Here is a 48,292-nt window from a genome sequence, read left to right on the forward strand (position 1 = left end):
CTCTTTCGTTCGCTCAACTCACTTAAGTGAACAATAAAAAGCTAGGTTAATAAGACCTAGCTTTTTTTGTGCTTACTTTAACATTAATTAAATTTAATTGATACTTGCGGTTTTGAGAAGGTGAGGCTCGGTGGTGCGAAGCCTTTAATGGTAAATTAACACTTGCAAAGAGATGTCTCCACTTCGGTCGACATAAGGGTACTGGGATTTTTGCTCTTTATGGCCATAGCCATTAGATATAATGGGAATAGCATAACTTACTTTTATGTGAGTACCACTATTCCCTTGCTTCGACCTTGTGGAGAAGCCTCTTGGGAATTCTGCTTAGATTGATTCTTCTTTATTATCTACATGTCATCATAGACTGTAGACCTCTCACATTCGTTCGACGGTAGTTTGCGGATTCGACTCCGTCTCATGCTCGCAAAGCCTCGATTAAGGAATTTCATCAGCTCGCTACACTCACTGTGACAATTCCATTATAGGTGGTGTGATGTGTTTAACTAAGATCCATTAGAGCTTACAATATTGAAGAGATGTCTCCACTTCGCTCCGGTCGACATAAGGGAAATTGTTCAGATAAGGGTACTGGGAGGTTTGTACATTGTTGCCAAGACCATTAAATATAAGAGGCTATTTCTATTGCCCTTATATAAAGGACCTATTTACCCTTGCTTAGACCTTGCGGAGAAGGCTCTCACAGTTACAGTAATCAAAACAACAAGATATATAATTTGAGATAAACTCAAACAGAAGTTACGCCATCTCGACAGAGCGGAGCGACGAGAGATCTACAGTATACGATGACCTGTAAATATAAAAGTTCCAGTTATCTACGTAAATAACTAAATCTTAAATCAAACACGTCCCAAGGTTCTGTAGACCTCTCACTTTCGTTCGACGGTAGTTTGCGGATTCGAGGGACAGCCTGTCCGGCTATGGGAGGACGTCATGCTCGCAAAGCCTCGATTAAGGAATTTCATCAGTTCGCTACGCTCACTGTGACAATTCCATTAGAGGTGGCGATATGTTCTAGTAAGATTCATTATATCTGAAATCGTTGATGAGATATCTCGACTTCGCTCGACGGTAGTTTTCGGATTCAGAGAATAGCCCATCCGGCTCTTAGAGGATAGCATAGCTTGACCTTTATCTTATTAACTTTGAACGATATTCATCGTTCTTTTATCCTTTGTTAATATTAACAAAGGATACTACACTATTTTGCTTTGCAAAACAGTAGCCCATGACGAGGGCTTCCTCGATTAAGGTCTGCCATCAATTCACTTCGTTCATTGTGGCCAGAACCATTAGACATAAGGGATTTGCTTACATTAATGTTATGTAAGATAAAAGAGTTCCCTTGCTTCGACCGTAGTGGAGAAGCCTCTTTTATTCATTTAATTATAAGATTACCACTGGCCTTTTGATTTTTCTGGATAATTGGGTTAAATCTTAAAATTTGCTACAAAAAATCCCTCGGATTTTTATTTTCCAAGGGATTTTTGTTTTATTTGTTTTTTCTTGTGTATTTTATTCTTTTAATCAGTCTAACTAGGAGGAGAATTATTAGAATTATTCCAAGGATTGCTCCTAGTTTTGTTAGAAGACTTGCTCTTTGTACTCTTTTTACTGGAGTTTGGTCTTCTTTTTTATCTTCTTTCTTTTCTTCTCCATTTGCTTCTTTTGGCTCTTCGTATCTTATGCAGTTTACTAGGAGTCTGTCTGGGCGTGGTGGGTAGAAGGGTGAGCAGGTTAGGAGGGTTAAGACGTCTTGGTCTCCTCTTTTTTCTAGTCTATCCCAATCATATGGGCCTATTACTTCTTTGTCACTTACCTTGTAGTGAAGCGTCTCTGTAGCTCTTTTGATGTAGACATCATCTCCTTCGACTAGTTCGTCTACATAAAGGAACATGGTATCTCCCCACCAGTCTCTGTGGCCTGCTATTACAGATCTTGTTCCCTTTCCTCCTACTGGAATGCTTGTTCCTTCTACTTGGGCAACTCCTCTTGATATGTGATCTAAGGTCGCATCAAGGTAGATTGGGAGGTTCTTGCCTAGCTTAGGGATTTCTAGGTAGGCGAAGACTTCGTTTGAGTTTTTGAAGTAATTATAACGATTCTGGTTATCCTCTGTAGTAAAGGGATCTAGGATACTGGTGTCGGAGTTTTTGACTAACTCATTGTATTTTTCGGCAGCCTGGTTCTCTTCTTCGATTTCTTCTTTTGGTCTATTTGCTTGCTCTTTCTCGAATTCTTCTAATCTCCTGTTATAGGAAATCTCATTTGCAGTCCTATTTATCAAGGGCACTGTTACAAAAAGTAGACCAATAAGGATAAGAAGATATCCTATGAAGCTAATTTTTGTTAGTTTTGATTGTTTTTTCAATATCTTCTACCTCTTTTCTTAAGTTTAGTGAGATTCTTTTCTCTCTAGTTGATACAATTATCAAAAATACCAGTATAGGCATTAGTATTAGCAATAGTTGGAAAAAGTCTGGTTTAAATCTTGGAGTATTGGCAATACCATCATCTATGGCCTCCTGGTAAGGAATCCTGTGGCCTCTGACCAAAAGCCTGTGTGAGTTGATCATATATGGTGTACAGGTTAAAAGAGTCGCGTAGTCCTTGCCTTCTTGGACTAGGACAGGCTCGAAGTTGGTTGGCTCGACTACCATAATTTGATCGACCCTGTAGGCTAGGGTTCCCTGGATGTTGTGGAAGTAGAAAATATCTCCTTCAACTAGTTGGTCCAAGTACCTAAACAAAACAGCTTCAGGAAGGCCCCTGTGGGCTGTTATTACCGTGTGGGTAGACTTACCCCCTACAGGAAGAGAAGTCCCTTCCAAGTGGCCGCAGCCCTTCTGAAGGACTGTCTCGCTGGTTCCGGCATACACAGGAAGGTCTTGGTTGATCTTTGGTATCTCGACGTGGCCTATCATCTCATTTACTTCAAGCATATGAGCGTAGTAGGCCCTAGCTTCTTCTTCCTTCTTGCTGTAAGGGTCAGACAACCTCGAAGGATCTAGGGTCTCGTTGTAGGCCCTTGCAAGCTCCATCCTCTTGTTTACCTCTTCTTCGTTGATTTCCTTACTCTGTTTGACAAACTCGATTATCTCATCATCTGCTTTTATTTCATAAAACTTCTGGGAAATCATAGGGTAGGAAAATATTAGAAGTCCCACTAGGAAGATTAGACCAAACTTAAGCTTATCTTTTAGATTAGTCTTCATCTTCTTTCACCTTCTTGGACTTATTCATCAATTTATCTTGTCTTTGTCTAATATCTTCAATCCTTGTGTAATATTTCTTGTTATCTCTTCTTAGCTTCCATAGGTAGATTATCAAGATAATAATCAAGAATAAAGCTATAAAGAATAATAATCTAAATATCCAATTTGTCTTAGTCGTCCTGATTAGCTCCTCGTCTACAGCAGGTACATAAGGCACCCTGTGGCCTCTAACAATGAGTCTGTGAGAGTTAATCATTATTGGAGTACAAGTAAGAAGGGTTACATAATCATGGCCTGGATCGATTAATAGGTCTGAGAAATTGGTAGGCTCTATAACCTTGATTTGATCGACCTGGTAGGCTAGGGTTTCTGAAATATTGTGGACGTAGAACTTATCGCCTATCTCAAGCTCTCCAAGGTGGGTAAAGAGAGTTGCCTCAGGTAGACCCGAGTGGGCTGTAAGGACCGAGTGGGTGGAGTTACCTCCGATTGGAAGAGAGGTTCCTTCCAAGTGGCCTACTCCTTTCTGGAGGACTTCCTCTGCGGTTCCTGCATAGATTGGCAGGTCTTGGTTGATCTTTGGTATCTCAACGTGGCCTATCATCTCGTGGACTTCAAGCATTCTCGCATACTCTGCCCTTCCCTTTTTCTGCTTGTCCTTGGCATAAGGGTCTTCGGAGACAGAATTGTTCAAGGAGTCGTTGTAGGCGCGGGCAAGACCCATCCTTCTTTCAATTTCCTCTGTCGCTAGCTTGTCGGTACCTTCATTAAAGACTGATACTTGGTTGTTGGAATCAATCCTATAGTAGAGTCTGTTGACTAAGGGGTAGAGAGCTACCAAGAAACCCAAGAAGAAAACAAGCCTAAAGGTCCACTTGGCCCTTTTGGAAGGTTGTTTCTTAATATTTTTATTTTCTTTATTTTTACGTAAAATCGCCATCTAAAATCCTTTATAAGCAAAATAGATACGATATTCCTACCGCATCTATCTTAAGCTATGCAAGTTCTTGTTTTTTATCTTGATTTTTAATAATGACAGATCCTGCCACAATCATAAGTAAACCTATGGCAAAATAAATCCAAATCCTGATATCACCAGTCTTAACTAATGGACCACGACTCCTTGAGGTAAGTGTCTTGGTTGGAGTGGAAGGAGTTTCTGGTGGCGGAGGTGTTTCCTCTTTTGGTGGTTCCTTCTCATTTGTTATAGTTTGGTGGGTTTCTGAGTAAGATGTTGCTGAAATTTTGAATGGAATAGGTTTTGTATTAGCCATATAACCATTTGGAGCATCAGTCTCTTCCAAATAGTAAGTTGTTCCATCCTTTTCATAAGGCAAATCATTAACTTCAAAATTACCATTTTCGTCCGAAGTAACATAGTATTTTTTATCCTTAAATACATCTTCTTTATTACCATCGACTATCTTTACGACTCTAAACTTAGCACCTTTTAGTTTTTCAGTTTCATCATCATATGCAACTTTTACAAACTTTCTACCACCCTTAGGGTTCTTTTCGATTGTTTTACCACCAACTGGAATGTTTACAAATGGAATAGTGGCTTGTTCTTTCTTTCCATTTCGTTCGAATAATATTACTCCATTTTCATCAACATCGAACTTAATAGCTTCTTCATTTAGTTTAAACCCAGTTGGAGCTTTTGTTTCCTTAATAGAGTAGTTTTCTCCTTTAGGTATGCCACCTAAGAAAATATCACCAGTACCATCTGTTAGAATTTCTTCTTTACCTTTATCCTCGGGATCATACATATAACCATAACCGTATCCTTCAGGTAGGCTACCATCATCTTTTTTAAATGTTAATGCTTTTCCATCTTTATCATATACTTTAAATTCAGCATTTTCCAAATTCTTCCCTTTATCATCGGTCTTATGCAAGAATGGTATTCTTTCATTTTCTACTGTTCTTTCATCTTTGGAATTAAGTCCTGTAACTTCATGATTGATGTTTTTTATATTTTTATATTCGCCAACAGGTCCAACTTCCTTGAAGTAATACTCTTTACCATCTGGTAAAACTGGTAAGTCGCTTACTACGATTTTCCCATATGTATTTGTCTTCATGTTAGGAATTTGATCAGCAGTTACTTCTTTGGAACTGTATACATATTTTCCATAATCTCCTGTAAAGTTTACAAGAGCTCCCTCTTCTTTTGAGCCTTTATCTCTAACATAAAGTTTGAATTCTACTTTATCAAGTTTTTTGTTATGATTTTTTTTATCAACTTTAATTATTCTTAAATCTGTTACAGGTATATCAACCTTTTCTTTCATATGGTAAATAAGAGACCCATCTTCAGCTTTTTCTTTTATATCATCAGGAATTTTAATTATAGCTGTTACAAGATCTCCGCTTTTTTGACCATATTCTTTGTCCATAGCGGCAACTCTTTCCTTAGAGTCGTCTGTTTCTTTTATTAGATAGTATCCTGGTTCAAGATCTTTAATAAGTATTCTTTCAGTATTTAGTTTAGACAAATCATCTTTAGTAAAATCCTTGAATTCTTCTGATGAAAAATCAATCTCATCATAGAATTTTCCATTATATTTTATTTTAGCTAACTCGCTTAACTGTCCTTCTCCGAGATTCTCATCTGCCATAAGGTCTTTCTCAGATTTCTTATTATAATCATCTCTTAATTTAAGCAAGTCTTTATCTTTTAACGAGTCTTCATCTAATTTCCAATATCTAACTTGTCTTTGAGACGATTTAAAATCAAAATTTTTGAAAAATTTATCATCATCATTCTCTTCAATAGACTTATTGGCAGACCAAGCACTGATATCGTATTCGATACTTAAATTTTCTTTCGTTCCTCCCTGAGCAAAACCCGTAGGTGTAAGGACGAAGGCTTGGATAAGCATTAGAACTGGCAGGATAAGTACTAATAGCTTAAATTTTCTCTCCGTTTTCATATCTCCTCCTAGAATTTATGTATGTTTTTCTTCTAAAGCTTATAGATTTTATGTAATATTTTATAATAATATATTTCAATCTTAAATATTTCTAACAAAAGCTTTCTTTTTACTATTATTATAACATAGTTTGCTAAATAATACCATATATTTTGAACATAATATCTGCTTATTAAAGTAAAAACGCGAGTTTCGCCCCGCGTTTTAGTAAAAATATATTTTTTAGAGAAGATTTTATTTATATTTTATCTATTGGCAGTAGCTACAAGCTTTATTCCTGTGCCTGCTATTGAATCAATTATCACATCCCCTACTTTGATAGGAGCCTTGGCAACGGCTTCGTTAATTTCAACCATTGCTTCTTTCATTTTGCCCTTTGGTATTGCATCACTAGTCTTCACTGGGACAGAGTAAGCAGATCCGCCCTCAACTTTGACAGTTGATGTTACAGTCCTTACTGGGTTTGTCACTTCGTTTCTTGCGTAAACTTCACCTCTTTTGCAGGAGTTTCCTGTGATGTCTGTTATTTCTCCGTCATCATCCATAGTTACTGTTACAGAACAGCCTAGAGGACAATTGATACATGTTAGGTCTCTTTTCATATTTCCTCCAATTTGATTTCTATTTCCTTAGCTCTTTCTGGAAGGTCTTCTTTCTTTAGGATTAGATCTTCCATCTCTCCTGGAGCATATACTAATTTTCTTTTCTTTGATACTTCTTTGCCATCAACGTACATTTTTAGGATTCTGTTTTGGTATACGTTGTTTACTCTAAATCTAACGATTGCCTTATCAGCCATCGTATCTGGGTTGATGTATTGTGGCAAGGTGTAGGTTATGCCTTCACCTGCTGTTAGATATATAGGGTCCGCCTTAGATTCTTCGAATTTACCTTCTATATAGTGGGCTGCGTTTTCTGCTGCTAGCTCACTTTCGTCTGTTACGTAATCTACTAGGTCGTGAACGTGTAGGACATTACCACAAGCGAATACCCCTGGGATGTTTGTCATTAATCTATCTGATACGATAGCTCCCTTGGTTTTTGGATCTATTTCGATTCCCGCTTCTTTGGTTAGTTCGTTTTCTGGAAGGAGGCCTACTGATAGAAGGATAGTATCACAGTCGTAGTGTTTTTCTGTGCCTGGTATTACTTTCATGTTCTCATCAACTTGGGAAAGGGTACAGCCTTCTACTCTGTCTTTTCCTTCGATGCCTGAGATTGTTGTGTTGAAGTAAAGTGGTATGTCAAAGTCGTCTAGACATTGAACTATATTTCTTTTTAATCCACCAGAATATGGCATTATTTCTGCAACACATTGGACTTCGGCACCTTCTAGGGTCATTCTTCTTGCCATGATTAGGCCGATATCACCAGATCCTAGGATTACGACTTTCTTTCCTGGCATGTAGCCTTCGAGGTTGATCATTCTTTGAGCAGTTCCTGCTGAATATACTCCAGCTGGTCTACTTCCCGGGATGTTTAGGGCTCCTCTTGGCCTTTCCCTGCAACCCATGGCAAGGATAACTGCCTTTGGTTTTAGGGTAAACATTCCGTTTTCTTCATTCATTAGTGTAAGGGTCTTGTCATTTGCAAAATCCATTACTATTGTGTTTAGGAGGACATCTATGTCTCTTTCCTCTACTAGATCTGCAAATCTTTGGGCATATTCTGGTCCTGTTAGCTCTTCTTTGAATCTGTGTAGGCCGAATCCGTTGTGGATACATTGGTTAAGGATTCCTCCGAGCATTTCGTCTCTTTCTACTACAAGGATGTTTTTTACACCCAAATCATAGGCCTTGGCAGCTGCAGCAAGACCTGCAGGACCTCCACCTACTACTACTAAATCATAATTTTTCATTGTGCCCTCCTTACTTTACATGACCTTTGATATAGTAAGAATCCTTGTGGTTTTTGACTATATCATCGTAATTTTCATCAAGCTCTCTAGCAAGTATTTCCATAACTCTTGGTAGGCAGAAGCCTCCTTGGCATCTTCCTGCTGTAGCTCTTACTCTTCTTTTGACTCCGTCAACTGTTCTAGCTCCTAGTGGTCTGTTGATGGCATCTACTATTTCACCTTCAGTTACTTTTTCACATCTGCAGATAATCTTACCGTATCTTGGATCTTCCTTGATTAGTTTATCGTGTTCTTCTAGGCTTAGTTCACTTGTCTTTGGTGTAGGTTTTCTATCATAGACAAAGTCTTTGTTATCTTCTAAGTCTAATTTTTCGCTTACGAGATTTGCCATATATTCACCTATAGCTGGAGCTGAGGTTAGTCCTGGAGATTCTATTCCTATACAATCGAAGAATCCATCAAGGCTTTCCTTAAGGATAAAGTCTCCTCCGACTTCGTGAGCTCTGTTTCCTGAAAATGATGTGATTACCATTCTTACTGGTACGTTTTTAACTGTATCATTTGATTTTTCGATGACTTCTTCCAGGTGTTCTCTAGTTGATCTTAAGTCTCCCTTGTCATCTACAAAGTCTGATGTTGGACCTACTAGGGTATTTTCATCTATGGTTGGTGAAACTAAGATTCCCTTACCTTTTTCTGTAGGTAGGTTAAACATAACGTGGTTTACAAAGCCTTTAGTGTCCTTATCTAGTAAGAGATATTCACCACGTCTAGCTTTTATTTCAAACTTCTCATCGCTAACCTTGTTGTGGATTTCGTCTGAGTAAAGTCCTGCTGCATTGATGACTGCCTTAGTTTCGTATGTAGCATTTTCTGTAACAACTTCCCAATATCCGTCTTTTGGATTTGTTTCTGTTACTTTTTCATTAAATTTATAGTCAACTCCATTTATGTTGGATACTTCAGCAAAAGCAATATTCATAAGAAATGGATCTATTATTCCAGCTTCTTTACAATATAGGGCATAGCATACATCGTCTGAGGCATTTGGTTCCATTTCACGAACTTGGTTGCCATCAAGGATTTCCATACCACCTACGCCATTTGCTATACCTTGATCATAAAGCTCTTTTAGTTTTGGATAATCTTTTTCATCGTGGCATAAAACCAAAGTTCCAATTTGTTTGTAAGGAAAAGATAGCTTCTTAGCCTCATCAGCCATCATATGATTTCCCTTAACATTCATCCTAGCTTTCATTGTTCCAGGAATTGCGTCATATCCACCGTGGCAGATTCCTGAGTTTGCCTTAGATGTTTCTGTACATACATCTTCGTTTTTTTCTAATAATAGGAATTTTCCTTTTTTCTTTGACAATTGGTAGGCTATTGATGTTCCTGTAACTCCACCGCCTATAATTATAGCATCATACATATATTCCTCCCTTTTTCTAACGGAAAAATGGCGAGCTAAAGTAGGGTAATACTTTAGCTCGCCTTCTCTAATTCATATTCTGTTTATATTATATCATATTTTTTCTAATTTTCTAATTATTCTTCGTAGGTTTTTGCCCAAGAGAATGATCTATCAACTGCTCTTTGCCAGTTTCTGTCCTTTTTATCTCTTTCTTCTTCAGAGATTTCCGGGGTAAATTCACGGTCAACTAGACGATTTGCTTTGATCTCTTCTAGGTCTTTGTAGTAACCTACAGCAAGTCCTGCAAGATAAGATGCTCCGAGAGCTGTTGTCTCTAGTGTCTTAGGTCTTTCTACCTTAGTTTGGATCATATCAGATTGGAATTGCATTAGGAAGTTGTTTGCACTAGCTCCACCATCTACCTTAAGTTCGTGAAGGTCTCTCTTACTATCCTTACTCATAGCTTGGAGAACATCATTTGTTAGGTAAGCTAGGGATTCTAGTGTTGCTCTAACTATATGGTATTTGCTTGTTCCTCTTGTTATACCAACGATTGATCCTCTTGCGTAAGCATCCCAGTATGGTGCACCAAGACCAGTAAAGGCTGGAACTACATAGCAGCCGTTTGTATCATCAACTTTGGTTGCCATATATTCTGTATCATCAGCAGCATCTACAATTCTTAGTTGGTCTCTTAACCATTGGATAGCAGATCCAGCAACGAAGATTGAACCTTCAAGCGCATAGTTTACCTTGCCGTCTCCAAGTCCCCAAGCTATGGTTGTTACTAGACCATTGTCTGACTTAACAGCAGTCTCGCCTGTATTCATTAGTAGGAAGGCACCTGTACCATAAGTATTCTTGGCATCTCCTTCGTCGAAGCATGTTTGTCCGAATAGGGCAGCTTGTTGGTCACCTGCTATACCAGCTATTGGAATTTCGCCATCGAAGTATCCTGGGAATGTATTTCCGTAGACATGTGAAGATGGTTTAACTTCTGGAAGCATACATTTTGGAATATTTAGTATTTCACATAATTCATCATCCCATTCTAGGGTGTGGATGTTAAAGATCATTGTTCTTGATGCGTTTGAGTAGTCTGTTACGTGAACCTTACCACGTGTTAAGTTGTAGATTAACCAAGTATCTACTGTACCAAAGAGGAGTTCGCCGTTTTCTGCTCTCTCTTGACCATTTTCTATATGGTCTAGGATCCAGCGGATTTTGGTTCCTGAGAAGTATGGGTCTACTACAAGACCTGTCTTATCTTGGATTGTCTTTTTGTAGCCATCTTCTACTAATTTGTCAGCCATATCTGCTGTACGACGACATTGCCAAACGATTGCATTATAGACAGGCTTTCCTGTATCTTTTTCCCAAACTATGGTTGTCTCTCTTTGGTTTGTAATACCGATTGCCTCGATGTCATCAGCACTTACGCCAAGTTTTGCTATAGCTTCTGTACAAACTCCTAATTGAGTTGACCAGATTTCTGTTGCATCATGTTCAACCCAGCCTGGATGTGGAAAGAATTGAGTGAACTCTTTTTGAGCCACTGACATGATCTCGCCCTTTTTGTTAAAGATGATTGCTCTGTTACTAGTTGTTCCAGCATCAAGTGCCATGATATATTTTCCCATAATATCTCCTTTTACATTTTCCAAACATCGGTATTAGATGACGATATCGCAATAGCGTTAGCATTTAGGGCGTCGATTACATCCGATTTCTCGTTGATTAGCCCGCCTGCCACCAAAGGAATATTAGTCCTTTTTGATATATCATCCAATATCTTTGGCATAATCCCCGGAAGTATCTCTATAAGGTCGCAATTTACCTTCTTTACAGTCTCTTTCACATTTTCATATGACAGAGAATCTAGGACAAAAAATCTTAAAATAGCAAATAAGCCAATCTGCCTAGCATAAGCGGCATTTTGCGGCCTCGTAGTAATAATTCCATCAGCGTCAGTATAATTTTTAATGAAAGCTGAAGACAGTTGAGAGCTTGATAAGCCTTCAATCAAATCCTCATGAACCATAACTATCTTGCCATGTTTTTTAAGTTTTTTAACTATGTGTGGGATGCTTTCTACAGTACCAAAAAGCACGAACACTATTTTGTTTTCACTATCCAAAGAGTCTCTTAAATCTTTGTTATTTTTGATAGCCATGATTATAGGATTTTCATAAATTATATCGAAAATCTCTTCGCGAGTCATACAACCTCCATGAACACAGAAAACGAGCGTGTAAAATTACTACAGCTCGTCTTCTCTAATATATTCTCTTACTAGTAGTTTACCATAAATAAATTAATCTTGCAATCATTTTCATAAATATTTTTATGTAAAGGGGCAAAAGCTTGTATCTTCAATGATTATTCTTGATTGACCTTTAGAAAGATAGGGAAAATGTTTGGTTTTCCTATATCCTTTTAATCATTGAAATAAAAAACAAGATAAATGTCAAAATACTCAAAATTAAATTGAAAAGATATAGAGTTCCTTTTGACTTTTTGTAAATGATAATATTATAAGCTAGTAAAACGAGCGATAAAAAACTAGCCAAAATAGTAAAATTTAATCTATCTTCCATAAAGAAATATCCTAGCACGATAGAAAATATACAAAAAGCCTGAAAGATTTCTATGTAATTACTTAGCTTATCTCTCATAATCATCTCCAATCTAACTGTGACTATAAGATAGTTACCCTAGTTTTAGACATATAAACAGATACTTAATTCTTTTGATGAAATCTAGAATTACGAAGATTTAGGGAAATTACTTAAGTTTTCTTATCTATATTCTAATAAACATCTAGCCTTTGATTATAGATTAAAGCCCTTAAATTTACCAAAAATAAAAGAAGGAAGTCAAATCTAAAAATCTTCCTTCTTACCTTCACTAACCCCTTCTCCAGATAGGACTTGAGGGATTGTTTTTAATATTATTTTTAAGTCATTTAAGAAAGTTACATTTTCTGCATACTCTCCATCTGTCTCGGCCTTTTTCTTAGGAGGGAGATTGTCCCTGCCTGAAATTTGGCTAAGTCCTGTAATTCCTGGCCTCACACTCAAGGCCCCGAACTCTCTCCTTAAGTTAATTAGCTCTTCTTCCTTAAGAATAACCGGCCTTGGGCCAACTATGCTCATATCTCCCCTTATTATATTTATAAGCTGGGGAAGCTCGTCTATGGATGTCTTTCTGATGAAACGGCCCACTTTTGTTATGTAGCTATCCGCATTATCAAGCTCCCAAGTTGCGGCATTGTTTGGAGCCTCTGTCGACATCGACCTAAATTTGATGCAAGAAAAAGCCTTACCTTCCTTACCAGATCTATTCTGGATAAAGAAGACTTTTCCCTTGGGCTCTTCTATTTTGATGGCGAGGGCTGTAAGCAAAAATATTGGAGAGAGGATTATAAGACCCAAAAGAGCCAAAATCCTATCCAATATATTCTTTACGTAATTTTCATACATAGTTTTCTCCGTCTAATCCTTACTTATATTATCCTTATTTTACTCCATAAGTAGGGATATTTCATCATCACTTAACTCCCTATACTCGCCTTCTGCCAAGTGTTCGTCTAGGGATAAGTCTCCTATGGCAATTCTTTTAAGCTTTTCTACCTCGTTGCCGCAATTTGAAAATAGTCTTTTTACCAGATGGAACTTGCCTTCCGTAACCTTGACTATTGCCTTTTTATCTTCTAATATCTCAAGCCCAGCACTTCTTGCTGTGTAGTCATCTTCTTTGATATAGACTCCTTCTTTGAATAAGTCTATTAGGCTGTTATCTATCTTATCCCTCGTTTCTACAAGATAGGTCTTTTCTATATTAGAATTTGGGCTTGTTACCTTGTGGATGAACTTACCATCTGTTGAAAGGAGGAGGAGGCCTGTAGTATCTTTATCGAGCCTTCCTGCTATGGATAAATCGATTACTTTATAGAAATCATCCAAGAGATCTATTACAGTTGGGTCTTTGTCTTCTGTCGCTGAAAGAAAGCCCGCAGGCTTATTCATCATAACATAGATATTTTCAAAATAGTCTACGAAATGACCCATATAGTATACTTCATCGACTTCTGGGTCGACCTGGGTTGCGGTATCCTTTACCACTTCGCAATTTACAAGGACAGCTCCCTTCTTGGCATTTTTCTTTATATTTTTTCTGGTATCTAGGCCAGAGTTTCCTATCATCTTATCTAGTCTCATTTTATCCCCTTACTTAATACATTTCCCGTAGCATAACTTAACTCGTCAAAGGACTTGTAAAAGCTATCGAGATAGTCCCTGCCCTTTGGGCTTATATAGTAATATTTTCTCTTTGGCCCAATCATAGATTTCTTGTAGGCCCCAAAGATAAAGCCCTTCTTAGAAAGCCTCTGTAGGATTGGGTAGACCGTTCCTTCAGTCATGGCATAAAAGCCAGAGTTCTTTAGTTCCTCTACGATTTCATAGCCGTAAGTTTCGTTGTTTTTTATAATATGGAGTATAACGCCTTCTATAACTCCCTTTAGCATTTGAGATTCAATCATTTTATCACCTATCTATATTGTATAGCATAGTAGAGGGATTTCAAGCTCGCTCGCAGAAGTGCTTCATAGGACAGTACTTACAAGCTTTCCTATCTTCGGTCTTGTGATCGAAGTTTTCTCTTACAATCTCCCTTGCTACATCATCTATAGCAGCCATATCAAATCCTTCATCCTTTACTGAGATTAGGTCGTCTTTTTCTATAAAATATAGGTAGATTTCCCCTACTTCCTTGCCGTTAGCTAGAAGGAGCTGTCTATAGGTTAGAAGCTGCTTTCTGTATTTGGCGAGACTTTTCTCATCAAAAGACCCAGTCTTTAGATCCATGATTGAGGAATCTTCTAAAATAAGGTCAATATTTCCTTGAAGGATATAGAAATCTCTATCCGCCTTGTAGTTCGCCTCGCTTAGCTTCACATCAAAGCCCCTGTTTAGTAGATTTGAAACTGGCTCAATGTATCCCTTATTTTCCCACAAAAACCTTGTCATATCCTTCTTGTCAAAGGAAGGAGAGTAGATATATTGAGCGAGATTGTGGACCTTTGATCCAAAGATTAGGCTTTGTGTCTTCTTAGTCCTGAAAGAAAGTTTCCTTACAAATTTGTACTTTAGTGGACAGGTCATATAGACATCTATATCTGTGGTAAAGGCTAGGATTTTCTTATCATCTTTTCTCTCTTCCATCTTAAAGTCAATAGAGCTTAGCTTGGATGAGGAATCGAGAGTGTTTGCAAAATTTTTAATCCTTCTATCTGTAGAATTATCCAGTATGACCAAGAGGTTTTTGGCCCTGGTGAAGGCCGTGTAATATTTCCTATAGAAATCCAATTCCTTTTTCTCTAGGCTATCCTTTTCAACAAACCTATCGGTAAACTTATCGTAATCTCTTCTTGGATAATCTCCTAGGCTAGATACGAATACCGCCTCAAACTCCAAGCCTTTGGACTGGTGGATGGTCATGAAATTTATGGCATCGTCGTAGACATCATCGTCATCGAACTCTCCTATGGCGTTTTTCTTAAAATAAATAAAAATATAGGAGAAGATGAACTTCTGATAGTAGCTATTAGTTTCTTCAAAAATCTCGTCGTATTCGACAGCAAGATTTATGAATTTGCTGATATTTTTAAAGATTAGATCTTTCCTAGCTTGATTCTTATCTTTAAGGATATCCTTAAAGGTCTCAAGGCCCATAAGCTTATAAATAAGGTCTGATATAGGAGAAGATTCTGAAAAATCCTCTATGAAATTTCTAAGCTCCCTATTTTTGTTGAGCTTATCATCTTCATAGATTTCCTTAAGGAATCTCCTATAGTCAAGTTTCTGTCTTTGCCCATAGGTCATCTTTCCTCCCCTAAAATCGGTATTGATCGGACCTGTTCTTGTTATTTTAAGGAGAACAAAAATTATTAGGCGAATTTCTTCTCTTCTAAAGTAGCCATCACTTTTCCTGTTGATTACTTTAATCCCAGCATTTTCGAATTTCTTCTGGAGGATTGAAGGATAAGAATTGTTAAAGCTTGGAAAGAGAAAGGCAATTTGGCCGAGTTTTATTTTTTTAGATAAGAGCTTAACTATCATTACGAGATTGTCCATCTCATCTGCCCTAGCCCTTACTATAGTATTGGGATTTTCTTCTGCCTTATTTGACTTAAGGTCCTTCTTACTAGAGCCAACTGCCTCATCCATAAAGGCCCTCGCCTTATCGATTATAACTTGATTGGACCTATAATTAATATTTAGAAAATATTTACTCGCCCTAATTCCAGTTCTCTCGTAGAATTTCTCGTCAAAATGGGTTAGGTTTCTCGCATCGGCTCCCCTAAAGGAATAAAGGGCCTGATCGTCATCTCCAAAGACTATGATATTGCCATTTTTCGTAAGATTGATGGCGATTTCTTCCTGGATTAGGTTGGTGTCCTGGTATTCATCAATTACAACAAGGTCGATCTCTTCTCTTATCTTCTCTCCTATTACAGGGTCTTTAAGCAAGTCCAAAAAGCGTTTTAAGATAATCTGGAAATTAATTAGGCCCAAGGAGTCTAGAAGCCTTTCGTAGGTCATAAATATCTCGTAGGCTAGCTTATCTTGAGGAGAAGCCGAATCCTTTAATGATAAGGGATTTATCATTTGATTGATAAGGGTTTGGAAGATATCAAGAATGGTCGCCGTAGCATAATCTTTTCCTATAAAGTCCTCAAAGTAAGGGAGGCTCGTGAAAATCTCTAGATCTTCTTCTACTATAAATTCCTCCATGTTGGAGTCGATTATCGTAAGATTAAAGAAATTATCGTCAAGCCTTCTGTATTTTGTGATAAAGGATATAGCAAGAGAGTGGAAGTTACCTATCTTCATATCCTCAAGATCTGTATCTAGGCCATCTTTTCTAAGCCTTGTGATAATTCTCGTATTAAGCTCACGGGCCGCCTTTTTGGTGAAAGTAGTGATTAGGACTTTGTTTGCGGGAAATTTACCCTCCTTGATGGCTTCTGCCACAAATCCTACTATAGTGTGGGTTTTTCCCGTACCGGGACCTGCTATTACCACAGCAGGAAGCTTAGCATTTTTGATTATTTCTTCTTGTCCAATATTTTTCATAGAACTTTCTCATAGCAAATCCTATCTTTAGGAATGCCGTCCTCATCAATTTGCACTATGCCAATTTCCTCAAAGGAAAACTTATGAAGGAGCCCCCTCATCCTGAAATTATCCTCGTGGGTGTCGATTCTAATAGCTTTTTTGCCAGATTTTTCCGTAAAGTCCACTAAAGCTTCCATAAACTTCGTTCCAAGCTTTGGGACAATTCCCCTATTATCAACCATCAAAGTATGGATTACAAAATAACTATCCGTCTTAAACTTATCCTCATGGACATTGTAGGAAGGGTCGACCCCGTCGAAAACATAGGTATAGGCTAGGACCTTGCCCTCATTATCAAATACATAGGCATCGTCCTTTTCGATTTGTTCTCTTACCATCTCTTCATTAGGATTGGTCTTCTGCCATTGGTCAATCCCGTCATCCCTAAGAGACTTCCTCGCCATTTCTATAATTTCTCCAATTGATTCTATATCTTCTAAGCTTGCTTTTCTAAATATCATAAGTCCCCCTTTTTCCTACTACTATACCCTACTCCTTTAGGGCTTTGTTTAGTTTGTAAGATTTTTTAACAAACTGTATAATATAGATATAAATAATAAAGATAGGAAAGGAATATTATGTACGATTATCTAATTATAGGAAACGGAATTGCTGGCCTATCAGCGACCGAAGAAATAAGAAAAAAGGACGAAAATGCTTCAATTCTGATAGTTTCAGAAGAAAAACCATCCACCTACTGGAGAACTAGACTATCCGAACTAATCTGTAAGGACTTCGAGGAAGAGGAAATTTTCGTTAAAAAAGAACCTTGGTATAGCGAAAGACACATAGAAGAAAGACTTTCTACAAAAGTAGAAAAGATAGATCCAGAAAAAAGAATTGCATATCTAGGCGATGGAGAAGAGATTGAATTTGGCAAGGCTCTAATCGCAACAGGAGCTAGGGCCTTCGTTCCACCAATCACAAACATAGACTCCAAGGGAGTATTTGCCATAAGAACTGTGGATGACCTTAGAAGTTTCAAGGAATATGTAGCTGGTAAGAAGGAAGTTGTAGTTATAGGAGGAGGAATCCTAGGACTAGAAGCAGCCTTCTCTGCTCAAAAACTTGGACTAAATATCACAGTAATAGAAAGCTTCGACTATCTACTAGCAAGACAACTTGACCGCGAGCTTTCAGAAAAACTTGAAGAAAACTTAAACGATATGGGAATTAAGACCTACACAGGCAAAAACACCGAAGAGATCCTCAACAAAGATGGAGCAGTTTGCGGAGTAAAGCTTGCTGATGGAACAGAAATCCCTGCAGATTCTATAATGGTTCAAGCAGGCATTAGATCAAATATCAAAATGGCCCAAGAATCAGGCCTTGAAACTGACAGAGGAATTATGGTAAACGACCACCTAGAAACAGGTCACGAAGGAATCTTTGCAGCAGGAGACTGTGCACAAATAGGCCAATTTACCATAGGACTTTGGACATCAAGCCAAGAAATGGGTAAAATCGCAGGCAATAACATGACAGGAGATAGCGAATCTTACAAGCAACCAAAACCATTCTCAACCCTCATGCTTGGAGATATCAAACTATTTTCAGCAGGCATGAACTCAGGTGAAGGAATCGAAGAAGAAAAGAAAGAAATAGACGGCAAAATCTACAAACTCTTCAAAAAAGAAGATTCCTATGTAGGCGGCATCCTCTGGGGAGATATCAAATACCAAAATGATGTCAAAAATATAGTATTTAACGGGGCAAACATCGAAGAAACTAAACTAGGCACAGAAATTTTTGGAAAATAATTATATTTTAAGTAAATAAGCTAAAAGGCAGAGATTAACGTCCCTGCCTTCTTTATGTTAGATCTGAATTACAAAACAGAATATTGTTAGAATGAAATTAATAGAGAGTTTTATTAATGATAAATCAAAACTATATTATCTATAATATTTGTACTCTCTTATCCAAGTAGCTAGCCATCCTCCTACAGACAAAGCAAAACCTGCTATTAAATCAGCAAAAAACATAGGGGTTGTGAAGATAAAATCGTTTGAAAAAGCGATTAATAAGTTAATCAAAATAAAAATCCCTATTAGAATTAAGTTGATCTTCACCCAAAAATCGTAAGAATTTACATAATTCTTTTCACTTCTAAGAGCTATTCTTGAATAGTAACCTGAAATCTTCCAAGAACTTCTATATAGTTTTTTCGCGAGTTCATAAGGAGGCCTAGCAAAAAACCTCACAATATAAGCAATCAGAAGTATAATAGAAAAAGCAAAAACTAAGTAAATTGAATTCCCATTATTTTTCAAAGTGTTAAATATATATTCTTTGTAAAACTCAGTTATTCCAAATATCGATAAAAGCATAATAAGATCTATCAAAATAAATTTATTTTTTCTCATTACATCCCCCCTTAATCAGTAGCTTTATAGCTTAGATCAGTACGCTTCCCTAGACTAAGCACAATTAATTCAGAATTTATCTTCTGATAAATAAAAATAAGGCATTGGAAGATTTTTCATTTTTTATAATATAATATGGCTCAAAAAGTACTTAAAACTATTAGACCATCAATATATGCCAATTTAGACTCACATTAATCCACTTAATTTCTATACTGATTAATAAAAAATATTATCCTCAAAAATAATATACCCCTTTAATGATAATATTTTTTCTATAAGCTAAAATAACAAATCGCCATTCTTCGCGGTCCTATATTTTATTACATTTACAATAGAATTATAAAATATCTATAAAATTTTTAATACCCTAAATATGTCCTTGACAATTACCGAGTTTTATGATGATATATTTTATTATTTCAATTATCAAATTAACCTAAACAGAATAAACTAAATATTTGTAATGAAATTACACACTAAAAAACGAGAAGGATGGACCTTCTCGCTTATATTTCTTATTTATTTTAATACATTCCTGGCATGCCAGCTGGCATTTGTGGTGCTGGTTCTTCTTTTGGAATATCTGCTACTGCTGCTTCTGTTGTTAGGATCATTCCTGCAACTGAAACTGCGTTTTGTAGGGCTGATCTTGTTACTTTGGTTGGTTCTACGATTCCTTTTTCGAACATGTTTACGAACTCGTCGTTGTAGGCATCGTATCCTTCATCCTTAGCAGAATTTTTAACTTTTTCTACTATTACAGATCCGTCCATGCCGGAGTTTTCTACGATTTGTCTTAGTGGAGCTTCTAGAGCCTTTTTGATGATTAGAGCACCTGTCTTCTCATCTGCCTTTAAGCTTTCTTCAAGTTTTGCTACCTTTTCGATTGCACCGATTAGGACAACTCCACCACCTGCAACTATACCTTCTTCAACTGCGGCTCTTGTTGCTGATAGGGCGTCTTCGATTCTGTATTTTTTCTCTTGCATTTCAGTCTCTGTTGCAGCTCCAACGTTGATTACTGCAACTCCACCTGCAAGTTTGGCAACTCTTTCTTGAAGTTTTTCTTTTTCGTATTCGCTATCTTCTTTATCGATTTGTTTGCGGATTGTTTCAACTCTTTCTTCAAGGTTAGCCTTATCACCTTTTCCTTCTACTATGGTTGTGTTGTCTTTGTCTACTTTAACTTTCTTAGCAGATCCTAGCATATCCATAGCTGTATCTTTTAGGTCCATGCCAAGCTCTTCGCTAACTACTGTAGCTCCTGTTAAGATTGCTATATCTTCAAGCATAGCCTTTCTTCTATCACCATAGCCTGGTGCCTTTACTGCAACTACGTTGAAGGTTCCTCTTAATTTGTTTAGGATAAGTGTTGTAAGAGCTTCACCGTCTACGTCATCTGCTATGATTAGAAGTGGTTTGGATGCTTGAACAACTTCTTCTAGGAGTGGGAGGATTTCTTGGATGTTTGAAATCTTCTTGTCTGTTAGAAGGATGTATGGATCGTCAAGGTCAGCTATCATTTTTTCATTGTCTGTTGCCATGTATGGGGATAGGTAGCCCTTGTCAAATTGCATTCCTTCTACAACGTCTAGGTAGGTATCTGTTGTTTTGGATTCTTCTACTGTGATTACTCCGTCATTTCCTACCTTTTCCATAGCATCTGCTATGAATTTACCTATTTCTGGGTCAGCTGATGAGATTGTTCCTACGTTTTCTATAGCTTGTTTATCTTCTACTTCTCTAGAGTTTTCTTTGATATAGTCAACTACTTCGTCAGTTGCTTTCTTTAGACCCTTTTGAAGTACTACTGGGTTTGCTCCTGCTGCTAGGTTTTTGAGTCCTTCTTTGATTATAGCGTGAGCTAAGACTGTCGCTGTTGTAGTTCCGTCTCCTGCTACGTCATTTGTCTTTGTAGCAACTTCTTTTACAAGTTGAGCTCCCATGTTTTCAAATCTATCTTCAAGTTCTATATCTTGGGCTATTGTTACACCGTCGTTTGTGATGGTTGGTGCTCCATATGCCTTATCAAGAACTACGTTACGTCCCTTTGGTCCAAGAGTTACTTTTACAGCATTTGCTAATTTATCAATTCCTGCTTCAAGTCCTTTTCTTGCGTCAGATGAAAATTTAATATCTTTAGCCATAGTATATCCTTTCTCTTTCTAGTATATATTATTGTACAACTGCTAGTATATCGTTATATTTAACTACGATGAACTCTTCATCATCAAGCTTTACATCTGTTCCTGCATATTGGGAATAGATTACCTTATCTCCAACTTTGAGAGAGTCCTTTTTCTTCTCGTCATTTTCAATATCGGCAGATATTGCTACGATTTCTGCATATTGTGGTTTTTCTTGAGCACTTTCTGGAAGAACTATTCCAGATGCTGTTGTCTTCTCAGCTTCTGCTTTTTGTATAACTACTCTATCACCGATTGGTTTTAGCATCATTTTAATCTCCTTTGTTTTTACATTTAGCACTCACGTGTCTTAAGTGCTAACTCACAATATTAATATACTAAAAGCTAAAATTTTTGCAAGTTTTATTTTTTATTTGTGTAAAAGGCAAGTCTTTGGACTAGCTTTGGGATTTTCTCTTCTCCTACTCCGCATATGGCAACTCTTATTCCCTTGGCTGAAGGGATAGTGAAGATATTTTCTTTTTCCAAATCTTTTACTATATCGAAAGCCCTATCAGTTGGAATAAAGGTGAAAAATCCTCCAAAATAAGGAATCATTGTAAGTTTATTTACACTCGCAGCTGCCACAAATACGTCTGCTCGCTTCTTTAGCATAGCCCTTAAGTCTACTAGTTCCTTCTCATAAATTTTCTTGTTTTCAGCCTTTTCTAGGTCGATTAGGATATTTTGGGCAGCATGGGTTCCATTTGACCAGTTACATCTTGCAGAGTGAGCAAGGCTTGCCTCAAACTCTTCTATGATCTCTTTACTAGAAGATATGCCGACAGCGGCTCCACTTCTTAAGCCGTAGGCTGTGTGAGACTTACTCATAGAAAATGCTACTACTACGAATAGATTACGAGGAAGATTTGAAAACTTCTCAAAAAACTTCCTCTGCTGATCTCCATCGCCTGCAAATTCAAGATAGGCCACATCGACTATAAGGGTGATTTTCTTATCCTTATCCTGGGCCTTCTCTTTAAGAAAAGTGATAACCTCATCCCACTCATCATCTGATAAAGAATAACCTGTTGGGTTATTGCCTGGAGAGTTGATAAGAGAAGCAATCCTATCAGAATCCCTAAGCCCTTGATCAATGGCTCTTTTGTAAGCATCTATATTGAAGGCAAAATCGTCTGTGAAAAACTCAAAGGTCTTAAAGTCTCTTCCAAATTCTTCGCAAATCTTCCTATAAGGAGCCCAATAATAATCGTGGCAGATTAAAGGGTCTCCCTCATCTAGATAGGAAAATATGGCAGACCTAATAGCTCCAGTTCCTCCTGGAGTTGCTATCGCAGAAATATATCCTTCTGGCTTGTAAGGACCGAAGAGAGTATCTATTACGATTTTCCTATAATCAATTTCTCCCTCGATTGGGGCGTAGGACGCGATATGACTCCTATCCATCTCGTCAAGCCTATCATAAACTGAAGGAAGGGCTATTATCTTTCCCTTATCGTCTAGAAGAGTTCCCAAAGCTGCATTAATCACAGCGTCTCTTCCGTATTTTTCTATAGCGGCGTTTGCCTTGTTATTTATATCAAAGGCGAGGTCAGGTCCGTTGTTCCAAGTCGCCCTTTTAATTGTCATTGGCATAATTTCCTCCTAATAATCTTCATTATACTATCATATAAAAGAATCGTATAGTGATAAAAAGGAGCGATTATGAATTACGATAAGAAAGATTTAAAAAATAAACTGACCGATATCTCCTATAGGGTAACCCAAGAAAATGCCACAGAAAGACCCTTCTCAAGTGTCTATGATGACTTCTACGAAGAGGGAATCTATGTAGATATAGTAAGCGGCAAGGCTCTTTTCTCATCACTTGATAAGTACGATGCTGGATGCGGTTGGCCTTCCTTTACTAAGGCGATTGACGAGGCCGAAATAAAGGAAGAAGTCGACCTAAGCCATGGAATGGTGAGAAAAGAGGTAAGGAGTAAGTCCGCCGACAGCCACCTAGGCCATGTCTTCCCTGACGGTCCTAAGGATAAGGGAGGACTTAGATTCTGTATAAATGGAGCAAGCCTTAGATTTATCCCCAAGAAAAAAATGGAAGAAGAAGGCTATGGCGAGTATCTAAAAGTGTTTAATAGCTTATAGGTGATTTACTCTTTCAAGGAATAGGTAGTATAGTATAAGTGACTAGCTAGAAAGAAAGTTCTTCCATTTGGACGCAAAAAGACAGGAGAGACTAACATACTCCTGTCTTTTTTATTTGGCTAGTTACTATCTTTTATATTTTTAGTTTTTTTATCGATTCCAAATTATAATTTTTAAGCCATAAAAATATACCAACACCTCAACTTTTAAAGATTTTTTAGACATAAGCACTCAAAAAGACCGATTATCCTAGGACGATCGGTCTTACTTTTACAATTTCATAGAGTTTTGTCTTCTTCTTAGTCTTGTGATAGTTGCCTTTTCGTCAAGTTCTACCATAGACATATCTATGACTGTTCCTTTTTCTATATCTTTTACTGCCTTTGTCTTATCTGTAATCAAGGCTATTGGCAAGAGGTCTTCGGCAAGGCTTCTGTCGTGGCTAGTAAGTTTACCGTAAACTGTCTTTGATCCTACTCCTTCGAGTCTTTCTCCAGCCTTGATATCCCTTTTGGCAATAGTTACAGTGTCAGCTACTTGGCCGTGAAGAGGAACTATTGTCGCTTCGTTTTCTACTACAGCCTTGTAGATTGTAATTGGAGTTTCAAGACTTGTTAGGTGATATGGTCTATACATCAAGTAGTTTGGACCATCCCCAAAGCCTAGGAATTTCATTAAGTCTCTTACATCTTCCTGATCACTTGTTACTATGATAAATACTCCTGGAGCCATTCCACGAGAGAATTCTACAACTCCGTATCTTGATAGCTTGCCGCCGTCTGACTTTAGTCTAAAATCTTCTACAGCAGTCTCTGGGCTTGTATCAATTCCATGACAGCCGAATACATCTGGCAAGAAGCCTAGGGCGTTTGATACAGAGTTAAGCTCTAGCATGGTATTTGTTCCATCGACAAAGCTTGTAAGCATCTTTGCTGATAGACCCTTTTCTTTGGCTTTTTCTGCCAAACTTTCTGGTGTTGCATCACGGTCTAGCGGGTTGTTCTTTCCCTTGGCAGCGACCAAGACTTCAAGTCCCATTCCGTAAGCGTACTCTACAAGGTCGATTATAGCTCCTGGTTCATCGCCAAGGATTCCTGTGTAAACTACTCCTGCCTTCTTGGCCATATCGTGAAGGGCAGGTCCAACTACAGCGTCACACTCTACGTTGAAGGTGATCATGTGTTTGTGGTATTGGATAGTTTTTCTTGCTATAACTGCTCCAAATGGAGGATTGCCTGTACAGTCAATTACCGCATTTATTTGCATGAGCTTATAGGCTAATCTATAGTTAGTAGATACACAAACGAAGCCTTTTTCTAAAACTTCGTATCCTTCATTATAGTCATCTGTAAATATTATTTTATCTTCAGAGATTCCTGCATTTACTAGGGCCTTGATAGCTTTTTGTGGAGTCCTATCTACTACAAGCTTAACTTCCATTGCATCCATCTTTGATAGCTGGCTGATTAAGGAAGCTCCCATCTTGCCACAACCAATTATGGCAAGCTTGATGCTTTCTCCGTTATCTTTCATTTCTTTTAGTTTTCTATTTATCTTAAACATTTATACTCCTTATCTTGTCACAGGCTAACTTCGCTGAGGAAAAAGCCCACTGTATATTGTACCCCCCACAGGAACCAGATACATCTAGGATTTCCCCACAAAAGTACAAATTTTGGTAGATTTTTGATCTCATTGTCCTATCATCGACAAATTTTGTATCGACTCCTCCGATTGTTACCTGGGCATTTGTCTTATCATGGATATCTTTTACAGTAAATCTCATTGTCTTTAGGATTTTAATTAGCATATCCATATCCTTATCACTTAGGTCTTTGGCGAATTTGCCTATCGAAATCCTTGCCTTTTTGACTATATCATCTATAAGCCTATCATTAATTAGGCCTAGGAGGATCTCTCCTATAGTTCTTTTAGGAAAAGTTTCGGCAAGGTCCTTTATCCTTTTTCTCAACTCCTCCCTCCCATAGGATGGAAAGAGGTCTAGACTTATCATAGGTTTTTGATTTTTCTTAAGACCTATACTTATCTCGTTAGATAAATCCAAAATAGACGTACCAGTTAGGCCATAAGATTGAAAGATCACATCGTCTGTGGATTCCTTGATGAGCTTATCTCCTAGAAAGAGACTCGCCTTGGCTGTGACCCTGGTTCCCTTGGCCTTTTTGGAAAGCTTCTCCCTTGTTTTATAATTTGTGATTCCATAAGTTAAGTCCGTAATCTTTTGTTTATCCTTAATAATTTCAAAGACAGATCCATCAGAGCCTGAGTTTTTGAGCGTGATTCCTCCACTTGCAAGGACTAGTATATCATATTTGTACTTATTATTATCACTTTCAATTAACTTCTTTTCTAGGTCAATGCCAGTAATCTTTTCATTAAAGATAAATTTGGCCTTATCCTTGGCGGACAGATACAAGATATCCCTAACAGACCTTGCGGACATGGTAGCAGGATAGGTCCTCCCGCTTGGAAGGGACTTAGAATCTATGCCGAGCCTTTTGAAATATTCTATAAGGTCAGAATTTCTGAAATAATCTAGAGCGTAAGTAGGAAAATCGGGATTTTCTCCTTGGTAAAAGTCCTTGGAATAATTGAGATTGGTGAAATTGCACCTACCATTTCCTGTCGCAAGGAGCTTCCTGCCTGCTTCTTCATTAGAGTCGATTACTGTCACATCAAGACCTTCGGCGAAACTTGCAAAGGCAAGACCTGCTACTCCTGCCCCTATTACAAATACCTTCATATCCTAGCCAAGGCCTTCTTTATGGTTTCTCTCTCGCTGTAAGGGGTCTTCTCATTTCCATGATATTTCATAAAATTCTCCTCACCCTTGCCGAGAAGAAAGACATAATCACCAGGACGAGCCTTTTTAAAGGCGTATTCCATTGCATCTGTCCTATCTTTCTTTATGACGTAAGCTTGCTTATAATCATCAAGGCCTACTATTATCTCCTCGTTGATATGGTCTATATCATCAAACTTGGGATCATCTGTAGTAAGGACTGCGAAGGTATCAAACTTACCACAAGCATTTCCTATAAGTCTTCTAAAATTAGCATTTCTGTCGCCATTTATACCAAAGACCGCAATTTTCTTTGCCCCTTCTGGAACTGACTCGAAAAGAGCTTCGTAAGCACGTGGGGTATGGGCGAAGTCTAGGATTATATTTATGCCCAAATCATTTTCTATATATTCAAATCTCGACTTAACTCCCTTAAATTTCTTGAAGCCAGCAGCGATATCTTCCATGCTTGCACCCATCTGATTAAGGCAGGCGCAAGCTGCTAGGGTATTGTAGATTTCATAATTTGCAATTTTTCTTATGACAAATTCATAGCCTTTAATCCTAAAGGAAATCTTCCCATCTTCTTTTCTAATATCTTCTGCCCTATAGTCAGCACTTTTCTCGTCTATGGCGAAAGTTACAGTATTTGGGAAAAGTTCCTTAGCTTTTTTTCCATAAGGATCGTCGATATTGGCAATGGTTGTCTTAGCATTTCCAAACAAAATCATCTTGGCCTTGAAGTAATTGTCCATAGTCTTGTGATAGTCTAGGTGCTCTTCGGAAAGATTGGTGAAAATCCCGTAGGAAATATCTAGTCCGTATAGTCTTTTCTGATCAAGACCATGACTTGATGCCTCGAGGGCAAGGTGGTGGATATTCTTATCAAGACACTTATGAATGATCCTATTTACCTCTGTGATATCTGGAGTTGTGTTTGATGTAGGGATAAGCTCATCTCCTACCACTGCGTTATTTGTCCCTATACTTGCACTATCCCCAAAGATTTCTCCCATAAGAAAGGAAATAAGCCTTGATGTAGTTGTCTTGCCATTTGATCCTGTAACAGCTACAAGGTCCATTTTCCTTGATGGAAAATCGTAGATTAGATTAGAGATCTGGGCTAGCGCCTTTCTTGGATCAGCTACCTTGATATAGGAGATTCCTTCTTCTCTTTTTATATCTTCTGTGTGAATTATAAGGCTTGCGCCTTTTTCTATGGCAGAAGCTATATAATCGTGCCCATCGCTAAGTGAGCCCTTGATGGCTACAAAAATAGTTCCTTCACAGGCTTTTCTCGAATCATTTGTAACTTGTTTAATAGCCTTATCATTTGCTTTTTTATAATCTATATAAGATATATGTGAAATAATATCTTCAAAACTTATCAAAATAATTTGTCCTTTCAATACTTGTTCTAAGTAAGTATTTTACCTTTGTAGGGACAAACTTTCATCAAGATGAATTTGAGATAATGAATTTCCTTTTTACCAATAATTTGATAAAATATTCCTATAGAAAAGAGGTCAGAATGAAAAAAGATAAGTCGATAATTTATAAGGCAAGTCTTATCATAGGGCTTGTAATTTTTGTAATATCCTTCGCCTTTAGATATTCCTACATAGATATCCTAGGCTTTGATAGACCACTAAAGCTAGCAAGTTTTATCCTTATGGCCCTAGGGCTTGTTGGAAGTATAAGTGCCTTGATTGATGGGGTAAACAAGGACTTCGCCCATCCCATAATCCTCCTCCTTATCCTTAATGTAGTGATGGTCTTTACCTACCCAATCCTCCTTGGAGCAGAGACTTTCATCACCCATCCTACAAATCCCTACGAGGATAAGTCGCCTAATAAGGGAAACTCTACCAGGGAAAGAGATGATGCTAGCTTTATCATAGAAGGTGAAATCTATTCTATGCCAGTTAGGCTAAAAGACTTCACAGACAGGGGATTTTCCTACAAAATAAAAGAAGGTGAAGAAGGCAAAAGGGTTAATATCAGAAGACTTGGAGAAAGTACCAAGAAAAAGCCTACCTGGTTTACGGATGGAGAAGTGAAAGATGCTTTCAAGGAATTTTATCTCTTAGAAGCCTTTTTTGAAGAATCTGATATCAGTGAAGAGACTCCAATTACTCACTTAAAGGCTTCTGTTATAAATAACAACAGGGACTTTGAGGTCATGGGTATTAAGCTTGAAGATTCCATAGATGATGTAGCGAAGAATTTCAAAGATAAATTAAAAGAAGATCCAGGAAATAAAGAAAATCCTAGCAAGAAATACTATCTAGAGACAAAAGATTCCTACAAAATTACCCTAACTTCCCTTAAGGGAGTGATCCAATCCATAGAAATTAGTAAAATCGATTAACAAAAAAGGAGCTGCCCCAATTAAGGCTTACTCCTTTCAATTTAATTATTTAGTTTTGCTTCAATAGCTTCCTTGTCAAAGCCAACTATATCTTCTCCGTCGATATTAATAACTGGTACTCCTCTGTATCCCTTGCTTACAAGATAATCTACAGCGTCCTTATCCTTATCGACATTGTATTCAGTAAATTCGATACCTTTGTCGTTGAAATATTGTTTAGCTGCCTTGCAGAAAACACATGTATTTGATGTATAAATTTTAATATCTGCCATATTCTCCTCCGTTCTCTCTATATGTACCCATTAATTATAGGATCTCAATAGTTTTTGTCAAATTTATAAAATCATCCAAGGACAAGTTTTCTGCCCTCAGGTTACTTTTTATACCCAATTTGTCGAAGGCTAATCTTAATTTTTCCTTTTCGCAAGCATCAGATAGAGAATTTAGAATAGTCTTTCTCCTCTTGTTAAAGCCTGCATGGACTAGGGCAAAAAGTTTCTTTTCGTCTACATCGTCTCTGTATTTTCTAAGATTTAGCTTAAGGACAGTCGAGTCAATCTTAGGCTGAGGCATAAATACTGACTTAGGAACATTAGTAATCTTTTCTGCATCTGAGTAATATTTGATAAAGACAGAAAGAGAAGAGTAGTCCTTGCTTTTCTCATCAGCAAGCATCCTATCTGCCACTTCCTTTTGGACCATGATGGTCATGTCCCTACAAGGAAGGTCAGCTTCTATAAGTTTTTCTATGATAGGAGTCGTTATATAATAAGGGAGATTACTTACTACTTTGAAGTCTTCTCCAGCAAACTCTTCATCGATGATTCTTCCAAGGTCGGCCTTTAGGATATCCTCGTGAATTAGGGTGAAATTATCAAACTCTTCCATGTTTTCTTCTATAATCGGAATAAGAGAGCTATCAATCTCGATTGCTACTACCTTCTTTGCAGTCTTTGCCATCTCATAGGTGATTGTCCCAATACCTGGTCCAATCTCTAGGACGTTAGTAGAATCCACTTCAGCTGCGTCCACGATTTTTTCTACGAAATTCTTATCTATCAAGAAGTTTTGACCAAGGGATTTTGAAAATCTAAAGTTATATAGTTCTATTATGTCTTTTACAACTTTGGGTGAGTATAATTTTTTCATAAATTGTCTACCGCCCTTTCAAATTCTTCACGGCTTATACCAAAGGAGTTTAGCTTGGAAAGAAGTTGCTTGGAATTATAATAGCCAATGCCTAAAATATCGCCCAGCTTTTCCCTTCTTTCCTTGGAGCCTTTTCCAAAAGAGAGGTCGTTTTTTATCAAGTCTGTCATTGTAAAAGTCTCTACCCTCTCCTTAGTCTCTGCCTTGGCCCTTCTTAGGGCTTCGATTATAACTTCTGGATCTGCATTTTCAACACCGAGGTCGTTTTTTTTGATAGCCTTTTTCCTATCTATGTAGGCATGCTTGGCATTTGGTATGTGCTTTGCAATCCTTGCCCTAATCTTTTTGCCTGCATAGTCTGGGTCTGTTAGGATGATTATCCCACATCTTTTATCAACTTCCTTAAGTCTTTCGATTAGGTCTTTACCAAAAGCAAGGCCGTTGGTGGCAATCATCTCGCAGTCAACCGCCCTTTTGACATTTGCTATATCATCTTTTCCTTCTACTACTATAGTTTCTTTTATCATAATCCGAAAAATTCCTCTGCATTTTTGCTAGTTCTCTTTTCAAGTTTCTTAAGCTTCATTCCCCTAAGTTTAGCTATTTCTCTCGCAACTTCGATCACTTTTCTAGGATCATTTCTTAGTCCCCTGTAAGGCTCTGGAGTAAGGTAGGGGCTATCTGTCTCAAGCATTAGTCTATTGATATCGACATGACTTGCGGCAAGCTTTTCATTTTCTCCGTTAGAAAATGTCACGACTCCTCCGATTGAAATATAAAAGCCAAGGTCCATATACTTATCCAAAAGATCTAGACCTTCTGAAAAGCAATGGATTTGAACCTTAAGGTCCCTAAAGTCCTTTAGGATTTCGTAGGCATCTTCTCCCACATCTCTTGTGTGAACTACTACAGGAAGGTCAAGCCTTCTTGCCATTTCTAATTGCTTGATGAAGACTTCTTTTTGCTCGTCCTTATTGTCGTCTCTCCAGTAATAATCAAGCCCTATTTCTCCTATGGCCACAACTTTGGGATTTTGGGCAAGATCTTCTATTATCTTTAGGTCATTTTCATTCATCCTAGAGACTTCTTCGGGATGGATTCCTACTTGGGCGTAGAAATTAGGAAATTTACCCGCAAGCTCAACTGCCAATTTGGCGTCTTTCACATTGCATCCTGGATTTATTACCGCTTTTACATTAAAATTTGACAGGTCTCTTAGTATAAAGAGCCTGTCATCATCAAAGACCTCATCTGTAAGATGGGCGTGAGTATCTATTAGTGCCATTAGCTTACCTTTGCTCCTGGCTTTAAGTCTTCTAAAGTTGATAGGAGGGATAGGTCATCTTCAAAGTCTGCTGCAAGAAGCATGCCCTCTGATTCGATTCCACGCATCTTCCTTGGAGCGAGGTTTCTTACGACGATTACGTTTTTGCCTACTAAATCTTCTGGAGCATACCATTTCTTTATACCAGAAATTATTGTTCTTGGCTCATCTTCTCCTATATCTACCTTAAAGACTAAGAGCTTGTCTGCATTAGGATGTTCCTTAGCTTCTAGGATCTTACCTACGACTAGGTCGACTTTGGTGAAGTCTTCGAAGTCTATATATTCTTCCTTAGATTCTTCATCTTCCTTCTTATTCTTATTAAGTCTTTTCTCTATAAGGGCACCATTTGCCTCATGAAGCTTAACAAGTTCCTTGTCTATATCAAGTCTATCGAATAGATTAGCTCCCTTACTTACCCTAGCTCCTTCTTCAAGAAGGCCAAACTCTCCTGCTGATTCAAAGCCCTTATTATCAGTGCCGATTTTTTCTAGGATTGTTGCTGTTGTGTTTTTCATAACTGGCTCGATTAGTTGAGCTACTATTCTGATAGTCTCAGCAAGATTGTATAAGACTCTGTCTAGTCTTTCTTTATTTCCTTCGTCACGACCCAAGATCCATGGCTCAGTCTCGTCTACGTATTTGTTGGCACGACGGATTAAGGTCCAAACAGCTTCTAGGGCAGCGTTAAAGTTAAACTCATCCATTAGCTTGTTAAACTTAGTGTAAGTTTCCTTAGCAAGTGAGATAAGCTCATCATCAAAGCTATCTGATATTGTTCCCTTTCTTACAAGTCCTCCGTTATATTTATCAATCATTGATGTAGTTCTTGATACTAGGTTACCTAGGTCATTTACTAGATCAGAATTATATCTTTCCATGTATTTTCTAGCTGAGAAGTTGCCGTCAGAGCCAAAGTTAAACTCACGTAGCATGTAGAATTTAAGGGCATCTACCCCATAAAGGTCCACGAGTGGCTCTGGATACATGATATTTCCCTTGGACTTACTCATCTTATCATTATCGAAAAGAATCCAACCATGGGCAAATACCTTCTCTGGAAGTGGAAGATCTAGGGCCATTAGTAGGGCTGGCCAGATTATTGTATGAAATCTTACAATGTCTTTTCCGATTAGATGAACTCCAGCAGGCCAGTATCTTTCAAATTTTACCTTATCATCTCCATATCCTATAGCAGATAGATAGCAAGATAGGGCGTCAATCCAAACATAGACCACGTGTTCATTATCGAAAGGCACATCAACTCCCCAATCGAAGGAATTTCTTGTAACAGATAGGTCAGAAAGTCCCTTGTCGATAAAGTTATTTAGCATTTCCTTTTGCCTAAATTGTGGCTCCAAGAATTCTGGATGGTCTTTGAAAAGCTCTTTCAATCTGTCTGTATATTTGGAAAGTCTAAAGAAGTAGGTCTCTTCTTCTTGGTATTCTACTTCCCTACCGCAATCTGGGCAGTGGCCATCTTCTAATTGAGACTCAGTCCAAAAGGTCTCACAAGGTGTACAGTAATATCCCTTGTACTCTCCCTTGTAGATGTCTCCCTTCTCGTAAAGTTTGGTAAAGATTTCAGCGACATCCTTTTCGTGTTGGTCTTCGGTTGACCTAATGAAGGTATCGTAGTCGATTTCTAGCTTTTTCCAAAGCTCTTTTGTCTCTTCCGCTATGATATCGACAAACTTTTGAGGACTAGTACCAGCATCTAGGGCTGTTCTCATGATCTTTTGTCCGTGTTCGTCTGTTCCTGTAGTTAAGTAGGCATCAAAGCCCTTTAAGTTTTTATATCTTTTGAGCACATCTGCTATAACTGATGTGTAAGTATTTCCGATATGCAAGTTAGAATTTGGATAATATATCGGCGTTGTAATGTAATAAGCTTTTTTCTCTGTCATAATAATCCTTTCTTAATCTTACGATTATACTAGCTTTATGATACTTCAAATCATGCCAAAAATCATTTTTAGGAATTAATATTGTAAAAAACTTATCAAATTCATAATTATCTGGTATAATACGAAAATATCATATACATTAGATAATATGTTTACATTTACATAAAAATAAAAGGAGGAAAAATGGATTTTATATTAAAAGTGGCTGACTTTATGTGGGCAAACGTTATAGGCTATGTCCTTTTGGCAGTAGGACTCTACTATTCCCTAAGACTAGGCTTTCCACAATTTAGACATGCACGCTTAATCAAAAAAGTAATCAAAAAGAATCTTAAGTCAGAAGGCGAAGTAAGCGGATTTGCAGCCCTTGCTACAGCGGTAGGAGGACAGGTCGGAACAGGTTCTCTAGTAGGAGTGGCGACAGCTATAAGTCTAGGTGGACCTGGAGCAGTATTTTGGATGTGGATTACAGCGCTTTTGGGCATGGTAATCACATTTGCAGAAACTGTCCTAGGACAAATCTACAGGGTAAAGATCGAAGATGGTTCCTACAGAGGAGGACCAAGCTATTATGTACAATTTGGTCTTAAATCTAGGTTTATGGGAATAGTCACAGCTTTCTTTTACATCTTGGGAGTGGGTCTTTGTATAGCCTTTATGCAATCAAACTCAATAAGCCAAGCCTTTACAGGAGTTGTTGATCTAAACCCAATTATTCCTGGAATCGCCGTTACCATAGCGGCCTTTATCATCACAATCGGTGGAGTTAAAAGACTTACTGACTTTTCGTCAAAGGTCGTTCCAGTAATGGCCCTTGCTTATATAGTAGTAGTTTTAGTTATTATATTTACTAACATCAGTAAATTCCCAGCTGTTATATCAATGATTTTTAAAAGTGCCGTAAAGCCTCAAGCAGCCCTCGGAGGAATGGTAGGTCACACTGTTATGGATGCCTTTAGGCAAGGTGTTGCGAGAGGTCTTTTCTCAAATGATGCTGGAAATGGTATAGCAGGAATCATGCATGCAGCAGCAAACGTAGACCACCCAGCAGAACAAGGATTTCTTGGAATGTTTGGTACCTTCGTTACTACAATCATAATTTGCTCCCTATCAGCCTTCGCCCTACTTCTAACAGGAGTTGTAGGAAACCCTGATAGTGGTGTAGGAATCAATCTCGTCCAAGATGCCTTCCAAAGTATCATGGGAGTTCCTGGCAGATGGCTAGTGTTTTTCGCCATGCTAATGTTTGGCTTTACAACCCTTATAGCAGACCTCTTCTATGGTGAGAGTAATGTAAGGCTAATCTTTAAAGACAAATACAAAATTCCTCTTTGGATCTATAGGATTATTGCCTTCATCATGTTTTTGGTGGCAACTCAAATGGATCTTGAGCTCGTATGGGGCTTTATAGATGTCTTTGTAGGAATAGTAGTCTTTATCAACGTTATAAGTCTAGTCTTGCTATTTAAGGATGTAAAAGGAATCTTAGATGACTATCAAAAACAGCTAAAAGAAGGAAAAGAAAATCCAGTTTGGAAAAGAGAAAAAGAATACCATCTATAAATTAAGGCAGGCCCTATATATGTGGGGCTTGCTTTTAAGTTTTAGACCGTGTATACTGTATAAAGAATAAAACTTACAATGAAACCCAGTAGTTGTCCTTAGGGATAGCGAATTACACTTCATTTTGTTTAAGACCTGCCTAGAGTCTATCCTGGGCGCTGAGTATAAAAAAAGCTGGTACCGCATTCGTTGCGCTTTTATGCTCTTTTTTTGTACCCACTTTTAAAATAGAAAGGATGTTAGATGAAATTTACTTACGAAAAAGAATACGACAATGTCTTCGATGAGCTTGTAGATCGTGGATACTACGAACAAGCAACTAACGAAGAAGAACTTAAGAAATTACTCAAGGAAGAATCAGTTAAATTCTACTGTGGATTCGATGCTACAGCAGACTCTCTAACCGTGGGCCATCTTATCCAAATAATGGTAATGATGCGTATGCAAAACTACGGCCACAGACCTGTTGCCCTTCTTGGTGGAGGAACTACCCTAATAGGAGACCCTTCAGGTAGAAGCGATATGAGAAAGGTCATGACAGAAGAGATGATCGATCACAATGCAGAGTGCTTCTACAATCAATTCCAAAGATTCTTAGACTTCTCCGAAGGCGGAGCGACTATGCTAAACAACAAAGACTGGCTCCTTAAGCTAAACTTCGTTGAGTTTCTAAGAGATGTGGGAAGCGAGTTTTTGGTTAATGAAATGATCAAAAAAGACGCCTACAAGAACAGAATGGCTGCAGGTGGTCTTACATTTTTCGAATTCTCCTACATGCTACTTCAATCCTACGACTTCCTTAAGATGTACAGGGAAGATGGGGTAAAGCTTGAAATGGGTGGATCTGACCAATGGTCCAACATCATAGGTGGAGTTGACCTAATCAAAAAGCACGAAGACGGCCAAGCTTACGGCATGACCTTCTCCCTTCTTACAACTTCAGATGGAGTAAAAATGGGTAAATCCCAAAAGGGAGCTGTATGGCTTGATGAAAAGAAGACCAGCCCTTACGAAATGTATCAATACATGAGAAATGTAGACGATAGGGACGTGGAGAAATTCCTCCTACAACTTACCTTCCTTCCAACAGATGAATGTAAGAAGTTAGGATCTGCAAGGGACGCAGCAGAAATCAACAAGGCCAAAGAAATCCTAGCCTACGAGGTAGTAAAACTAGTTCATGGCAAAGAAAAGGCAGACGAAGCGATCGCAGCAGCTAAGGCCCTCTTTACCGGAAAAGGCGACGAAAGCGCAATGCCAACAACACAAATTGCAAAATCAGACCTACCAAAGGGACTTCTAATCCTAATGACTGAAACAGGCCTAACTAAATCAAATGGTGAAGCAAGAAGAATCATCAAGCAAGGTGGAGTTTCCATCAATGATGAGAAAGTAGCCGATCCAAGTATAGAAGTTACAGAAGACCTCTTCGAAGATGGAAGAATAATAATCAAAAAAGGTAAGAAAAACTTCCACAAAGTAGAACTTATCTAGATAAGAGCAGGCCTTGGGTCTGCTTTTTTAATAAGATAAGAACTGAAATATTTTATAAATAAAGGATAAAAATGACAGAAAAAGAAAAGATGCTAAGAGGCTTACTCTATGATGCAAATTATGACAAAGAGCTTGGAAGTGAAAGGCTAAAGGCCAAGGACCTCTGCTTTAAATACAATACGACTCTTCCCTCAGATGAGGACAGCTTAAGAGAAATTATCGGCGAACTTAAGATTAAAACTAAGGGGAACTTCTTCCTTACCCCTCCTTTTTATTGTGACTATGGCTACAATATATCTGTGGGAAAGAATTTCTATGCCAATCATAATCTCATTATACTTGACGGAAACAAAGTAAGTTTTGGCGATAATGTCTTTATCGCTCCTTCCTGCACCTTTTCTACAGCAAGCCATCCTCTCGACAAGGAAAGAAGAAATAAAGGGCTCGAATACGCCCACCCTATCACAGTAGGCGATGATGTGTGGTTTGGGGCAAATGTCACAGTTCTTCCTGGAGTTAAGATTGGATCCAATGTAGTTATAGGAGCAGGAAGCCTTGTAAATAAAGACATCCCAGATAACTCTCTAGCCTTTGGCAATCCTTGCAAGGTCCATAGGAAAATCACAGAAAAAGATAGGGAAAAGCTCTGGGAATATAAGGAAAACTCTGGTTTGGAAGAATAATTTTTCAAAAGAAAAATAGAATCATAACTATATCGACATTTTATGAAATATACGAGTAGCTTCGGCTGCTCTTTTTTTGTATTTATAGTTAGATTAATATCTAATATAGGTCTATTGATATTAGATAATAATTGATCTATAATTAAATTAATCAAATATATTTCTAATCTATTAATTAAACTTAGATATAAATCTAATAAAGGAGTCAGGATGAAAGAAAATTTCAATAAATTTAAGCTAATAAAAAAGACCCTCCTGGTAAATGAAGCAGGGCTTGTGATCTATTATTATACAAATTGGCTAGCCGCCTCAAACAAAAGCCAATACTGCTTTGACGCTTCCTATCCCGGCTTTAATTTCTCAAAAGATTTGCTTCTAATGTCTATCGAAGATGTCTTTGGTTTCGAGAAGGCTTATGTCGATTTTGTAAAGAAGGTTAAGGCTGAGTCTTTTCCCTACTTGGAAGACTTCTTCACCGAAGAAAATAAAGATATATTAAATCTTTTTTATATTTTTACCGAAAATGATGAGAATTATCTGCCCTTTTTTGCAGGAATCTTCCAAAATCTCAATATTTTTGACCTAGAAGATTTGACTTATGAGCATTTTAAGGAAGTTTATGATTTTTGCTTCCTAAGACATATGGGAGTTGAGATAAGCTATAGTAATCATAAGGATTTAAAAAGTCTAATCGATTCTAAAAAGAAAATTCTTAAAAAAGATTTCCCATATTTTTTGTCTAAGCTTCCCTATAAGGATGAGCTTTCTATGGATCTTGTGAGATCTTTTACTAATACTAGGTCAATCTACGATAGAATCTTACCTCTCACTGATAAGCTTTGCGAGATAATAAAGAAAAATATTCCCTTGATTGAGGACGACCTTGATAAGCATTTTGACCATCTGGCAGAAGATGACTTCAAGCTTTTAAGAGATCTCAGTGATCAAGTGGGTATAAATCCTCTTCTAAATAAAATGGGATCTCCCCTTAATGTTTATAGTCTTATCATGGCTCCTAATATGGAGATGATTCAATATATGTCAGAAGATAACGATTTTGCTTTTATAAAGTTTGGTATCTTTGCAGATAAGGAGAAAAAGAATGTAAGGAAGTTAAAACTCTTAAGCCAGTACCTTAAGGTTTTAGGAGATCCTACTAGGATTGACATCCTGGATTTACTTATGGAGAAGTCCTACTATTCCAAGGAGCTTTCCGACAAGCTTTTCATTACTCCTGCCACCCTCTCCTACCACCTAAGTCAACTTCATGTTTGTGGCTTTGTAGGTGCTTATATCGATGGTAGGAGGACTTATTACTATTTGAGAAAGCCTGGCTTTAAGAAAATTATAGATGACCTTAATGATTTTTGTAAAAATATAAGGGAGGAAAATCATGATAGTAAGGAATGAAAATCCAAGAGAAAACCTCGCCCAAAATCTCGATTCAGAAGAGAAGATAAAATCCTATTTGAGAGCAAAAAACTTATCTAATTTCAAGCTTTTACGTATTGCCTATAGTCCCTTTAGGGATAATTTAAAGATAAAACTTTCCTTGTTGATTTATCCCTTTGTAAATGGACTGATACCTATCTTACAAGCCTTTATCATGTACCTTTTGGTAGGGCTTATAAGTAAGGGAACGGGCCTTAGGACTATGATCCTTATAATCACAGCCTATAGCCTTGTAATTTTCGCCTTTTCCTTGGTTTCTAAGCAAATCGAACGTAGAACTTTTCCGACCTATATGGATACTAGGCTTAATTTCTTCGTAAGGGCGGCAGGATCTATTATGAAGATGGATTATGGTCTTGGGGAAAATTCCCTCTTTATGGGAGAATTTACCAGGGGCTTTGAGCCATTTTCAAATAATAGCCAAGGGCTTGAGGGAATCTATCATGATATGTATCCCCTCCTTTCAAGTATAATTTCCTTTGTTGTAATTTCAGTAATTATGGCAAAGCTTAATCCTCTAATCTGTATCTTTGCCCTAATTTCTATACTAATCCAACTTTTAATTAGAAATTATACTGATAAATACAGGCACGAGCATACAGGAGAGCTTAACAAGGTAAGAAGAAAGACATCTTCCTTTTATAGTGAGGCTAGCGACTTTCGTTTTGCCAAGGATATTAGGATTTTCTCCTTCAAGGAAAGATTTATTGAAGGCTTTAAGCCCCTAGTAGCTGATGTAGTAAGGATTTCTAGAGTTTTCATCAAGCCTGAGATATTCTTATCGCCTATCCTCGCCATAGCCTTGGTTGGGATAGAGGCTATTTGCTTTTATTTCTTGGCAGGAAAAATCATAACTCATGAGATAAGTCTAAAGGACCTTACCCTAATGATTACTTCTGTGGCAATCTTAAGCAAGGTCTCCCTTACTCTTGTAACAAACCTTGCCCAAACTAGGGCCAATCTCATGTATGTAGGAGACGGCTTTGATATGATAAGAGATGACCTAGAATCAACTTGTGGAAATAAGAAGATTACAGGCCCTATGTCAATAGAATTTAGAAATGTATCCTTTTCTTACCCTCTTTCTAGTAAAAAGGTCCTAGATGATCTCTCCTTTACTATAAAAGAAAGAGAGAAAGTCGCCATAGTTGGGGTAAATGGAGCTGGTAAGTCTACCATAGTTTCCTTAATCCTAGGACTATATAAGCCAACTCAAGGGGAGATTTTAATAAATGGGATAAATGCCAATGAGCTTGACCTTAAGGAAAGATTTAAGGCCTTTGCCACAGTCCTTCAAAATGTAGAGCCTCTTTCTGTATCTATAGCAGAAAATGTGGCAGGGACTTGCAAGAATATAGATAGGAAAAAAGTAATAGAAGCAATAAATAAGGCGGGCCTTTCCTACAAGCTCGACCAGCTTCCTAAGGGGATAGATACCCAAATGACTAGAAATATCTACGAGGATGGAACGCTTTTTTCTGGAGGAGAAAACCAAAAGCTTGCCATAGCCCGTGCTATTTATAGGACAGATGCCAAATCCCTTATCATGGATGAGCCAACAGCTGCCCTTGACGCCTTAGCTGAGGAGAAAATCTATAAAGATCTGGAAAATATAAGTCAAGGAAAGACTCTAATTTTTATCTCCCACAGGCTAGCTTCAACCAGGTTTTGCGATACAATTATGCTTCTTGATGGCGGAAAGATAAAAGAAATCGGGAGCCATGAAGAACTATTAGCTAAAAATGGACTTTATAAACAAATGTACGAATCCCAAAGAAAATACTACAAGGAGGAAGATAATGAAAAATAAATTAAAAGCCTTGTGGCTATTTGCCAAAATTATAGGAAGAAATGATCCCTTCTATCTAATAATTATCCTCCTCAATGCCCTAATCAATTCGGCTAAGAGTGTAGTAGATATCTTTGTACCAATGATTTTTATCAATCAAATCACAAATCCCAGACCTATACCAGATTTTATAAGACTTGTAAGTTTTATAGTTCTAGGAAAAGTCCTCCTAGAAATAATATCTAGGATATCTAACAGGGAAGAATTTGTAAGGCGTCAGGGGATAAATGACTATCTGACCTTCGAGCTTGCAAAAAAAGCCATGAACTTATCCTACGAAAATATAGAAAATCCCCACACCCTAGATTTAAAGGAAAAAGCCAATGCTGCCATAAATATGGGATCCATCCACAATCTCTTGTGGTGTTTACGAGAAATAATAACGAGCCTATCAACCATGCTAGCTACGGCTATAATCATAATAAATTTCTCCCCTTACCTAGTAGCTTTTTCTATAGGAATTTCTTTGCTGATAATTGTAGCGAGCATAAAGGAATCCGCCTACACTAGAAAGTTTGATTTGGAAATTGTTGATGTAAATAGGAGATTCTCCTACTATTTCTCCCTTATGGGAGGACCTAGCTTTCAAAAAGAGATAAGAGTCTATGACTTAGGAGGTTTGATAAACTCAAAGGTGAGATCCTACCTTAGAAAGATGCTTAATGAATTTAACAAGAGATATGCCTATGAGGCCAATATGGGAGCTATCAAAATTTTCTTAGAAACTATTCTAAGATTTATCTCCTACACCTATGTGGCAATGAGGACCTTGTCTAAGGCCTATGGCCCACAGATTACTTTCGGTGAATTTTCCCTAATAATTTCCGCTAACGAAAACTTCATGAAGGCCTTCCAAGACATGTTTACTGAAACAGGTGACTTTATCCTAAGCCTTGCCAATCTCATTCCTCTATATGATTTCATTAATCTCGAAAGCTCTGGAGAAACAAAACTTAAAAAGACAGGAGACTTCGAAAGCCTTGAGTTTAAAAATGTAAGCTTTGCCTATCCAGGAAGTGACAGACAAATTCTCGACGACATTTCCTTTAAGATCAGAAGGGGCGAGAAAATCTCTATAGTAGGAGTAAATAATGCAGGAAAGACAACACTTGTAAAGTTAATCGCTAGATTTTATGAAATAGATAAGGGAGAAATCCTCTACAATGGAGAAAATATCAAAGATATCGATATCTATAAAAAAGTGTCTGCTGTGTTCCAAGATTTTTCCATAATGCCTTTTACAATAAAGGAAAATCTAATAGGAAATAAGGATTATAAGAAGGAAAAAATAGATGAACTTCTAAAAGAGCTAGATCTTTATAGAAAGATAGCTGATTTAGAATATGGCCTTGATACTTATATGAACAAGGAAATCTATGAAAATGCAACCAACCTATCCCTAGGTCAAAAGCAAAAGCTTGCCATAGCAAGGTGTCTTTACCAAAATCCCGACCTAATCATATTAGATGAGCCGACAGCAAGTCTCGATCCCTTAGCAGAAGCTAAAATCTACGAGCAGTTTAACGAGATGACTAAGGGTAAGACTGTAATTTTCATATCTCATAGGATGAGCTCGACAAGATTTACCGACAAGGTTCTCCTTCTAGATGAAGGCAAAATCAAGGCCTTTGACTCCCACGAAAATCTAATGAAAACGGACAACATCTACTCCATTCTCTACAAGTCCCAAGCCCAATATTATAAGTAAAAGTAGGCCCTTCTAAGGATAATAGTCTAGAAGGGCTTTTCTTTATCTTATCTTATTATCTTTGACATTTTTAATCTTGCTAATAAATCTACTAACCAATCTCTAGTCTAGACACAATAATTTTTATTTAGATCAAGTCGCTTTTTTGGATATTAATGCATTGATTGACTTATGCATATACTATCAAAATATTACAAAAATTAAATAGAAATCTTTTTTGAAAAGATAATTTTACGAACAAAACGTTTGCTTTCCAAAGTTTAAACGAAGAAGACTTTCTATCCATTTTTACTCAAAATATCCATTATTTTTTCTTGACATTGATTAATTTTGCTATTATAGTCTATACTGTTGCATATTTATTAATATAATAGGAGATGTTAAAATGATTAAAATAAATGTTCCATATGACCATACAAGTATGGAGGTCGCTTTAGAAGATAAGAATTTTTCTGGTAAACTTGAGGGAAAACAAACCCAATATGTACCTGAGAAAGAAGAAGCCCAAATAGTAGAAGATTCTTTAGACAATCCAATAGGCCAAAAGAGTCTCGAAGAACTTGCCCAAGGTAAAAAGGATATTGTAATTATTAGTTCAGACCATACTCGTCCAGTTCCTTCAAAAGTTATTACACCTATTTTGCTAAGAAGAATACGTAGTGCTAACCCAGATGCCCGTATTCGTATTCTTGTAGCAACAGGATTCCACCGTCCATCAACTAGAGAAGAATTAATAAACAAATACGGTCAAGAAATAGTAGATAACGAAGAAATTGTAATGCACGTATCAACAGATGATAGTTCGATGAAAGAAATTGGAACTCTTCCAAGTGGTGGAGCTTGTATCATCAACAAAATCGCTGCTGAATGTGATCTTTTAATCGCTGAAGGATTTATAGAAGCCCACTTTTTTGCAGGCTTTTCTGGAGGAAGAAAATCAGTTTTACCAGGAATTGCTTCTTATAAGACAATTATGGCCAACCACAGTGGTGAATTTATAGATAATAAAAATTCAAGAACTGGAAACTTAAAGCATAATTTAATCCATGAAGATATGGTTTATGCAGCAAGAACAGCTAAGCTCGCCTTTATCATTAACGTCGTATTGAATGGTAAACACGAAATAATAGGTTCTTTTGCAGGTGATATGGAAAAAGCTCACAAGGTTGGTTGTGACTTTGTAAGAGAACTTGCAAGCGTTAAGAAGATTGACTGTGATATAGCTATTACTACAAATGGTGGAGCTCCTCTTGATCAAAATATTTACCAAGCTGTAAAGGGTATGACAGCTGCTGAAGCAACTGTCAAAGAAGGCGGAGTAATCATCTGCTGCTGTGCTTGTGGTGATGGTCACGGTGGTGAAGGCTTCTACCACAATATAGCCGATGTAAAAGAAGCTAGAGAATTTGAAGAAATGGCAATCAACACTCCAAGGCTCGAAACCTTACCAGACCAATGGACTTCTCAAATCTTTGCCCGTATCCTTTCTCACTATCATGTAATAATGGTATCTGACCAAGTAGATGAAAAACTTGTAAATGATTTGCACATGCAACTTGCAAGATCTATGGATGAAGGATTGAGATTAGCTTTTGATATCATGGGAGATGATGCGAAAGTAGTTGTAATTCCTGATGGTTTAGGCGTAGTTGTAGAAAATTAATAGGAAGGATTTTAGATGATTTCAAAATTAATTGCAGAGTTTTTAGGAACTGCCCTTATGATTATCTTTGGTGTTGGAGTTCACTGCGACGAGGTACTTAATAAGACAAAATACCAAGGATCAGGCCATTTATTTGCAATTACAACATGGGGATTTGGTATTACTATAGTTTTAGTAGTATTTGGAGATGTATGCATAAATCCTGCTATGGCATTTTGCCAAGCAATTCTTGGCCTTATCCCTTGGACCTACTTTGTACCATATGTTATAGTTGAATGTTTGGGAGCATGTTTCGGAGCTTTGATTTGCTATGTCTTATACAAAGATCAATTCGATGCATCAGAAGATATAGATCAAGTCAAGGTAAGAAATATCTTTTCAACAAACCCCATCTATAGAAACCTTCCAAGAAACTTCTTCGTTGAGTTTTTTGCAACCTTTATCTTCCTATCATCAATCCTAGGTCTAGTTAAAAATCAACCAGACCTCGTTCCAGTAGGAGTTGGTTTATTGGTATGGGCTATCGGTATGGCATTAGGTGGTCCAACAGGATTTGCTATGAATCCTGCCAGAGACCTAGGTCCAAGACTAGCTTACACTTTATTGCCAATCAAAAACAAAACAGATAACGACTGGCAATATGGTTTAACAATTCCAGGTCTTGCTCCATATGTAGGTGCAATAGCTGCAGCCCTTTTTGCTAGGTTTTATCTAGGCTTTTAGGAAAAATTATTTTATTAATTGCTAAGGCTAAGCTATACAAAAAGACTTAATAATCTAATAAGATAAAAAGCGGAATCTAGACTTTTAAAAGAGTCTGGATTCCGCTTTTTTATACTTAATCAAAATAATAACCATAAAGCTAATAAGCGCCAAGGATAATTTAAAACTAAAAAACAGCTGCAAAATATGGCTTCCCATATTTTTGCAACGGTTTATTTTTAATTATTATCAGAAGAATCACTTCCGCCAAAGGCGTTCATAATAGATTCAAAAATTGATCTAAAGAAATTCATTATCGAATCCCAAAGACCGCTATCTTTAGCTTCTTGGGCGACTTTATCGATACTATCCTTATTTTCTTCGTAAAACTTTCCTGCCTTATCTGTAATATCTCCTGCAAGTTTTGTGAGATTTTCTCTGACTTCGGCGCTATCTATAGCTGAAGTTGTTTGGTAATTCTCGAAGTAATTTACGAGGATTTGGATGTTGTTATTTGATAATACATTGTCCATATTTACATTATTTAAGGCATCCTTGATATAGATTGCTATCTGATCAGCGGAAGCATTTTCGCCGTTTTCCTCTTTATAGTCACTGAGTTTTTGTTTTACTTCAATTACTACTGTATCGAGCTTGTCTGTATCGAAGTTTTCTTTTCCTTCGTTTTCTTCTGCTACTTGACTTACTGTCTCAAGCTCTTCTTGTGCTGTTTGAGTTCTTTGGGTATCAAGGTCCATACCTCTCATTTCTAGAGACTTATAGACTCCGACTAGGGCAGACTCTCCAGTAACAGGCCTTGGGCTTGCTACTATTATGTCTGCATCGCTTATGCCTGCTGTAATTGCAGCATTAGTATATTGGCCTTCTGTAATTTGTGTGATGTTTTCTGGAGTCTTGATCTTAACAGATATTCCCTTATCCTTAGTTGATCTTTTGACTAGGACTGAAGAGATCATGTTGGAATCTGCTGTTCCGTATCCTAGATATTTTTCAAGATCATTTCCGTCTACATAGGAAATATTAGAATCTTCCTTAACTCCCATAGATTTATTTACTGTAACTTTCTCTTCTTCTGTAAGGGCTACACCATAGATTACATCGTCCTTGTTTGGATCAAAGTCACTTGCCATAGCCACTTGTGGGAGAAAGATTATAAGGGACATCATCCCTGCTAGAATTTTCTTAAACATATTATTACCTATAGGCTTTCAATCTTTTCTATAATTGGACTTAGCTCTTTCATATCTATATCTTCTGCAAGACCTGAGTCAATTTTTTCTGCTATTTGTGAATCTATTGGAAGCTTGGCTAGGGTATCTATGTCGTATTTTTTAGCTACTTCATCTAGCCTACTCTTGCCAAATATTTCATGCTTACTTCCACAATCTGGACATTCGAAATAGGACATATTTTCAACCATGCCGATTACTTTCTTGCCCATCATCTTTGCCATCTTGATAGATTTTTCTACAACCATCTCTACCAAGCCTTGAGGGGTCGCTACTGCAACTACGCCATCTATTGGTAGGGATTGGAAGACTGTGAGTGGTACGTCAGCTGTTCCTGGAGGCATGTCTACTATCATATAATCAATCTCGCCCCAATCTACATCTGTGTAGAATTGTTTTAGGACGTTGGTTACAATTGATGATCTCCAAACAACTGGGTCAGTCTTTTGGCGTAAGATCATGTTTACTGAAATTAGCTTTATTCCGTCACGAGTGATGGCAGGATACATAAGTCCTTCCTTGGTTCCCCTAACTGGCTCATCTATACCAAAGGCCTCTGCCATGGAAGGTCCTGTTATATCAGCATCAAATACTGCAACCTTGTAGCCTTTCTTGCTAAGGCTTGAGGCAAGGAGGGATGATACTGAAGACTTGCCAACTCCTCCCTTACCACTCATTACAGCTATGACCTTGCCCACAGAAGATCCTTCGTGAAGCTTGATTTTGAATTTATCTAAATTAATATTTTTCTTTTGCATATAATCTCCTTTTCTTAAGATCTGATACCTCCTCAGATTTAGGATTATTATACTTTTAAAATATCATATGTTAAGTTAAATAAATACTCTTCCTAGATATAATAATCTACTTGTATTTAGGCTAGTTAATTAAAAATCAATCTTCATATCTCCATCCTTGATCAGCCCCTTATTTTTCATTAGCCTATAAATTATATAAGAAAGGATGGCAGGAAGGAATATGTGAAGGAGGATGACCTTAAATATGGCACTAACTCCCATGGCATTAATGGTTCCAATTTGTCCTACTAGACCACTTGTCCCCATACCTGAGCCTAGGGGAGTGTTTTTCATCCTAAAGACTAAAGTTCCGATTGGAGCAATGATGGCACTTGCAAGGGTTGGAGGAAGCCAAATCCGAGGGTTCTTAATAATATTTGGCACCTGAAACATACTAGTCCCCAGCCCTTGGGCGAGAAGTCCCTCCAAGCCATTATCCTTGTAGGAAATTACAGCAAAGCCAATCATTTGGGCACAGCATCCGACTGTAGCCGCTCCTCCTGCAAGGCCTTCTAGACTAAGCATCATACAAATCGCCGCAGATGAAATCGGTAGGGTAAGGGCCATACCTATAGTAACCGCTACAACAATTCCCATAAAAAACGGTCTAAGCTCGGTCGCTTTCATGATAAATAAGCCGATCGCCTTCATAAAGGATGCGACATAGGGACCTATCAAATCTCCCACCAAGATTCCTACTATAATCGTAACACTAGGAGTGATGATTATATCAAGCTTGGTAGATTTTGAGACAAGCTTACCAAATTCAACTCCAAAAATTGTGGCAAGGAAAACTCCCACAGGCCCTCCTAGCTCATAGGCCCCGAGTCCTACAATAGTAGAAGCAAAAAGGACAAGCTTGGGTGCATTAAGACTTGCGGCAATAGCAACTGCAATAGCTGCTCCACTGGCAGAGTTTGCCAAAGGCCAGAGCCTGTCTGTAAGATATGGTATATGTAAGCTTTGGCCAAGGCTATTTAGGATAGTCCCAACCAAAAGAGAGGCAAAAAGACCAAAGGCCATAGCCCCCAAGGCATCAATAAAATAAGTTCTCCAGGATAAATTTATCCCCTTTTTTCTTAAAAATTCCATAAAATCCTCCAAAATATTTTCAAATAATATTGTAACACAAATTTAATCCATTGTATATACAGTGGCAAACATTTTAAGCTTTTGTATTATTTTTAGCCTCTAGCTAATTTGTAGTTATTAGAATATCAGTTAAATATAATATTTTTTATTTTTTGATTATGCTATATTAATTCGGGTAACAAAAGAACAAGACGGTTATTCGAGTTTTAATAGAATAACTGTTAAATATTAATTTGAAAAACAAAAGTTAGGAAATAAATAAAAGGTTATAGATTATTATGATTAAAAAATCAAATTTATTACCATATATTTTTCTGATAGCTTCAAGTGTAGGCTATTATAGTAATATTGGCAGAGAAGATTCATTATTTTATTTTTGGATTACTATATTTGTAGTATCATTAATACTTTTAAAAGTAAATAATAATGATTTATTTAAAAAACATAAATATAATATTGTATACTATGATATGTTGTTTGTTCTAGGAGTAATATTCATACCACGCATAAACTTACCTTATGGGGCTTCTAGATTAATTATGGCTATTTTAGGAGCTGTATATGCACTTTTAATTAGTCGAAAGAAAATTTTTCTTAAATAATAACGAAGAAAGATATGTTATGTAAAATGAGCTCAACCCTAAAATCTGAAAAACAGATGGAGGGGTTTTAGTATGCCCAAATACTCAAAAATTTTTCTATAAGATTAGTAGTAAAATTACAAAATTTTTAAGTTAGAGTTAACACAAAAAATTTGACAGTACCATTTTTAATATTAGAGTAATTTGTAATTTCAATATAATTATAAACATTAAATTTTGAAGGAGGTTTATATTAAAAATAAAAGATTTACATCATTTTTAACTTTATTTATTGTATTAATAGGGCTTATATTCGCACCTAAAAAATCTACATACGCAACATCGAGTGATTTAATTACAGATGAAAATACAGATTTATTAGAAGTTGAATTATATACTGAAACAAAAGATATTTTTCCTAAATATATTTTTGAAGAAGTTTTTAATAAAGATGATTTAGAATTTTTAAGAAAAAATTATAACGCTAAAATAAATCATTTGGGAAATAACGTTGAAATTAAAATTAAAACTAAAATGAAACCCTCTACTGAAAATGATCTAATATTATATGCTGATAATAAACCAATCCAAGTTAAATCTAATGGAACTATAGTTGTTAAT

The 48,292-nt window shown here is 37.3% G+C and carries 40 protein-coding genes and 1 pseudogene; 12 read left to right on the plus strand and 29 right to left on the minus strand.

Features of this window, described 5'->3' with window-relative positions; genetic code table 11:
- Nucleotides 1-1,510: 1,510 nt before the first annotated feature.
- From RCH56_RS02560 to RCH56_RS02625, 14 genes are all read right to left on the minus strand, one after another.
- Nucleotides 1,511-2,389 (minus strand): class C sortase, encoded by an 879-nt coding sequence (locus RCH56_RS02560; protein ID WP_306483435.1) that lies wholly within the window; start codon nt 2,387-2,389, stop codon nt 1,511-1,513.
- Nucleotides 2,358-3,233, minus strand: coding sequence for a class C sortase (locus tag RCH56_RS02565; RefSeq protein ID WP_306483436.1), 876 nt, complete (start codon nt 3,231-3,233; stop codon nt 2,358-2,360). The genes RCH56_RS02560 and RCH56_RS02565 overlap by 32 nt, the downstream gene beginning before the upstream one ends.
- On the minus strand, nt 3,223-4,173 hold the full coding sequence (locus RCH56_RS02570) for a class C sortase (RefSeq protein ID WP_306483437.1): 951 nt from the start codon (nt 4,171-4,173) through the stop codon (nt 3,223-3,225). The genes RCH56_RS02565 and RCH56_RS02570 overlap by 11 nt, the downstream gene beginning before the upstream one ends.
- A 55-nt stretch (nt 4,174-4,228) precedes the next feature.
- Nucleotides 4,229-6,169, minus strand: a complete 1,941-nt coding sequence (locus tag RCH56_RS02575; protein ID WP_306483438.1) for a collagen binding domain-containing protein — start codon at nt 6,167-6,169, stop codon at nt 4,229-4,231.
- 245 nt (nt 6,170-6,414) lie between these two features.
- Nucleotides 6,415-6,771 (minus strand): DUF1667 domain-containing protein, encoded by a 357-nt coding sequence (locus RCH56_RS02580; protein WP_306483439.1) that lies wholly within the window; start codon nt 6,769-6,771, stop codon nt 6,415-6,417.
- Nucleotides 6,768-8,027 (minus strand): NAD(P)/FAD-dependent oxidoreductase, encoded by a 1,260-nt coding sequence (locus RCH56_RS02585; RefSeq protein ID WP_306483440.1) that lies wholly within the window; start codon nt 8,025-8,027, stop codon nt 6,768-6,770. The genes RCH56_RS02580 and RCH56_RS02585 overlap by 4 nt, the downstream gene beginning before the upstream one ends.
- Before the next feature lie 10 nt (nt 8,028-8,037).
- Nucleotides 8,038-9,459 (minus strand): NAD(P)/FAD-dependent oxidoreductase, encoded by a 1,422-nt coding sequence (locus RCH56_RS02590; RefSeq protein WP_306483441.1) that lies wholly within the window; start codon nt 9,457-9,459, stop codon nt 8,038-8,040.
- 116 nt (nt 9,460-9,575) lie between these two features.
- Nucleotides 9,576-11,081 carry a glycerol kinase GlpK gene (gene glpK, locus RCH56_RS02595; protein ID WP_306483442.1) on the minus strand — a complete coding sequence of 502 codons (1,506 nt, stop codon included), beginning with the start codon at nt 11,079-11,081 and terminating at the stop codon, nt 9,576-9,578.
- An 11-nt stretch (nt 11,082-11,092) separates the two neighbouring features.
- Nucleotides 11,093-11,662 (minus strand): glycerol-3-phosphate responsive antiterminator, encoded by a 570-nt coding sequence (locus RCH56_RS02600; protein ID WP_306483443.1) that lies wholly within the window; start codon nt 11,660-11,662, stop codon nt 11,093-11,095.
- A gap of 661 nt (nt 11,663-12,323) precedes the next feature.
- Nucleotides 12,324-12,923 carry a sugar transferase gene (locus RCH56_RS02605; protein WP_306483444.1) on the minus strand — a complete coding sequence of 200 codons (600 nt, stop codon included), beginning with the start codon at nt 12,921-12,923 and terminating at the stop codon, nt 12,324-12,326.
- Nucleotides 12,924-12,962: 39 nt separating this feature from the next.
- Nucleotides 12,963-13,661 (minus strand): pseudouridine synthase, encoded by a 699-nt coding sequence (locus RCH56_RS02610; protein WP_306483445.1) that lies wholly within the window; start codon nt 13,659-13,661, stop codon nt 12,963-12,965.
- Nucleotides 13,658-13,984, minus strand: a complete 327-nt coding sequence (locus tag RCH56_RS02615; RefSeq protein WP_306483446.1) for a PadR family transcriptional regulator — start codon at nt 13,982-13,984, stop codon at nt 13,658-13,660. The genes RCH56_RS02610 and RCH56_RS02615 overlap by 4 nt, the downstream gene beginning before the upstream one ends.
- A 40-nt stretch (nt 13,985-14,024) precedes the next feature.
- On the minus strand, nt 14,025-16,580 hold the full coding sequence (locus RCH56_RS02620) for an ATP-dependent DNA helicase (RefSeq protein ID WP_306483447.1): 2,556 nt from the start codon (nt 16,578-16,580) through the stop codon (nt 14,025-14,027).
- Nucleotides 16,577-17,083 (minus strand): GNAT family N-acetyltransferase, encoded by a 507-nt coding sequence (locus RCH56_RS02625; RefSeq protein ID WP_306483448.1) that lies wholly within the window; start codon nt 17,081-17,083, stop codon nt 16,577-16,579. The genes RCH56_RS02620 and RCH56_RS02625 overlap by 4 nt, the downstream gene beginning before the upstream one ends.
- Nucleotides 17,084-17,200: 117 nt before the next feature.
- On the opposite strand from RCH56_RS02625, the gene RCH56_RS02630 reads away from it, so the two are divergent.
- Nucleotides 17,201-18,382, plus strand: coding sequence for an NAD(P)/FAD-dependent oxidoreductase (locus RCH56_RS02630; RefSeq protein ID WP_306483449.1), 1,182 nt, complete (start codon nt 17,201-17,203; stop codon nt 18,380-18,382).
- A gap of 135 nt (nt 18,383-18,517) precedes the next feature.
- On the opposite strand, the gene RCH56_RS02635 is transcribed toward RCH56_RS02630, so the two are convergent.
- From RCH56_RS02635 to RCH56_RS02650, 4 genes are all read right to left on the minus strand, one after another.
- Nucleotides 18,518-18,988 (minus strand): hypothetical protein, encoded by a 471-nt coding sequence (locus tag RCH56_RS02635; RefSeq protein WP_306483450.1) that lies wholly within the window; start codon nt 18,986-18,988, stop codon nt 18,518-18,520.
- Between the two features lie 527 nt (nt 18,989-19,515).
- Entirely contained in the window at nt 19,516-21,138 is a 1,623-nt protein-coding gene (gene groL, locus RCH56_RS02640) for a chaperonin GroEL (protein WP_306483451.1), read from the minus strand.
- Nucleotides 21,139-21,166: 28 nt separating this feature from the next.
- Nucleotides 21,167-21,448: a co-chaperone GroES gene (locus RCH56_RS02645; RefSeq protein ID WP_015778420.1), complete on the minus strand. Its 282-nt coding sequence runs from the start codon at nt 21,446-21,448 to the stop codon at nt 21,167-21,169.
- A gap of 92 nt (nt 21,449-21,540) precedes the next feature.
- On the minus strand, nt 21,541-22,773 hold the full coding sequence (locus RCH56_RS02650) for a pyridoxal phosphate-dependent aminotransferase (RefSeq protein WP_306483452.1): 1,233 nt from the start codon (nt 22,771-22,773) through the stop codon (nt 21,541-21,543).
- A 69-nt stretch (nt 22,774-22,842) separates the two neighbouring features.
- Here RCH56_RS02650 and msrB point away from each other — a divergent pair, with 69 nt between their 5' ends.
- Entirely contained in the window at nt 22,843-23,283 is a 441-nt protein-coding gene (msrB, locus tag RCH56_RS02655; protein WP_306483453.1) for a peptide-methionine (R)-S-oxide reductase MsrB, read from the plus strand.
- Between the two features lie 270 nt (nt 23,284-23,553).
- Here msrB and RCH56_RS02660 read toward each other — a convergent pair whose 3' ends face one another.
- From RCH56_RS02660 to RCH56_RS02670, 3 genes are read right to left on the minus strand one after another with little or no spacing between them, the layout of a single operon-like run.
- The gene (locus tag RCH56_RS02660) at nt 23,554-24,846 is read right to left on the minus strand and encodes an NAD(P)H-dependent oxidoreductase (protein ID WP_306483454.1); all 1,293 of its coding nucleotides are present in this window, start codon (nt 24,844-24,846) and stop codon (nt 23,554-23,556) included.
- On the minus strand, nt 24,839-26,047 hold the full coding sequence (locus RCH56_RS02665; protein ID WP_306483455.1) for an aminoacetone oxidase family FAD-binding enzyme: 1,209 nt from the start codon (nt 26,045-26,047) through the stop codon (nt 24,839-24,841). The genes RCH56_RS02660 and RCH56_RS02665 overlap by 8 nt, the downstream gene beginning before the upstream one ends.
- Nucleotides 26,044-27,477 (minus strand): UDP-N-acetylmuramoyl-L-alanyl-D-glutamate--2,6-diaminopimelate ligase, encoded by a 1,434-nt coding sequence (locus RCH56_RS02670; protein WP_306483456.1) that lies wholly within the window; start codon nt 27,475-27,477, stop codon nt 26,044-26,046. The genes RCH56_RS02665 and RCH56_RS02670 overlap by 4 nt, the downstream gene beginning before the upstream one ends.
- A gap of 140 nt (nt 27,478-27,617) precedes the next feature.
- Here RCH56_RS02670 and RCH56_RS02675 point away from each other — a divergent pair, with 140 nt between their 5' ends.
- Entirely contained in the window at nt 27,618-28,457 is an 840-nt protein-coding gene (locus tag RCH56_RS02675) for a hypothetical protein (RefSeq protein ID WP_306483457.1), read from the plus strand.
- Between the two features lie 41 nt (nt 28,458-28,498).
- Here the strand turns inward: RCH56_RS02675 and RCH56_RS02680 are convergent, their stop codons facing one another.
- From RCH56_RS02680 to metG, 5 genes are read right to left on the minus strand one after another with little or no spacing between them, the layout of a single operon-like run.
- Complete coding sequence (locus RCH56_RS02680; protein ID WP_306483458.1) at nt 28,499-28,729, minus strand: glutaredoxin family protein; 231 nt, start codon at nt 28,727-28,729, stop codon at nt 28,499-28,501.
- A 34-nt stretch (nt 28,730-28,763) separates the two neighbouring features.
- Complete coding sequence (rsmA, locus tag RCH56_RS02685; protein WP_306483459.1) at nt 28,764-29,606, minus strand: 16S rRNA (adenine(1518)-N(6)/adenine(1519)-N(6))-dimethyltransferase RsmA; 843 nt, start codon at nt 29,604-29,606, stop codon at nt 28,764-28,766.
- A complete protein-coding gene (gene rnmV / locus RCH56_RS02690; RefSeq protein WP_306483460.1) occupies nt 29,603-30,133 on the minus strand; it encodes a ribonuclease M5 in 531 nt (176 codons plus the stop codon). Before rnmV ends, rsmA begins: the two co-directional genes overlap by 4 nt.
- Entirely contained in the window at nt 30,130-30,891 is a 762-nt protein-coding gene (locus RCH56_RS02695) for a TatD family hydrolase (RefSeq protein WP_306483461.1), read from the minus strand. Before RCH56_RS02695 ends, rnmV begins: the two co-directional genes overlap by 4 nt.
- On the minus strand, nt 30,891-32,837 hold the full coding sequence (gene metG / locus RCH56_RS02700) for a methionine--tRNA ligase (protein WP_306483462.1): 1,947 nt from the start codon (nt 32,835-32,837) through the stop codon (nt 30,891-30,893). The genes RCH56_RS02695 and metG overlap by 1 nt, the downstream gene beginning before the upstream one ends.
- A 183-nt stretch (nt 32,838-33,020) precedes the next feature.
- Between metG and RCH56_RS02705 the strand changes: the two genes are divergently transcribed.
- The 8 genes from RCH56_RS02705 (at nt 33,021) to larD (ending at nt 43,972) form a co-directional block, all read left to right on the plus strand.
- Nucleotides 33,021-34,400, plus strand: coding sequence for a sodium:alanine symporter family protein (locus RCH56_RS02705; protein ID WP_306483463.1), 1,380 nt, complete (start codon nt 33,021-33,023; stop codon nt 34,398-34,400).
- A 243-nt stretch (nt 34,401-34,643) separates the two neighbouring features.
- Nucleotides 34,644-35,894, plus strand: a complete 1,251-nt coding sequence (tyrS, locus tag RCH56_RS02710; RefSeq protein ID WP_306483464.1) for a tyrosine--tRNA ligase — start codon at nt 34,644-34,646, stop codon at nt 35,892-35,894.
- 71 nt (nt 35,895-35,965) lie between these two features.
- A complete protein-coding gene (locus RCH56_RS02715) occupies nt 35,966-36,577 on the plus strand; it encodes a sugar O-acetyltransferase (RefSeq protein WP_306483465.1) in 612 nt (203 codons plus the stop codon).
- Nucleotides 36,578-36,787: 210 nt separating this feature from the next.
- Complete coding sequence (locus RCH56_RS02720) at nt 36,788-37,987, plus strand: helix-turn-helix transcriptional regulator (RefSeq protein ID WP_306483466.1); 1,200 nt, start codon at nt 36,788-36,790, stop codon at nt 37,985-37,987.
- On the plus strand, nt 37,971-39,839 hold the full coding sequence (locus RCH56_RS02725; protein ID WP_306483467.1) for an ABC transporter ATP-binding protein: 1,869 nt from the start codon (nt 37,971-37,973) through the stop codon (nt 39,837-39,839). The genes RCH56_RS02720 and RCH56_RS02725 overlap by 17 nt, the downstream gene beginning before the upstream one ends.
- A complete protein-coding gene (locus RCH56_RS02730) occupies nt 39,829-41,586 on the plus strand; it encodes an ABC transporter ATP-binding protein (protein ID WP_306483468.1) in 1,758 nt (585 codons plus the stop codon). Before RCH56_RS02725 ends, RCH56_RS02730 begins: the two co-directional genes overlap by 11 nt.
- 385 nt (nt 41,587-41,971) lie before the next feature.
- Nucleotides 41,972-43,249, plus strand: a complete 1,278-nt coding sequence (larA, locus tag RCH56_RS02735) for a nickel-dependent lactate racemase (RefSeq protein ID WP_306483469.1) — start codon at nt 41,972-41,974, stop codon at nt 43,247-43,249.
- A gap of 15 nt (nt 43,250-43,264) precedes the next feature.
- Nucleotides 43,265-43,972: a D/L-lactic acid transporter LarD gene (gene larD, locus RCH56_RS02740; protein WP_306483470.1), complete on the plus strand. Its 708-nt coding sequence runs from the start codon at nt 43,265-43,267 to the stop codon at nt 43,970-43,972.
- Nucleotides 43,973-44,190: 218 nt separating this feature from the next.
- Here larD and RCH56_RS02745 read toward each other — a convergent pair whose 3' ends face one another.
- The 3 genes from RCH56_RS02745 to RCH56_RS02755 all read right to left on the minus strand — a co-directional run bounded on the left by RCH56_RS02745 (nt 44,191) and on the right by RCH56_RS02755 (nt 47,090).
- Nucleotides 44,191-45,162, minus strand: coding sequence for a DUF1002 domain-containing protein (locus RCH56_RS02745; RefSeq protein WP_306483471.1), 972 nt, complete (start codon nt 45,160-45,162; stop codon nt 44,191-44,193).
- Nucleotides 45,163-45,170: 8 nt separating this feature from the next.
- Nucleotides 45,171-45,959 carry a P-loop NTPase gene (locus RCH56_RS02750; protein ID WP_306483472.1) on the minus strand — a complete coding sequence of 263 codons (789 nt, stop codon included), beginning with the start codon at nt 45,957-45,959 and terminating at the stop codon, nt 45,171-45,173.
- Between the two features lie 129 nt (nt 45,960-46,088).
- Nucleotides 46,089-47,090, minus strand: coding sequence for a PTS transporter subunit IIC (locus RCH56_RS02755; RefSeq protein ID WP_306483473.1), 1,002 nt, complete (start codon nt 47,088-47,090; stop codon nt 46,089-46,091).
- Nucleotides 47,091-47,908: 818 nt separating this feature from the next.
- Here RCH56_RS02755 and RCH56_RS02760 point away from each other — a divergent pair.
- Nucleotides 47,909-48,292: pseudogene (locus RCH56_RS02760) on the plus strand (hypothetical protein); the annotation flags it as partial.

This window comes from Anaerococcus sp. (genome assembly GCF_030825785.1).
Classification (GTDB): Bacteria; Bacillota; Clostridia; order Tissierellales; family Peptoniphilaceae; genus Anaerococcus.

Bases quoted from the DNA above. Each gene is read 5' to 3' on its own strand.
- RCH56_RS02565 (WP_306483436.1), bottom strand. From the start codon at position 3,233: ATGAAGACTAATCTAAAAGATAAGCTTAAGTTTGGTCTAATCTTCCTA.
- RCH56_RS02570 (WP_306483437.1), bottom strand. From the start codon at position 4,173: ATGGCGATTTTACGTAAAAATAAAGAAAATAAAAATATTAAGAAACAA.
- RCH56_RS02575 (WP_306483438.1), bottom strand. From the start codon at position 6,169: ATGAAAACGGAGAGAAAATTTAAGCTATTAGTACTTATCCTGCCAGTT.
- RCH56_RS02580 (WP_306483439.1), bottom strand. From the start codon at position 6,771: ATGAAAAGAGACCTAACATGTATCAATTGTCCTCTAGGCTGTTCTGTA.
- RCH56_RS02585 (WP_306483440.1), bottom strand. From the start codon at position 8,027: ATGAAAAATTATGATTTAGTAGTAGTAGGTGGAGGTCCTGCAGGTCTT.
- RCH56_RS02590 (WP_306483441.1), bottom strand. From the start codon at position 9,459: ATGTATGATGCTATAATTATAGGCGGTGGAGTTACAGGAACATCAATA.
- glpK (WP_306483442.1), bottom strand. From the start codon at position 11,081: ATGGGAAAATATATCATGGCACTTGATGCTGGAACAACTAGTAACAGA.
- RCH56_RS02600 (WP_306483443.1), bottom strand. From the start codon at position 11,662: ATGACTCGCGAAGAGATTTTCGATATAATTTATGAAAATCCTATAATC.
- RCH56_RS02605 (WP_306483444.1), bottom strand. From the start codon at position 12,923: ATGTATGAAAATTACGTAAAGAATATATTGGATAGGATTTTGGCTCTT.
- RCH56_RS02610 (WP_306483445.1), bottom strand. From the start codon at position 13,661: ATGAGACTAGATAAGATGATAGGAAACTCTGGCCTAGATACCAGAAAA.
- RCH56_RS02615 (WP_306483446.1), bottom strand. From the start codon at position 13,984: ATGATTGAATCTCAAATGCTAAAGGGAGTTATAGAAGGCGTTATACTC.
- RCH56_RS02620 (WP_306483447.1), bottom strand. From the start codon at position 16,580: ATGAAAAATATTGGACAAGAAGAAATAATCAAAAATGCTAAGCTTCCT.
- RCH56_RS02625 (WP_306483448.1), bottom strand. From the start codon at position 17,083: ATGATATTTAGAAAAGCAAGCTTAGAAGATATAGAATCAATTGGAGAA.
- RCH56_RS02630 (WP_306483449.1), top strand. From the start codon at position 17,201: ATGTACGATTATCTAATTATAGGAAACGGAATTGCTGGCCTATCAGCG.
- RCH56_RS02635 (WP_306483450.1), bottom strand. From the start codon at position 18,988: ATGAGAAAAAATAAATTTATTTTGATAGATCTTATTATGCTTTTATCG.
- groL (WP_306483451.1), bottom strand. From the start codon at position 21,138: ATGGCTAAAGATATTAAATTTTCATCTGACGCAAGAAAAGGACTTGAA.
- RCH56_RS02645 (WP_015778420.1), bottom strand. From the start codon at position 21,448: ATGATGCTAAAACCAATCGGTGATAGAGTAGTTATACAAAAAGCAGAA.
- RCH56_RS02650 (WP_306483452.1), bottom strand. From the start codon at position 22,773: ATGCCAATGACAATTAAAAGGGCGACTTGGAACAACGGACCTGACCTC.
- msrB (WP_306483453.1), top strand. From the start codon at position 22,843: ATGAATTACGATAAGAAAGATTTAAAAAATAAACTGACCGATATCTCC.
- RCH56_RS02660 (WP_306483454.1), bottom strand. From the start codon at position 24,846: ATGTTTAAGATAAATAGAAAACTAAAAGAAATGAAAGATAACGGAGAA.
- RCH56_RS02665 (WP_306483455.1), bottom strand. From the start codon at position 26,047: ATGAAGGTATTTGTAATAGGGGCAGGAGTAGCAGGTCTTGCCTTTGCA.
- RCH56_RS02675 (WP_306483457.1), top strand. From the start codon at position 27,618: ATGAAAAAAGATAAGTCGATAATTTATAAGGCAAGTCTTATCATAGGG.
- RCH56_RS02680 (WP_306483458.1), bottom strand. From the start codon at position 28,729: ATGGCAGATATTAAAATTTATACATCAAATACATGTGTTTTCTGCAAG.
- rsmA (WP_306483459.1), bottom strand. From the start codon at position 29,606: ATGAAAAAATTATACTCACCCAAAGTTGTAAAAGACATAATAGAACTA.
- rnmV (WP_306483460.1), bottom strand. From the start codon at position 30,133: ATGATAAAAGAAACTATAGTAGTAGAAGGAAAAGATGATATAGCAAAT.
- RCH56_RS02695 (WP_306483461.1), bottom strand. From the start codon at position 30,891: ATGGCACTAATAGATACTCACGCCCATCTTACAGATGAGGTCTTTGAT.
- metG (WP_306483462.1), bottom strand. From the start codon at position 32,837: ATGACAGAGAAAAAAGCTTATTACATTACAACGCCGATATATTATCCA.
- RCH56_RS02705 (WP_306483463.1), top strand. From the start codon at position 33,021: ATGGATTTTATATTAAAAGTGGCTGACTTTATGTGGGCAAACGTTATA.
- tyrS (WP_306483464.1), top strand. From the start codon at position 34,644: ATGAAATTTACTTACGAAAAAGAATACGACAATGTCTTCGATGAGCTT.
- RCH56_RS02715 (WP_306483465.1), top strand. From the start codon at position 35,966: ATGACAGAAAAAGAAAAGATGCTAAGAGGCTTACTCTATGATGCAAAT.
- RCH56_RS02720 (WP_306483466.1), top strand. From the start codon at position 36,788: ATGAAAGAAAATTTCAATAAATTTAAGCTAATAAAAAAGACCCTCCTG.
- RCH56_RS02725 (WP_306483467.1), top strand. From the start codon at position 37,971: ATGATAGTAAGGAATGAAAATCCAAGAGAAAACCTCGCCCAAAATCTC.
- RCH56_RS02730 (WP_306483468.1), top strand. From the start codon at position 39,829: ATGAAAAATAAATTAAAAGCCTTGTGGCTATTTGCCAAAATTATAGGA.
- larA (WP_306483469.1), top strand. From the start codon at position 41,972: ATGATTAAAATAAATGTTCCATATGACCATACAAGTATGGAGGTCGCT.
- larD (WP_306483470.1), top strand. From the start codon at position 43,265: ATGATTTCAAAATTAATTGCAGAGTTTTTAGGAACTGCCCTTATGATT.
- RCH56_RS02745 (WP_306483471.1), bottom strand. From the start codon at position 45,162: ATGTTTAAGAAAATTCTAGCAGGGATGATGTCCCTTATAATCTTTCTC.
- RCH56_RS02750 (WP_306483472.1), bottom strand. From the start codon at position 45,959: ATGCAAAAGAAAAATATTAATTTAGATAAATTCAAAATCAAGCTTCAC.
- RCH56_RS02755 (WP_306483473.1), bottom strand. From the start codon at position 47,090: ATGGAATTTTTAAGAAAAAAGGGGATAAATTTATCCTGGAGAACTTAT.